The following is a 57,671-nucleotide window of genomic DNA, read 5'->3' as shown; positions in this document are numbered from 1 at the left end:
AAATTTTAAAACGGTTTGGATTACCTCCTTGTTTTTAGAGACTAAACAACCAATTCTTGCGCCACACATACTGTAACGTTTAGAAACAGAATCGATCATTATAGCATGCTCTTCTAGACCAGTCCCTTCCATAATAGAATTGTGCTTTTCGCCGTCGTAGGTAAACTCGCGGTATACTTCGTCTGAAATTAAAAACAAGTCGTGTTTTTTAACAAGATCTGCTAATTGTTTAATTTCTTCTTTCGAATATAAATATCCTGTTGGGTTACCCGGATTGCAAATTAAAATGGCCTTTGTATTTGGCGTGATTAACTTTTCGAACTCTTCAATTGCAGGTAATGCAAAGTTATCCTCAATTTTAGAAATTACAGGAACAATATTAATACCTGAGGCTGTAGAAAACCCGTTGTAATTGGCATAAAATGGTTCTGGAATAATAACCTCATCATCCACATCCATAATACTTCCAAAAGCAAATAATAACGCTTCACTACCTCCAGTAGTTACAATAATATCACTGTGTGTTACATTAATATCATTTTTCGCGTAATATGTTGCAATTTTCTTTCTATAATCTTCAGAACCTTCAGATCGTGTATAGGCTAAAATCTCTAAAGAGTGAACCTTTACAGCGTCTAGAGCGACTTGAGGGGTTTTTATATCTGGTTGACCAATATTTAAATGGTAAACGATTTTTCCTTCCGAATAAGCTTTCTCCGCAAAGGGAACTAATTTTCTTATCGGCGATTGTGGCATTAACTGCCCTTTCTTAGATATACTTGGCATAACTGTACGTTTTTAAAAAGGCAAAGTTGCAAAAAATATATCTAATCTTAATTATATTAAAGAGTTAATAACTGTTAAATATAACTTATGTATCTTAATGGGTTATATGTCATTATTGAAACAATTTATAGTTTCGTTGTTTATCCTCTCAAACTTTCTAGTTTTAGGGCAAGGGAACTATATTATTGATACCCAAAAGGGGCATGATAAAATACCCTTTGAATTAATAAATAATGTAATTATAATTCCCGTAGAAATTAACGGAATTAAACGCTCTTTTCTTCTGGATACGGGCGTGAGTCGGCCCATACTTTTTGATTTTATAAATGCAAGCGATTCGATTCCTATTTTGAATTCAAAAAAGATTTTTTTAAAAGGCCTTGGAAACGACGGTGTAGTCGAAGCTTTAAAATCGTCGCATAATACTTTTAAGGTCGGCAATGCTATCAATTTAGATCAGTCGTTTTACATTGTTTTTGATTCTTCAATAGATTTCGCACCAAAATTAGGAGTGCCTATTCACGGGATTTTGGGCTTCGATTTTTTTAAAGATTTAATTGTAGAAATTAATTACGCAAGAAAGTTTTTAAAAATTACGAGTCCAGAACGCTATAAAAACAAAAAATGCAGACGTTGCGAAACATTCAATATTCAGTTTTATAACGACAAGCCTTATATAAACGTTACTGTAACTGTAAATACTAAAACCATTCCCGTTAAGCTTTTAATCGATTCGGGAAGTAGTGATGCGTTATGGTTATTCGAAAATGAAAGTACAGGTTTGTATGTTCACGATTATTACTTTAATGATATTTTGGGTTATGGATTAAGTGGAGTGGTTAACGGTAAGCGCTCTAAAATAGATGCGGTTTCATTCAAGGCTTTAGTCGTTAAGAATCCAAAAGCTGCGTTTCCAGATCCGGAAACCATTAGAGATCTTGTAAAAATTAAAGGGAGGAAAGGAAGCATTGGCGGTGAACTCTTAAAACGGTTTAATTGCGTGGTCAACTACCGCGACAATCAATTAACTTTAAAACGCAATCGTAATTTTAAAGCGCCATTTAGTTATAATAAAAGTGGAATTACTTTAGAAAATTCGGGTTTGCGATTAGTTACCGAGTCGAATTCTAAATTACAGCACAACTTTAATCCCTTTTTAGAAAAATATAATAAGTTGCAAGTTAAAGCGGTGTATGTGTCTGAAGAAAAAATGGTATTCAAAAAAGCATTTACAATCTCTCAAATTAGAGACGATTCGCCCGCACACCGCGCGGGTTTAAGAGTAGGCGATGTTGTTTTAACTGTTAATGGTAACGATACCAAAACGTACAATTTACAAAAACTTATGGGTGAGTTTTATGAAGATGAAGGCAAAAAAACAATATTGCAAGTCGATAGACAGGGGGTTTTACTAAAAGTGAAATTCAATTTAGAATCTCCATTAAAATAAAAAAAGCCAAAACGAGTGTTTTGGCTTCTAAAATATAGAGGTAGTAAAGCTTTTATTGCTCCATTACACTTTTTTTGTTTTGATCTAAAACACTTGTTTTAGAAGGATCAACAACTTCACCTTTAATTTTTAAAGCGACCGTTGGCGTTTCAGCGTTAGAAATAACAGTAATTGTTTTTCTAATAGGCATCACTCTTTTAGTATCGTATTTCACATCAATTTTACCAGTTTTTCCGGGCATAATTGGCTCTTTTGGAGGCGTAGGTACTGTACAACCACACGTAGAAGTTGCTTTAGAGATAATTAAAGGGGCATCACCAGTGTTAGTAAATTCAAAAGATCTAAGACCATCAGCTCCTTTTTCTATTGTACCATAATCTATAGTTGTGCTTTTAAACTCAATCTTAGCTTGCGCTGTAGCTGCGAAGCTAATTAAACCAACAAATAGAAGTGTAAATAAATTTTTCATAATTTTTCGTTTTTATTCATTTGTAAAAGTAAACACTTTTAATTTCTAAACAAAAATATCATTTGTAAAATACATTGGCAAAACCTAATATGTATTTTAAGGTCATAACATTTGGTCTTTATAATTTCTTGTAAAGAGAAATATAAGTATTTTTGCTAAATATTATTCAAAAACTATTCCAAAATGAGTGTTACATCGAAATATGATGCTAGAGCAGTAGAAAGCAAATGGTACGACTACTGGATGAAAAATAATTATTTTCATTCTACGCCAGATGAAAGAGAACCTTACACCATAGTAATCCCTCCGCCAAACGTTACCGGAGTATTGCATATGGGGCATATGTTAAATAACACTATTCAAGATGTTTTAATTCGCCGCGCCCGTTTACAGGGTAAAAATGCGTGTTGGGTACCGGGTACAGATCACGCGTCTATTGCTACCGAAGCAAAGGTAGTAGCGAAGTTAAAAGCACAAGGCATCGATAAAAACGATTTAACCCGCGATGAGTTTTTAGCACACGCTTGGGAATGGACTGAAGAATATGGTGGTGTAATTTTAGAACAGCTTAAAAAATTAGGGTGTTCGTGCGACTGGGACCGAACAAAGTTTACAATGGACGACGATATGTCTGAAGCTGTCATAAAAGTATTTGTCGATTTGCATAACAAAGGCTTAATTTATCGTGGTTATCGTATGGTAAATTGGGATCCGGAAGCAAAAACGACACTGTCTGATGAAGAAGTAATTCACGAAGAGCGCCAAGGAAATCTATATTACATTAATTATAAAATTGAAGGTAGCGATGATGTTTTAACTATTGCTACCACTAGACCAGAAACAATTTTTGGGGATACTGCCATTTGTATTAATCCTAACGATGCACGTTTTAAGCATTTAAAAGGTAAGAAAGCTATTGTGCCTATTTGTAATCGTGTTATTCCTATTATTGAGGATGAATATGTTGATTTAGAATTTGGGACAGGATGTTTAAAAGTAACGCCTGCTCACGATGAAAATGATAAAAATTTAGGTGATAAACATCAGTTAGAAGTTATCGATATTTTTAATGATGATGCGACGCTGAATAGTTTCGGATTACAATTTGAAGGTCAAGATCGTTTTGATGCCAGAAAAGCGGTAACCAAAGAATTAGATGCAACAGGTGTTTTGGTAAAAACTGAAACACATATAAATAAAGTAGGAACTAGCGAACGTACTAAAGCCGTTATCGAACCAAGATTAAGCGACCAATGGTTCTTAAAAATGAAGGAGTTGGCTAAACCTGCTATTGAAGCAGTGCTTGGAGATGACGCTGAAATTAAATTATTTCCGAAGAAATTTGAAAATACATACCGCCACTGGATGGAGAATATTCGCGATTGGAATATCTCGCGTCAATTACTTTGGGGGCAACAAATTCCTGCGTATTTCTATGGCGACGGAAAAGAAGATTTTGTGGTGGCCGAAACTATAGAAAAAGCAGTAGAGTTAGCAAAAGAAAAAACGGGGAAATCAGAATTAAAAGCTGAAGATTTAAAACAAGATACCGATGCTTTAGATACGTGGTTTAGCTCTTGGTTATGGCCAATGAGTGTGTTCGACGGTATTCGTAATCCAGAAAACGAAGAGATAAAATATTACTACCCAACAAACGATTTAGTAACGGGGCCAGATATTTTATTTTTCTGGGTAGCACGTATGATTATTGCAGGCTACGAATACAAAGACCAAAAGCCTTTTAATAATGTGTATTTAACAGGGCTAGTTCGCGACAAACAGCGTCGAAAAATGAGTAAATCTTTAGGGAACTCGCCAGACGCTTTAAAATTAATTGACGATTATAGTGCCGATGGGGTGCGTGTAGGATTACTTTTAAGTAGCGCTGCGGGTAACGATTTAATGTTCGACGAATCGCTTTGCCAGCAGGGAAAAGGGTTTGGAAACAAAATCTGGAATGCCTATAATTTAACGAATCTGTGGGAGGTTAGTGATACTATTGGACAACCAAACTCAAGTAAAATTGCTTTAGAATGGTACCGTGCTAAGTTTCAAACGGTGTTATTAGAAATCGAAGATCATTTTAGCAAATATAGATTAAGTGATGCTTTAATGTCTACTTATAAATTGGTATATGATGATTTCTGCGGATGGTTATTAGAAATAGTAAAACCAGCATACCAACAACCCATTGATGCAGCAACGTACAACGAAGTAATTGCTATTTTTGAAGATAATTTAAAAGTATTGCATCCATTTATGCCATTCTTAACCGAAGATATATGGCAAAAAACGGCACAAAGAACGCCGGAAGAGGCCTTAATTGTCGCGAAATGGCCAGAAGCAAAACCAATTAATACTACATTAATATCTCAATTTGAGTTTGCCTCTGAAGTGATTTCAGGAATAAGAACGGTAAGAAAAGATAAAAACATTGCCTTTAAAGATACCATAGGATTTTCGGTAATAAACAATGAAAAAGTAGCGACTACGTTTGATGATGTTATTATTAAACTAGGTAATTTAGACAGCATCAATTATGTTTCTGAAGCGGTTGAAGGTGCTTTAACGTATCGTGTAAAATCTAACGAGTATTTTATACCTATGGAAGGCGCGATAGATGTAGACGCCGAAATTATAAAACTAACTGAAGAATTATCCTACACTCAAGGGTTTTTAAAATCGGTTCAGAAAAAACTATCTAACGAGCGTTTTGTAGCGGGTGCACCAGAGCAAGTGATTGTAAATGAGGGTAAAAAAGAAGCTGATGCATTAGCGAAAATAGAAACCTTAAAAACAAGTATTAATAACTTGCAGTAAGACGGATTATTCTTACGTTTTATCGAAAAGCAATATAAAGCCTCCGTTAAATTTTTTTTAACGGGGGCTTCTCTTTATATATTTGAGGACCCTAAATTAATATTATGTATAAAGTATCTTCATTTTTATTACTGTTATCAGTAGTCTTATCTCCAAATTTATTTGCTCAATTAGGACCAGGAGGTGTTGGATCTACCGACGGAACTTCAGAACTCGTCTTATGGTTAAACCCTGATAAAGGCGTAAATACTGATAATGTGCTAGAAGATCAATCAGGAAACAACTTTAACTTTACAGCGGGGTCGGGAGCTACTTTAAATAGTAATGACGTAAACGGTTATAGCGCTTATAATTTTAACGGAACGAATCAATATTTAGAAAAATCTTTCGAGAGTAAACTTAACCCTAATAAGTTCAGTGTTTTCTCGGTGAGTACCGTTTTGCCTTCTGATAAATATAAGGCTGTATTTTCAAATCGACACGAGGTGAATAGTGGCGATGATAGAAGTGGCTTTATATTGTATGCTATACCAACTTCTAATAATTGGTCATTTTGGACTGGCGCAGAAACATCTTGGGCAACAACAAATAGTTCTAATTCTACGCAAGGTGTTTGGTCTATTCAAAATATAGCTTATAAAGGCCAATTCTCTAACGGTAAGAATTTGTTTGTTAACAGTGTTTTAAGTCAAAGCACTTCTCAAAATATGTTATTAAATACGACATCTCCTTTTAGGTTAGGGGCAGGGCGGAATGAGAGTACACCAGATTACTATTTCAAAGGAGGTATTGGAGAAATTATTATGTATAATAGCGTGATAAATGATGCACAACGTATTATTGTAAATAATTATTTAGCTGCAAAATATAACATCGATATTGCTGAAGACTATTATACACAAGACCAATCTGCAAAGGGTAATTTCGATCATAATGTTGCAGGTATTGTTAAAGTAGATAATTTAAATCAACATCTAGATTCTCAAGGAACGGGGATCATCAGAATCAGTAAAAATGGTTTAGCAAATAATAAATTTCTATTTTGGGGAGAAAACAACAAAAACAGTAACTATAGTTTTTCGCTAAATGTCCTAGGAGACTACAAAAATTATATCGATACAATGTGGCGGGTTAGTGAGCCTATTAATATTAATGCTAAATTAAGAGTTAACATTAAAAAAAGCGACCTTAATCTAACATCAACTTTTGGCTGTGCTAAATTAGAATTAGTTATGGCGGACAATCCGGATTTTACAGGGGCTTCTGTGGTGGTTTATGATTTATCAGAAACAGCTACCGAGTATGTATACGATGTAGATGGTTTAGGTTTTGATGATGGCGATTATTTTACCTTACGTTATGTAGATAAAATCGTTTGGGATGGAAGTAGTGCTTTTCATAATGGTTCTGGAAGTGCTGAAGTACCAAATATGGATGATGCTTGTTTTAAGCTTGAAATAAAAGCAGGAAATACTGCGACGTTAAATGAAAATGCACACGTAGAGTCTGTAGAGATAAAAGCGGGGGCTATTCTTGAAATTGCTGATGGCGTTGAGCTAACGGTGGAAAGTGGAATCTTTAATGAAGGTATTATAGATTTGCAAGGCGAAGCACAAATTATTCAAAAACATACAGGGGCGAGTTTAAACTCGGGTATGGGTAATTTAAAAATAACACAGCAAGGATCTTCAAATTTATATAATTATAATTATTGGAGCGCGCCAGTAAATAGATTGGGTGCTTGGCAATTGGGGTATTTAGAAGAGGCTAGTGGTGCTTTTGCTTTCGTGAATCAAAATGACGCCGATCCTACCACTTCCCCTATGACACTTAGTAGCAAATGGATTTACGGTTTTAATGCAGGACAGAATAATTATTATGGTTGGGAATATCTAGGTGCAGACAGTAATATTCTGCCGGGTATTGGTTATACAATGAAAGGATCTGGAGCTTCTATAGAGCAAGATTATATATTCAAAGGAACTCCTAATGATGGTGATTATAGTTATACAGTAAGCGCAGGTAACGACTTTTTAGTAGGAAATCCTTATCCATCGGCATTAAATGCCTTGCAGTTTATTAGCGATAACCTTCCGGTTATAGATGGTACAATATATTTCTGGGAACAATTTACCACAAATAATACACACGTATCAGTTAACTATCAAGGAGGGTATGCTACTTACAATTTAACATTGGCTATTGGTGCAGTGGCTGTGCCCAATACCAATGGGGGTTTTAACTCTAAAGGTAAGCCGACAAAAAACATAGCTGTTGGGCAAGGTTTCTTCGTTAATATAATAACTAATGGAACGTTAGTATTTAATAATAATCAGCGTGTTTTTGCAAAAGAGAGTGTGCTCGATGAGTCGACCTTCTTTAAGACAAATGGAGCTTCTCAAAATACAGTTTCTACAGATTTACGTACTAAATTGTGGTTAACATTTACCGATCCCTCACAACGTGTTCGCGAAATTGGTTTAGGGTACGACGATAACGCAACGACCAATTATGATAAAGGTTACGATGCTCTAGATTACGATGTTTTTCCAGACCATATGTTATGGGATATTCAAGGCGTTAAGTATGTTATTCAAGGCCGAAACAATTTTGCTGTTGCTAACGAAATGCCTTTAGCTATTAAAATTACAACGGCGGGTGATTATTCCATAGGGTTAAAAGAAACTTTAAATTTTCCTGAGGCAACACCAATCTATTTAAAAGATAACGTAAGCGGATTGTATTATAATTTAAAAACTGAGGACGCCTCACTCTTTTTTGAAGCTGGCGAATACAGTAATCGGTATTCTATAGTGTATCACGAAGACGACACGCTGAGTGCAGATGCTATTGCTGTAAGCGATGGAATATCGCTAATTTACGACACGACCAATCAGCAACTGGAAATTAGAGGTTACGATACGATACAAAACATAAAATCACTTACGGTGTATAGTGTTCTCGGTCAGGAGATCGTGACGTTAGATACTGTTGAAAGCTACGTTATTCAACTTCCAAAGATGTCAAATGGAGTGTATATCCTAGAGATTGTAGATGTTAATAACGGAAAAATAGCGAAAAAATTTGTGAAAGACTAAAATATTTATCTATACCCAGTTGTTATCAGCACTTATGTGCAGTTGGTTTAAAATATTTGTAAAATTTTAATTAGATATTTGTTTATTTATATTTTGTCTTGTAATTTAGGAGCGGCCTTTTAAGAAATAATAATGATTAACTATTCTAAACACTTACTGTTAGCATCTTTTTTTGTGTCAATTTTCACTTTTGCACAGTCCGGACCTGGTGGCGTGGGCAATGCCACTACAAATGGACTCTGGTTAAAGTCCGATGATTTCAGTTTAGCTGACAACGGGGAAGGAATTTCTAATTGGCAAGACACGTCTGGTAATGGAAATGACGCAAATCAACCAACTTTAAATGAGAGCCCCTCTATAATAGGAGCTTCTTCGTTTAACAATTATCCGTCATTAAATTTCGACGGTGTTAACGATTGGATGAAGATAAACGATGCCGATATATTAGATGGAACTACTTCAATTAACTTTTTTAGTGTATACAAGCCTAAAGGTTTGGGCGCAAGTAATACCGTGCAAACAATTCTATCTAAAAGGAATGGATATCAGGGCGCTAATCTAAATTATGCATATACTTTCTTTTTTTATAATGACAAATTAACTAACGATATTGTTACTGCAAATGATCGCTATGACACAAGTAATACTGTGTTTAATAATGATGAAAATTATATTTTAAGTTTTGATTTTGATGGCAACCTTACTAATAGTAATAGAAGTGCTGTTTCGCGTAACGGTTTAAGTTTTAACAGACGATTTGAGGCGTCAGTATCTATTATGAATTCGAATGCTCCAATTACTTTGGGTAGATTGAATATTGGAGATTTGCGTTTTTCCAAGAGTGAAATGGCAGAAGTTATACACTATAACTATAAATTAAACCCCGCCGAAACGATAATAGTAAATAATTACTTGTCTGCTAAATATAATATTCCCCTGGGTTTAGAATCTAACAATCTTTATACTCAAGATGCGTTAACAAACGGTAATTACGATCATCACGTGGCCGGAATCGCAAGGATAAGCAATACAACTCACCTGGATTCTCAAGGTAGCGGTATTGTAAGAATCAATGGCCCAAGTGACTTAAATAATACCAATGATAAGTATTTATTTTGGGGGCAAAATAAAATGGGGAGTGATTATAATTTTAATACCGCAATTATCGCTGAGGATGATAGTGGGGTTTTACATAATTACAAACATCTAAATACGATTTGGAGGGTTAGTAAAAGTGAAGATGTACAGGATTTAGGGCGTGTCGATATCTCGTTCGATATTTCTAACATCCCAAGATTAAGTAAATGTTATCCTTTAGAATTAGTTATAGGAAGTGACCATTATAATTACTCTGGCACTTCTGAAAATGAGTACAACAGTATCTTTTCAAGTCCTCAAGAAATTTATCCTTTAACCGTTGTGGGAGATATAGCTTCTGTAAATGATGTAACTATTGGCGATAAGAGACATTTTACTCTACGTTATCGTGAAGAGCTAATAGTTTGGGATGGTACAAGTTTTACGGGTGGTTCTGGAGGGGCTGGTGAGCCAACGAATGCCGATTCAGATAAAAAATTATTAATATTATCAGGCACTACGGCGACGCTAACCCAAAATGCACACGTCTGCGAAGTAGAACTTGCAATTGGTGCGGAGTTAATTGTAAATAACAATCGTTTACTTGACGTGGTAAATAATATACATAATGACGGAAAGATACTCATAAATGGAGAATCTCAACTTATTCAACACACAATTGGAGGGGATAAGAATACAGGAGCTGGTGAGTTAATAATTAGGCAACAAGGATCTTCAAATTTATTTAATTACAACTATTGGAGTGCGCCGGTAAATAGAATGGGAGGCTGGCAAATAAGTTATTTAGAAGATAATAATGGAGTTTTAAATTGGGCTTTTCAAAATGACGCCGATCCTAGCACAGTTCCTATAACGCTTAGTAGCAAATGGCTATACGCCTTTAATGGTGTAAGTGAAAATTACTACGATTGGTTGCATATAGGTGAAAATACAGACGTTTCGCCAGGCATAGGGTATACTATGAAAGGTTCTGGAGCTGGATTTCCGTCGCCTATTCCTATCACTGGTCAAGAATATGTGTTTAGAGGAACTCCTAATAATGGCAGATATATCCATCCTTTATCAACGGGGAACGAGATCTTGGTGGGTAATCCCTATCCCTCTGCCTTAGATGCTGATAAATTTATTAGCGATAATGCATCAAGTATTACGGGGGCATTATATTTTTACGAACAATTTCCTGCTAATAATACGCACGTCACAGTTAACTACCAAGGTGGTTATGCTACCTATAACTTAATGATGGGTGCCGCCGCCGCCGCATTACCAGCGAATGGTGGTAATAGCTCTAAAGGAGCGCCAACAAAAAACATAGCTGTAGGTCAAGGTTTCTTTGTGAAGGCAGACAGCAATGGTGGAGATGTCGTATTTAAAAACACACAGCGTGTTTTTGCAAAGGAGAGTGTGCTCGATGAGTCGACCTTCTTTAAGACAAATGGAGCTTCTCAAAATACAGTTTCTACAGATTTACGTACTAAATTGTGGTTAACATTTACCGATCCCTCACAACGTGTTCGCGAAATTGGTTTAGGGTACGACGATAACGCAACGACCAATTACGATAAAGGTTACGATGCTTTAGATTACGATGTTTTTCCAGACCATATGTTATGGGATATTCAAGGCGTTAAGTATGTTATTCAAGGCCGAAACAATTTTGCTGTTGCTAACGAAATGCCTTTAGCTATTAAAACTACAACGGCGGGTGATTATTCCATAGGGTTAAAAGAAACTTTAAATTTTCCTGAGGCAACACCAATCTATTTAAAAGATAACGTAAGCGGATTGTATTATAATTTAAAAACTGAGGACGCCTCACTCTTTTTTGAAGCTGGCGAATACAGTAATCGGTATTCTATAGTGTATCACGAAGACGACACGCTGAGTGCAGATGCTATTGCTGTAAGCGACGGAATATCGCTAATTTACGACACGACCAATCAGCAACTGGAAATTAGAGGTTACGATACGATACAAAACATAAAATCACTTACGGTGTATAGTGTTCTCGGTCAGGAGATCATGACGTTAGATGCTGTTGAAAGCTACGTTATTCAACTTCCAAAGGTGTCAAATGGAGTGTATATCCTAGAGATTGTAGATGTTAATAACGGAAAAATAGCGAAAAAGTTCGTAAAGCAGTAAGATGTCTAAAAAAACGATGTATTCTCTATTGTCAGCTTTACTTTTGATAGCTGTATATTCTTATAATTTATATGTAGAACATGAGGTAGACCGTAAAAAAGTATCGGAAGGAAGCGTCGTAAAGAACGGAACTAATGTTAATTTCTTACCGACAAGTACCACGCAGCAAGTGGTGCATCATCAAGGCTATTCTTTATCTTACAGTGAGCCGCACGAACAAGCAGAGTGGGTGGCATACGAATTGAAAACCAGCGATTTATCGACTAATAATTTTAAACGACCGTATTTTGAAATTGATTACGCGGTTAAAACGCAAGCGGCGAGCTGGAGGAATTATAAGAACTCTGGCTACGATCGTGGACATTTATGTCCTGCTGGCGACCGACGTCAATCACAATTTCTATTTAATGAAACTTTTTTAACGAGTAATATCACTCCGCAAAGTCACGTTTTTAACGCTGGTGTTTGGAATCGTCTAGAACAGCGCGTGCGTTATTGGGCAAAGAGATATAATGGTGTGTACGTAGTAACTGGAGGTGTTTTAGAAACCGGGTTAAAAACGATTGGTAACGAGAATGTAGCCGTGCCAAATCAGTTTTATAAAATAGTTTTTGATTATAATAATGGTAACCCAAAATTGATAGCGTTCTTAATGCCTCATGAAGAGTCTAACGCAGCTTTAACCCAATACGTGGTAACTTTAGATGCTGTTGAAAAATTAACAGGAATAGACTTCTTTAATCAGTTGGATGACGCTTTAGAAGATAAGCTTGAAGCTTCAGTTTATTATAAAAATTGGAAGTTTTAATGCGTTTTAAAGACCAAGTTTCCGCTTAACACCTTCCCATCGTATTCCGCGAATAAATTCACCTTGCTCTTTTGTAACTAGTGGTGTAATGTTATGCGATTGTGCTTTAAAATAACCTTGTATAGTATCTATAAAGTAGGTTATACTACGTCGTGATACAGCACTTTTTAAAGCGGATAACGTGGTTAGTGCAATTCCGAAACGCATTTTATAAAGCGCTTCTCCTTGTAGGAATTTACTGCTTTTATGATAGGTTTTCCCCGTGGGTTTTAAATGCTTCACGTGTAACGACGTGTCGGTTTTTATAGTCCAACCATAATATTGAGCTAACAAGACATCTAAAGTGTCCCAGCCAATACTGCGTTTCAATCCGCCAATAGCTTCAAAACATTCTTTTCTATAGGCTTTAAACGGACCGCGAACGTGTTTCTTGGACGCGATAGTTTCGTAAACCCAAATATTTCCCTTCTTTATATAAGCCAAACCACCAGCGATTCCAACGGTGTCCTCAGACTGAAAAAGGGCAATTACAGCTTCTAAATAAGTGTTGGGTAAAATGATGTCGGCATCAAATTTACAAAGCACATCGTAATCATTATCGAGCGTTTCTAAACCTTTGTAAAAGGCATTGATTACTTTTGTTCCTGGGATATGATCTATGGACGATTGTATGTTGATGGATTGTATCCACGGAAAAGCAGTGGTATATTTTGAAATAATAGCTTCGGTACCGTCGGTAGAATTATCATTTACTACCACCACTTGCTTTGGTAAAACTGTTTGTTCCACTAACGACTGAAGCATTAAGCCTATGCAGCGGTCTTCATTATGAGCCGGAATAACAATGTAAATATTCAAAATAAGTAAGCTAAAAGAATTGTGATTATATTAAATACGTTCAGCATACACAATATAATAGCGGGGTGTAAACCATCGTAATATGGGGCGAATACCAATTTTTTTTGTTGGATTAGTCCATTTTTTACGAGCGATAATTTTCCATCCTGCTTTTTCTAAAAGCCAATCGAATTGCCAATCTTCAAATTCGTGAAAATGTCTGTCCCACATATCATTTTTACTACGGTATGCTGGAGCAAACCATAAGCGCATCGGTATGCTTGCTACCAATTTATCTGCTTTTATAGCCTCTAAAACTGTTAAAGGTGACAATAAATGTTCAAAAATTTCAAACGCAGTTACAACTGTCGCGTCATCATTTTCTATTACGGAGGTATCTCGATCTAGATCTTCACCCGAGGTATTTTTTACTTGATAACCTTTATTTAGCAAAACTTGAGTAAAGGGATTTGCTACGCCTAAATCTAAAATTGTTTCAGATTTAGAAAGGTGTTTTTCTACGAATTGAGAGGTAAGCTTATACCTTTTATGAGGAAATTTGCCTTCGTACATAATGCGTTTTCTAGTAATGAATTTGTGTTTAGAAACGTTAGTATTTATAGACTATAGCATTAAGATTCATTCCTGCACCCACACTTGTAAAAATAATTACATCACCTTTATTTAGACTTTGATCCTTAATTTTGTTGTTTTTAACCAAATCGAAAAGCGTTGGTATAGTTGCCACCGAACTATTACCAAGTTCGTAAATACTCATTGGCATAACACCTTCTGGAACAGACATATCGTAAAGTTTATAAAAACGTTTTACAATAGCTTCGTCCATTTTTTCATTAGCCTGATGAATAATTATTTTCTTAACATCGGTAATAGCTAATCCGCTTCTGTCTAAACACAATTTCATTGCGTCGGGAACGTGGCTTAAAGCAAATTCGTAAATTTTACGTCCAAACATTTTGATGTATTTCACATCTTGATCTAATGCTGTGTTGTACGATCCGCCAAAAAATAAATATTTAATTTCTTCGTAGGTATAACTTGCACTCTCATGAGTAAGTATACCACCTTCTTCGTTTGTTGCTTCTACCACTGCTGCACCTGCCCCATCAGAATAAATCATAGAGTCTCTATCGTGTTTATCGATAACTCTAGACAAGGTTTCTGCACCAATAACTAAGCATTTTTTTGCTATTCCCGCTTTAATAAAAGCACTGGCTTGAATAAAACCTTCATTCCATCCTGGGCAACCAAATAAAACATCGTAGGCGACACATTTAGGATTCTTAATCTTTAAAAGATGTTTAACTCGTGCCGCTAAACACGGTACAGCATCACTTTGAAGAGTGTTTGCTTTTATATCACCAAAGTTGTGTGCTAAAATAATATAATCAAGCTCTTCGGTATCAATTTTGGCATCGGCTATTGCTTTTTCAGCTGCAAAAAAGGCTAAATCTGAATTTTTTAATTCAGGTTCTGCGTAACGGCGTTCGGCAATACCAGTTATGGCCTTGAATTTTTCAACGATAATTTCATTGGTAGAATTTATTGTTGATCCATCAGCATTTAAAAACTGGTGATTGTGAAACGCTTCGTTTTTTTCTATGGTATTTGGAATATAACTTCCCGTACCCGTAATTTTTATGTTCATAAAAGAGAATTGCCTTTATAGTTTACTAATGTAACTAAAATACTAGTAAAATTATAAAGGCAATCTTAAATTTCTTTAATTATTGAATTATTTTAGATGTTACGCTTCCATATATGCTTCGATCGGTGCGCAAGTACAGATTAAATTTCTGTCTCCATAAGCATCGTCTAAACGACGTACCGTTGGCCAAAATTTATTATCTCTTACGTGTTCTGTTGGGAAGGCTGCGTTCTCGCGTGAGTAAGGGAACAACCATTCGTCGCTAGTTACCATTGCTAAAGTATGTGGGGCGTTTTTTAATACGTTATTCGTGTCTTCTTTAGATACGGTTTCAATTTCATTTTTAATAGAAATCATTGCGTCGCAAAAACGATCCATTTCCTGTTTACTTTCGCTTTCTGTAGGCTCAATCATCATTGTTCCTGCTACTGGAAAAGAAACAGTTGGTGAGTGAAAACCATAATCTATTAAACGTTTTGCGATATCATTGACCTCGATACCATTCGCTTTAAAAGGTCTACAATCAATAATAATCTCGTGAGCAGAACGACCGCGTTCTCCAGAGTACAAGGTTTCGAAAGCACCTTCTAAACGTTGTTTAATATAATTGGCATTTAAAATAGCAACTTCTGTCGCTTGTTTAATCCCTTTTACACCTAACATTTTAATGTACCCGTAAGAAATTAGGCAAACTAACGCAGAACCAAATGGTGCTGAAGAGATGGCTGAAATGGCTTGGTCACCGCCTGTTTTTATAATAGGGTTACTTGGTAAGAAGGGCACTAATTGTTTTGCAACACAAATAGGTCCAACTCCAGGGCCACCACCACCATGAGGAATGGCAAATGTTTTGTGTAGGTTTAAGTGACACACATCGGCTCCAATATTACCCGGGTTAGTTAAACCAACCTGAGCATTCATATTAGCACCGTCCATATAAACTTGTCCGCCGTTATCGTGAACAAGTTGCGTTATCTCTTTAATTGCCGATTCGTAAACACCGTGAGTTGACGGGTAAGTAACCATTAACGCAGATAAATTATCTTTATGTAATTCTGCTTTTTCACGCAAATCATCAACATCGATATTACCTTCGGCTGTTGCTTTGGTAACCACTACTTTCATTCCTGCCATTACAGCACTCGCTGGGTTTGTACCGTGCGCAGACGATGGAATTAAGCAAATATTTCTATGGTAATCGCCACGAGATTCGTGGTAGGCTTTAATAACCATTAACCCAGCGTACTCACCTTGCGCTCCAGAATTTGGTTGTAATGAAGTTGCAGCAAAACCAGTAATTTCGGTTAATTGTTCTTCTAATTTTCTTAATACGGTATGGTAGCCTTCGGCTTGCTCGATGGGTACAAACGGGTGGATACTTCCCCAGTTTGGTGAGCTTATTGGCAACATTTCGGCAGCAGCATTAAGTTTCATTGTACAAGATCCTAAAGAAATCATAGAATGATTTAATGATAAATCTTTACGCTCTAATTTTTTTATGTAACGCATTAATTCAGTTTCTGAATGGTGCGAGTTAAAAATATCTAAAGTTAAAAATTCAGTTTCACGCTGTAACTCTTCAGTAATATTATTAGACGTTTCAATAGCTTCAATAGTAAAAGCTGTTTTGTTTTCAGCTTCAGCAAAAATTGCAATGATGTCATTTAAATCTGAAAGTCTAGTTGTTTCATTTAAAGAAATCGTAACCGTATTTGCAGTCGGATAAAAGAAGTTAACCTGATTTTTTTCGGCAATAGCTTTTACTTTTTCCGCATCGGCTTCAACTTGTAACGTATCGAAGAAAGAGCTATTTTTTTGTGTTAAACCTAACTTTGTAATCGCTTTTGCTAAAGTAGAAGCAGCATTATGCACGTTATCGGCTATAAAGGTTAAACCTTTAGGACCGTGATAAACGGCATACATTCCAGCCATAACAGCTAATAGTACTTGAGCTGTGCAAATGTTTGAGGTCGCACGATCACGTTTTATATGTTGCTCTCTGGTTTGAAGCGCCATACGTAATGCGCGGTTACCATTAGCATCTTTTGTAACGCCAATAATACGTCCTGGAATATCGCGTTTATAGGCGGCTTTAGTTGCGAAATAAGCAGCGTGAGGCCCGCCATAACCCATCGGTATACCAAAACGTTGTGTTGTTCCTACAACAACATCAGCACCAAAAGCACCTGGAGCTTCCAGTTTTACAAGGCTTAAAATATCGGCAGCGACAGCTACTTTTATATTAGCGTCGTTTGCTTTTGCTATAAAAGATTTGATATCTGTAATTTGTCCGTTTTTTCCTGGATATTGAAGAATTGCTCCATAAAATTCAGTTGAAAAATCGAAAGTCGTTTCATCACCAATCACTAATTCAATACCAATTGGTGTAGAACGTGTTTGTAACAGAGATAAGGTTTGAGGTAAAATAGCGTCTGAAACAAAGAATTTATTCACTTTGTTTTTCTTTTGATCGCGATCTCTTACAGCAAATAACAAACTCATTGCTTCGGCTGCCGCAGTACTTTCGTCTAAAAGTGAAGCATTTGCTAATTCCATACCGGTTAAATCGGCAATCATAGTTTGGAAGTTTAAAAGCGCTTCCAAACGACCTTGAGCAATCTCTGCTTGATAAGGTGTGTAAGCGGTGTACCAACCCGGGTTTTCTAAAACGTTACGCTGTATTACCGCAGGTAAAATAGTAGGATGGTATCCTAGACCTATATATGTTTTATAAATACTATTTAATTTAGAGAGCTCGTTAATATGAGACGAAAACTCAAACTCGCTCATCGCTACATCTAAATTTAATTCTTTTTTTAATCTGATATCATCTGGAACAGTTTCATAAATAAGTTGTTCCATCGAGTCAACGCCAAGTGATTGTAACATTAGGTGTTGGTCTTCTTCTCTAGGTCCAATATGGCGTAGTGCAAAAGAGTTTGTATTCATTATAGTAGTGTTGAAAATTTAATCTTGCAAAAATACTGAAAACCTAAGGTTTAATTTGGTATTAAAACGAAAGTTTTTAACCAAAGCCTTAGTTTATTAACAGTTTCTGTAACTTTGTAGAATGAACCTAATCAAACAGCTTTTTAATTTTTACCTGAATAGTAGTGTACACGTAGCATTATCGGTGGTTTCTTTGTCCTTTATAACGGTAAAAGAATTTGGTGTTACTACTGATTATAACGTTTTATCTTTCATTTTTTTTGCTACAATTACAGGTTATAATTTTGTTAAATTTTTTGGGATAGCAAAATGGCACTATCGCAGCTTAGCAAAATGGTTAAAAATTATCCAGATTTTTTCTCTTCTATGTTTTCTATGTATGGGCTATTTTATGTTGCAATTAGAGATGAGAGTGCTACTTTATTTATCTGTATTTGCCGCTATAACTTTTTTATATGCTATGCCTATTATACCTAAACGCTTGTATGTAGATAGCAATCATAACTTAAGAGATATTAGTGGATTAAAAGTCTATATAATAGGACTTGTTTGGGCCGGCGTGACCGTTATTTTACCTTTAATAAATAGCAATATAACCAGTAATGCGGATGTTATTTTAACAACTATTCAACGGTTTGTTTTCCTTATCGCCATAATGTTACCTTTTGAAATACGAGATTTAACGTTCGACAATTTTAAACTAGCGACTATACCTCAAAAAATAGGGGTGAAGCAAACCAAAATAATGGGTTTGTTTTTATTAATGCTATTTTTATTTCTAGAATTTTTTAAAAATGAATTGGTAGCCGTTAATTTTGCAACTTTAATGGTGGTAACGCTTGTTACAGCAGGATTTATACTGTTTGCTAATAAAAATAATAGTATGTACTACAGTGCGTTTTGGGTAGAAAGTATTCCGATACTTTGGTTACTCATTATGGTGTTTGGCTAGTTCCTTATCAAAGGTTATTTTAAGCTGAGCCTTCGAATGGTGGTCTAAACGCTGAAATTTTTCATTTCTATTAGCGTCTATCAGTTTGGTTAATTTAAGGTTATTCTTGGTGTATTTTCTGCAGAGTTTACACATTACTAAATGAATGTACATCTGTACTTTCTCCCATAGCGTTGCCTCGTTGTATTGCGCTTTATCGCAGACCACGTTCGCCGCTGTGCACGGCATAAATAAAGAGTTCTTTTTAGTCATTTTAAAACCAGTTTTTTTCTAGGCAACTTGCCATTGCAGTTCTCGCGCGATGTATAATTACCCATAAATTAGACGCAGTAATATTCAATTCATTACAAATAGTTTCTGTTTCATAATCTAAAATGGTTTTCATTTCAAAAACGGTCGCTTGTTTTTTAGGGAGTTTGCTTAAGCACTGTTTAATTGCTAAAGCGAGTTCTTTGTTTTCTATGGTGTCTTCGGCCGTTTTATCGAAAGGATCTGCAACACGTTCTTCTAGCCAATCGCCTTCATTTTCGGTATCGCTATTATAAGATATACGCACTTCGGCTTTGCCTTTCTTAGAATTTGTTTTACGGTAATAGTCAATAATTTTTCGTTTTAATATCGAAATAAGCCAGGTGCGCTCGCTCGCTTCTCCTTTAAAATTTCTCATCGATTTTAAACCCGCTAAAAACGTCTCCGACACTATATCTTTGGCCATATCTCTATCATTTATCCTAGAAATAGTGTAATTAAAAAGATAATCGGAATACAAAGTGATCCATTGATTAGGATCTATTTTGTGAGTTGGCATAAATTGAATTTCGTTTGTTCAAAAATAAGCTTTTTTTTCTTTGTTTTTATTCCCTTAGAAATAACGATTAAAAAAAAAGGCAGACCAATTGGTCTGCCTTTTTTAGAGGTTTATTATACTGTTATTTTGGTAATAATCCGGCGCGTTTTAATAAGGCCTCTGGTTGTGGTTCTTGACCTCTAAAGCGTTTGTAAAGCACCATTGGGTTCTCTGTTCCTCCTTGAGATAATATATTATCTTTAAATTTAGCCGCAATTTCAGTATTGAAAATGCCGTTTTGTTTAAAATAATCGAAAGCATCGGCATCTAAAACTTCTGCCCATTTATAACTGTAATAACCCGACGAATAGCCGCCTTGAAAAATATGAGAAAACGCAGTACTCATACAATTCTCTTTTACATCGGGGTATAACTCTGTGTTTCTAAATGCTTCATTTTCGTGCGCTTTTACATCTTTAATCGATGATGGGTTTATAGCGTGCCAAGACATATCTAACATACCGAAACTAAGTTGTCTTAGTGTTTGCATCCCTTCGTGGAATGTTGAAGAGTCTTTAATTTTTGAAATTAATGCCATCGGAATAACTTCTCCCGTTTCATAATGTGTTGCAAATAGCTCTAAAGCTTCTTTTTCGTAACACCAATTTTCTAACATTTGGCTTGGTAATTCTACAAAATCCCAATACACGTTAGCGCCAGAGAGACTAGGGTAAGTAGTGTTTGCAAACATACCGTGCAAAGCGTGACCAAACTCATGAAATAAGGTAGTGACCTCATTAAACGTTAAAAGGGAAGGTCTGCTTTTTGTTGGTTTTGTAAAATTGCATACGTTAGAGATATGTGGTCTTTCGTTAACTTTATTCTCGATGTATTGTGATTTGTAAGAGGTCATCCAAGCTCCATTTCTTTTGCCTGCTCTTGGGAAAAAATCAGCGTAAAAAATGGAAACTAACGCCCCCGTTTCGTCAGTTACTTTATAGGTTAGTACTTCGTCGTGGTATTTGTCGATCGTGGTAATTTGTTCAAACTCTAAACCGTATAATTTTTTTGCAATTGTAAATACACCCTCTATAACGTTTTCTAACTTGAAATAAGGTTTTAGTTTTTCGTCATCTAAATCGAAAAGTTTTTGTTTTAATTTTTCAGAGTAGTACGCCGAATCCCATTTTTCTAAACGAGAAATACCATCTAGTTCTTTGGCAAACTGCTGAAGATTTTTAAATTCTTTTTCGGCTGCTGGTTTCGCTTTTTCTAATAGTTCATTCAAAAAGGAGTCTACTTTCTCTGGTGTTTCAGCCATGCGTTCTTCTAAAACAAAATGCGCGTGTGTTTTATAACCTAACAGCTGAGCACGTTGGTAACGTAGGTTAGCAATATCCAACACATTCTGCTGGTTGTCTAAAGCGTCACCTTTAAAAGCTTTACTACCAGATGCTTTAGCTAGTTCTTCTCGTAATGCGCGATTATCGGCATAAGTCATAAATGGAATATAACTGGGGTAATCTAAAGTAATAAGCCAGCCCTCTATATCTTTACCTTCTGCTAACTGTTTTGCAGCTTCTTTGGCGCCTTCTGGTAAACCCGACAAATCGTTTTCGTTGGAAATTACCAATTGGTATTTATTAGTTTCGGCCAAAACGTTTTCCCCAAACTTTAAACTTAGTTGGGCCAGATTTTTATCGATATCACGCAGTTTAAGTTGGTCGTCTGCATTTAAATTAGCACCATTCCTAGAAAAGCTTTTGTATGTTTTATCTAACAACGTGTGCTGTTCGGTGGTGAGTTGTAAAGTGTCTTTATTAATGTAAACGGTTTTTACGCGTTTAAACAATGCCGCATTTAATGTGATATCGTTGCCGAACTCTGAAAGAATAGGCGAGAGCTCTTGTGCTATTTTCTGAATCTCTTCGTTGGTTTCGGCAGAATTCAAATTAAAAAAGATACTAGCAGCACGATCCAATTGCTGCCCGCTAAACTCTAATGCTTCAATCGTATTTTTAAAAGTAGGTGATTCAGGATTATTTACAATGCCATCAATCTCCTCTTTTGTCTCTTCAATTAATGTTGTTATGGCGGGTTTATAGTCTTCAGTATTAATTTTAGAAAACGGTGCCGTGTTATATGGTGTGCTAAAGTGTTTTAAAAGTGTATTCATTGCTGTTTAATTTATAAAAAAATGTTAAATAATGAAAAATGCATTGTAATAAGTCGTAATAATCATTACATTCGCACTTGATTTTTTCCTGTGAGCTGGTTACTCACTTAAAAATTATTGATTAATAGCGATGAAAAGCCTCAGATTTATCTGAGGCTTTTTTTTTGTGTGCTAAGAGTAACAAAATCCTTTAGTTCATCTGCTTTAAAATATGCCGAAGAGTAAAAGTAAAAAAAGCCCTGAAAATCAGAGCTTTTTTTATGTTATTGTTTTATTATTTTAGCGGCGTCCTCGACTTTAAGTTTCAAGCCTTCTTTGTACACTATAATTTTGTCCAGCACACAAGAATCATGGCTACCAATAATTTGTGCCGCTAAGATACCCGCGTTTTTAGCACCATTTAAAGCAACGGTAGCTACTGGGACACCCCCTGGCATTTGTAAAATAGATAAAATAGAATCCCAACCATCTATAGAGTTGCTGCTTTTTACGGGGACTCCAATAATTGGTAGCGGAGATAATGAGGCTACCATTCCTGGTAAATGTGCAGCACCACCAGCGCCCGCTATAATTACCGATATACCTCTAGTGTGCGCATTTTTGCTGAATTCGAATAATTTTTCTGGAGTGCGGTGTGCAGAAACAATATCGACTTCCACTTCAATATCAAATCCTTTTAAAATATCGATGGCGTCTTGCATTACAGGAAGATCGCTATTGCTACCCATTATTATGGCTACTTTACTCATTTGTTTGTGTTTTAATGTTGTGATTAGCTTATAACTCTAATCGTATTTTTTACTTGTTCTGCAATCTGTCGCGCAGTGTCTAAATTTTCATTAACAATGGTAACGTGTCCCATTTTCCGGAATGGTCGGGTTTGTTTTTTACCATAGATATGTGGGGTAACCCCTTCCATTTCCATAATTTTTTCGATATTCTCGTAAACCACATCGCCAGTATAATTTTCGGCACCGACCAAATTAACCATTATACCACCCAATTTACTTTTTGTTTCTCCTAACGGAAGGTTTAAAACAGCGCGTAAATGTTGTTCGAACTGAGAGGTGTAACTAGCCTCAATAGTTTGATGCCCAGAATTGTGAGGTCTTGGCGCGACTTCATTAATTAAAATGGTGTCATTTTTTGTTAAAAATAATTCTACAGCTAAAAGCCCTACGTGGTTATAGGCTTTGGAAACGGCTAAAGCGACCTCTTGCGCTTTTTGGGCAATGGATTCGGTAATTCGTGCCGGACAAATAACGTATTCTACTTGGTTGGCTTCTGGGTGAAATTCCATTTCAACAACCGGATAGGTTTTAACATCACCAGCGCTATTTCTAGCAACAATTACGGCTAATTCAGTCTTAAAATCGACTAATTCTTCGGCAATACATTCGCCTTTTGGTAGGTTTTCTAAATCGTGTAGCGTTCTAACCATTTTAACGCCCGTACCGTCGTAGCCAAATTGAGTACATTTCCAAACAAAGGGCAGTTTTAATCCGCCGTTAGAAATAGCATCTTCAATTTCAGAAAGATAGGCAAAGCGAGAAAATGCTGAGGTTGGTAAATTATGATCTAAATAAAATAATTTCTGAGTAGCCTTATTTTGTATCGTTCTTAAATTCTTAGAAGAGGGATAGACTTTTATGCCGTCGTGTTCCAGTTTTTCTAAAGCATCCACGTTTACATTTTCAATTTCGAAAGTCAAGACATCTACTTGTTTTCCAAAATTATAAACGGTGTCAAAATCCATTAAATCACCTTGAAAGAAACGGTTACATGCAATTTTACTGGGTGCTTCAGCGCTTGGGTCTAAAACGTATGTTTGGATGTCAAATTTTCGTGTTTCATTGAGTAGCATTTTGCCTAGTTGGCCACCACCAAGTATTCCCAGTTTAAATTCTGATGAAAAGTAATTCATTGTTTTTGCTTATTTTAGAATACAAATTCATAATTATAAGCGACAGACTATAAATTTAGCTTATAATTATCAAGATATATAGTACAAAAATACATTTAAATATGAAAAGAGCGTCTAAAAAACGAGTTCAAAATCGAATATCGTTATACAAATCCTTATCTTTGCCCCTTTCGTAAAAACAACCTTATGATAAAGCTCCACGATAAATATTTTAAGCCGTTTATATCTGCAGAAGAAATAGAGGAAGCTATAACACGTTTAGCTCAAGAGGTGGCAAGCGATTTAAAGGATGAAGTGCCTGTATTTGTAGGTGTTTTAAACGGATCTTTTATGGTAGTAAGCGATTTTGTGAAAAAATATCCAAAACCGTGTGAGGTGACCTTCATTAAATTAGCGTCTTACGAAGGGGTTAAGTCTACTGATGATATTCAACGTTTAATTGGTTTAACACAAGACTTATCGGGGCGTACAGTTGTTATTCTAGAAGATATTATTGACTCTGGAAAAACACTAAAAGAAATACACAGGATTTTTGAAAATGCAAACGTAAAACAGTTGCTTATTGCGACTCTTTTTTACAAACCTGAGGCCTATAAAAAGGATTTTAAACTGCATTATATCGGTATTAAAATTCCTAATAAATTTATTGTAGGCTATGGTTTAGACTACGACGGATTGGGACGAAACTTACCAGAAATATACCAATTAAAAACAACACAACATATGACAAATATAGTATTATTTGGCCCTCCAGGAGCAGGTAAAGGTACGCAAGCAAATTACTTAAAAGACCAATATAATCTTGTACATATTTCTACGGGAGATGTTTTTCGGTTTAATATAAAAAACAAGACGGCGTTAGGTGTTTTAGCTAAATCTTTTATAGATAAAGGCGAATTAGTACCAGACCAAGTAACTATCGATATGTTAAATACTGAAGTCGAAAAAAATGCTGGAGCAAAAGGATTTATTTTTGATGGTTTTCCGCGAACGCCTGCTCAAGCAAAAGCTTTAGATCAATTAATGAGTGATAAGGACTCACAAATAGATGCAATGATTGCCTTAGAAGTAGAAGATGAAATACTTGTAGAACGGTTGTTAGAACGCGGTAAAACAAGCGGAAGACCTGACGATGCAGATGAAGGGATTATAAGAAATAGAATTAAAGAATATTATAAAAAAACAGCGGTATTAAAAGAGTTCTATACAGATCAAAATAAATATTTTGGTGTCGATGGTATAGGGTCGATTGAAGATATTACAGAACGTTTAAGCACAGTAATAGATACATTATAAGAAATTAATCACGTTTAAATTTAATTACAGCTCAACTAAAATACCCTTAATACAAACTAATACAATGACTGAAGGAAATTTTGTAGATTACGTAAAAATGCACGTAACTTCTGGTAACGGAGGGAAAGGATCGTCGCATTTACATCGTGAAAAATACATTACAAAAGGAGGACCAGATGGAGGAGATGGAGGTCGTGGTGGACACGTTATTATGCGTGGAAACTCTAACCTTTGGACATTATTACATCTTAAATATAAACGACACTTTCGTGCTGGACATGGTCTACACGGTAGTAAAAGTCGCAGTAGTGGTGCCGATGGAATAGATGTGTACGTAGATGTGCCTCTAGGAACTGTTGTTAGAGATACCGAAACGAACGAGATTCTTTTTGAAATCACCGATGAAGGTGAGGAAATAATTGTTGCCGAAGGAGGAAAAGGAGGGCTGGGAAACTGGCACTTTAAAACGCCTACAAACCAAACTCCACGGTACTCGCAACCAGGAATTCCTCTATCAGAAAGTGAAATCACGTTGGAACTTAAAGTGCTTGCCGATGTTGGTTTAGTTGGATTTCCTAATGCCGGAAAATCAACGTTATTATCTGTGGTCACTTCTGCAAAACCTAAAATTGCCGATTATGAGTTTACAACTTTAAAACCTAATTTAGGTATTGTGCAATATCGCGATTTCCAAACTTTTGTAATGGCCGATATCCCTGGGATTATAGAAGGTGCTGCCGAAGGTAAAGGGTTAGGGTACTATTTTTTACGCCATATCGAGCGAAATTCTATTTTATTGTTTTTAATTCCAGCCGATGCGCCAGACATTAAAAAACAATATGATATTTTGTTGGACGAGCTACGTCGTTACAATCCAGAGATGTTAGATAAAGAACGCATTGTTGCGATCTCAAAATGTGATATGCTGGACGACGAATTAAAAGCGGAGCTTAAAGTAGAGCTAGATAATGAATTGCCAATTCCATACTTGTTTATTTCATCTGTAGCCCAACAAGGCTTAATAGAGCTTAAAGATAAGTTATGGGCCATGTTAAATAAATAACGTCTATACCACTGCCGTGAAAGAGAAAGTTAGAACTATTATAGAAAATGGCGACACTACTTCAAGTCGTGTTTTTGCTTTTTTTATTCAAGGGCTAATATTACTGTCGGTAGTAACGTTTTCTATTGAAACGCTTCCAGATTTAGAGCCAGACACACGCTTTCTCTTAAGGATTTTCGAGACGTTTTGTGTGGTTATCTTTTCTATTGAATATATACTAAGAATTTATGTGTCTGAGAAAAAGCTGAAATTTATTTTCAGCTTTTACGGCATCATTGATTTGCTGGCTATTCTTCCATTTTATATTGCTATGGGAGTTGACTTACGATCGCTAAGAGCACTTCGTTTTTTACGATTGTTTAGGATCCTTAAATTGGTGCGCTACAATAAAGCGATGAATCATTTTAATGCTGCAATTAAATCAGCAAAAGAAGAAATATTACTCTTTATATTAATCACGCTTATTTTAATGTATTTTTCGGCAGTAGGCATCTATTATTTCGAAAACGAAGCACAGCCAGAACACTTTTCGTCTATTTTCGATAGTTTGTGGTGGGCTATTATTACGCTAACAACGGTGGGTTACGGCGACGTTTACCCGGTTACGGTTGGTGGTCGAATCTTTACTTTTTTTATTTTAATGATTGGTTTAGGTATCGTGGCTATTCCAACAGGTATTATTTCTTCAGCACTAACACGGTCTGTCGATAAAAAGGACTAAATCTTAATTAGACTTTTTTTTCGATAAACGATTCAAGGTCGTTTCACTTTTAAAACTAAGAAACAAGACCAAATTATTACCATTTGTTAAACGCATAACAAACCTTAAAAAGCCTTCTCTATATCTTTAAATTTATTTCTAAAAAAGTAAGATGTCGGTTTAAAAACTATCGAAATAATCTGTTTTGAACGGGTTAATTAAACTATATTATTTTTAATCGGCCGCTAATGATTATATTTATTGAAAATCTAGAACTATGAAATTTATTAAACTCCTCCTACTGTGTGTCTTTTTGGGCTCTTGTAGCGCTATTCAAGTGACATCGGATTATGAAAAAACAGCTACGTTTTCAGAGTATAAAACCTATAACTATTTCTCTAATATAGAATCAGGTTTAAATGAATTGGACGATAAGCGTTTAATTATTGCCATTACTAAAAGTCTGTCAAAACAAGGATTATCGGTTTCTGAAACGCCTGATTTTTTAATCGATTTTAAAATGTCTCAACATCAAGAAGCGCCACGAAATAATGTAGGCGTTGGTCTTGGCGGCGGAAACGGAGGTATTGGTTGCGGTATCTCTATTGGTATTCCTATGGGGCAAAATAAAGTGAATCAGAGTCTTTTAATTGAGTTTGTAGACGACTCTAAAATGGGGTTGTTTTGGCAAGGTAAAGGTGAAAGTAGTATGAATCCTAAAGCATCTCCTGAGCAACGAGAATCTTATTTTCGTGCTGTTGTAGATAAGATATTCACGCAATATCCACCCAAACCAAAACAGTAAACTTTATCATTTTGATAACTTTTAAAATACTGTAATCCGTTGCCTTTTTTGTAATTTTGAGTAAAACAGAATACAAATGACAACATTAAAAAATAAAGTAGCCCTTATTACAGGAGGAACAAAAGGAATAGGATATGGTATTGCCGAACGTTTATTACAAGAAGGTGTAAACGTAGCCGTTACAAGTCGTACATTACAATCTGCTCAAGAAGCAGCCGAACGATTGAATGCTAATTCTAAAACGGAAGCAAAAGCCATAGGTTTTCAAGCCGATGTTAGAAATCTTAAAAGTCAGCAAGAAGCAGTAAACGCCGTTGAAGATGTTTTCGGACAGCTAGACGTTATGGTTGCTAATGCTGGAATAGGGCACTTTGCAAGTATTGAAGACATCACGGAAGAACAATGGAAAGACACTATTGACACTAATCTAACTGGGGTTTTTAATTCTATTAAAGCCAGTGTGAATGCTTTAAAGAAAACAAAAGGTTATTATTTAACAATTTCAAGTTTAGCAGGCGAGAACTTCTTTGCAAACGGTTCTGCATACAACGCCAGTAAATTTGGTGTTACAGGATTTACGCAAGCGGTAATGTTAGATTTACGTCAGCACGGTATAAAAGTAAGCACGATTATGCCAGGATCGGTAGCCACTCATTTTAACGGACATACGCCAAATGATGCAGATGCTTGGAAAATTCAAAGCGAAGATATTGGCGAATTAGTAGCCGATGTATTAAAAATGAATCCAAGAACGTTACCAAGTAAAATTGAGGTAAGACCAGCGATGCCGCCTTCAAAATAAGAGAATAGAAAATAATTTATAGTATAAAAAAGAGGCCGCGAAGCCTCTTTTTTGTGTTGTAATGTCTGTGTAATTAGTAGTGATTCTGGCAAAAATATTTATTGTATTTCTAAACGAAGCGCCATGGTCCGTTCAGGTGTAGTCGAGAACTTGCGTGTTACGTTATACGTAATTAAAATTGCTTTCTTTATAATACTTCATCATTTATATTGGCTATTATTTACTCTTTGGTGGTAATACGAATCCCTTCGCTATGACTTGTAAATTCTGGTGCGTACATACTTTGAATGGTTGTAATGCCATTACTCATTTCTCCGGCGTTGGTAACGCGTAAATCGTATTCGAAAACGTAAATGCCTTTTGGTAAATAATCAAAAAAGAAATGCGTTGCCGTATCTTTCGTAGATTCATAATACCCTAAACCGTCTTGGTGTTTATATTGCGATAATACGTTTATGGGTTCTAAGCCTGACGCACGCATATCTTTTAAATGCACAAATTCCATAGCGCGATCACTTCTTATTTCAATGCGCACACGAATAGCATCACCCACATTAAGCGTTGTATTTTTTGTGATGTCAGTTAAGAGTTCACCAGTATCTGTTTGCGTTTTCTTAAAGAGTTTTTTTTGTAGTTTAAGAGGTGTTTCGGCAAAAGTAATGGCCTCTAAATCTTCAAAATATTGCCAGTATAAACCGGCCCAAGCAATGCCATTTCCTTTTTTAGTAAGGGTTACGTCAGCCAACTCTGGTTTTATTTCTGTGGTGTTCCAACTCGTTTTGTAATAGCCTGTTCCGGCTTCAACTTTTACATTTTCAAGAGTCTCCGGAGAAAGGGGTTGTCCTCCAATCGACACCTCTACACTGTCGGTAACACTTAACCAATCACTACTTTGTAATAGTAAGGCATAGACGGCATTGGTTGTTGCTTTTGTGGTTTTCCAACTATTCGTTTGCTTGTTTTTAAGCAACCATATTTTTAAGTTATCTATAGTTCCGGTTTTACGTACTGAGGTCTCTTCAATTTCAGAGAACGCTTCAATAAGTAGCGATTGCGTTTCAATAGGCGCTTCGTACCACTGCCAAGAACTTGTGTTTTCTTTCCAATACATTCCTAATTCTTCTGATGTAATACTAGTTTCTCTAAGCGATTCTAAAATCTGGTGAGCTGTCGCTTTATCACCATTTCTATTCGAAATTAACCCCATCATTCCTTTCGCATAAAGAGAACGCTGTAACCAATACGCATTGATTTGCGATTGATAATAGTCCATTATTTTGCGTACTTCTTTCGTTGTTTTTACGTCCTTAAAGAAGCTTCGCATGTACAAATACTGTAATTGACTATAGCTCAAATGATCTGCCGATACGTCTACATTAGCGCTGTATTTTGTTAAATCGTTGTATTCCTTCACAAATTGCGTATCTAAATACCCAATGGCTTTACTAATCATTTTACTATTAGATTCTGTGTTTACACCCAATGTTTTAAGATGCCCAAAGCCCGAAATAATATGTTGCGTGATAAATCTATTTTCTCGGTATTGCCCAAACCAAGACCACGCACCGGAGTCCATTTGATTATTTTCTAGTTTGCGAATCGCTTTTGATAATCCATTCGTCATTGTGTTAAAATCAAAAAGTAGTGCGATACGTTTTTTTTGTTCTGTCTCGCTTTCAGCATCTCGCAACCATGGCGTTTCTTCAATTAGAATAGATTTCAATTCTGGGTTTTTTTCTAGAGTACTGAGTAAACCATCGTGAGATTTCCATTGGTTAAAAACCCTTTTTATTTTTGGATTAGATGACACAATGGAGTGTGCCAAACTATTTGCATAATAGCGCGAAAAAATCTGTTCGTTACAATCGTAAGGGTAATCCATTACATACGGTAAAGCTTGCACCGCATACCACGCAGGATTACTTGTTATTTCTAATGTCAGTTTATGATGTTTTAACGTTTGTGAGGTCGTTGTTTTTAATTTATCGAGCGTAAATGTTTTCGTTTCATTACTACCAACCCACATAGTCAAAGTCTCGGTAACCAACATTCTATTGGTTAAAACAGGTAATACGTTTTGCTCACCATCACTATAATTCCCCGATTGTGCTAAAATTTTATAGGTCACGGCTTGGATGTTCTTCGGAATCGTTAATTGCCAAGAGACTTGTGTATTTCCTTTTTCGGCTACTGTAAACGCACGTTTGCTATTGCTATTATTCAGTTGGGCATCAATAGGGGTATTAGTAACCGCATCGAACAACTGAAGCACCGCCGTACCTTTTAATTCTTTATTGGTAAGATTTGCAATTTTTGTACTAATTGTTATGCGATCACCTTCACGTAAAAAACGAGGCGCATTTGGAATAACCATCAATTCTTTTTGGGTTACAGCATCCAAGGTTTTTATAGAACTTTCTAAGGTTTTAGTATGTGCAAGCAACTGTAATTTCCACTGTGTTAAAGCTTCGGGTGTCGTAAAGTTAAAACTAATAGTGCCATCCTTATCTGTTTGTAATTGTGGGAAGAAAAAAGCCGTTTCTTGAAGATTCTTTCTAATCTGTACATTGGAGAAATCGTTATTTGCAGCATCTTGTTTGTCCTCAGTTATATGTTTTTCTGCGACTTCATAGGAATCCTCCTCTTCCATAGGAGCACCTTGAATGTCTGCCTCTTGATCACTAATTCCTTTAGCATAAGTTAATTCAGGACGATTGCGCTTTATTCCTAAAGCGCTAATAACAACCTGTTCTACGTTATCATCATCTGCCATGGATAAATTATAAATGGTTTGTGAAGTTATTGGTTTTTTCTCTGTGACATAGCCTAGAAACGAATACACGACGTGACTCTGTAGTTTTACCTTAAGGGTGTAGTGACCATCGAAATCTGTTTGTGTGCCATAAATTGTACCTTCAACAATAATATTTACACCAGGAAGTGGTAATCCATTTTCGTCGAGAACTATTCCCGAGATAACTTTGTCGAATGTTGGCATTTGCCTTCTTCTTGATTGTAAATCACGTAAATAATATTTGTATTGGTTCTCATTCCCAAAATGCAAGCCAAACCAATTAAAACTGTCATAGTTTTTTGGACTAGGGAAATAATTGTACGATTGATTTAGTTGTACTTTAAAATGGGAATTTGAAAATGCATGATAAGCAGACCGTCGAGACTGTGAGTAGTATTGTGGTTGATACAGTGGTGAAAATTGCCATTGCTGAGGTTTAAATTGGTCTAGTGAAGCATCGTACATGCTTGCTAAAAGCTCGGCAGATACTTTTTCGCCCTGCGGACCTTTTATTTTAAACGACCAGGTTTCATCAGTTCCAGGCTGAAGTTTATCTCTAAATGTTAGCGTTTCAATCTCTAAATCAGATTTAGGATAAGGCACGTTTATAGTTAACGCAGAACTATAAAAACTATTAAAAGCAGCATAGCTAACATGAACAACAAATCCGCCGTAATCGTTAGCTGTTACAGGCACACTAATGGTTTTCTTGTTAGCACGTAGCGGTACGGTGTACGATTTTATAATTTTATGGTCTTTCTCAATATCTACATTAATAATTAAGTCTTCTGCAGCTGTTGCCAAAGTAATTTCTGCCGTGTCATTAGGCGCATATTCTACTTTATTGGTTGTAAGTCTAAAAAGCTGATTATCGGCTATAACCGTGTCGTTATTACTATAAATAGATGTTCTTATTTCATCTTTAACAGTTAACCCGGAAGGGTCCTTAGTTTCATACGTTATAATATACGCCCCAGAATCCCACCGTTTTATATTTCCTAGAGATATAGCTGTTAGTGAGTCGGTAGTAACTGTTTTTTCAAAAACTAATGCTCCCTTTTCCCAGTTTTCACTGTGGTCTTCATTGGTATACGCTTCGTGTGGAAAAAGTGTTTTAAAGTCTTCTTTTGTAAAATTCTGATAGTCTGGCGCTTCCCAAGGTCGCGGCCTTAATACGTAATCTGGTGCTTGTAGTTTGTATATTTTTAAGCTTCCGGTGGTCGAAATAAATGCATCATTTAAGTTTTTCGCCGTTAATTGAAGCGTATGTTTTTTATTCGATTTTTCTAGCTGATCTGCAATAGAGAGAGCTGCCGTAATAGTATGGTATCCCGCTTTTACATAAGTGGTTGCGCTTTGGGTTTCTCCATTTATATCGGTAACATCAACTGTAATTTCATAAGTAAAAATAGGGAGTCCTTTTTTATCGACATTCGCATCTGGAATAGCCTTAAAAGGTATGGAATATTCTCCTTTATTATTTGTAGTGGTTTCACCGTGCGCTATTTCTTGCTCCGGTTGTTGTGGCGCATAACGCGATCTGTAAAACCACGGTGCGTATTGAATGTTTCTTTTAACACGATAGACCACTTTAGCATCAGTAATTGTAGATCCTGCAAACGCTAAGGCTTCACCTTTTACGGTAACGCTATCGTTTACTTTTATGGTTTCAGTAAGGGACTTGAATGTCGTTTTAAATTTTGGACGTTTGTATTCTTCAACACTAAAAATGGTTTGACTATTTATTCCATACTTTTCATTTTGCTCTTGTAAACGAATAGCAAATGGCCCCGTTAATCCTGTGTTTGGAAGGATAAATTCACCGGAAATCGATCCGTAGTCATTTGTTATAAGTTCTAAAGTACTAAGTTCTTTGCCATTAACATCAATCAATTTAGCACTCGTTTTATAATCGCTAACTACTAGCGATCTATTACGATCAACATCAATAACAATCCCTTTAAAAAACACGGTTTGTCCGGGTCTGTATATACTACGGTCGGTAAATAAAAAGGACTTATAGCTTGTTTTTTCGGGCATATTCTTGGGGTAATACCCACGTAAGTATACGTTTTTAAATACGGCTGTGTCTGCTCCGTTGGTTACCGTTAAGCTAAAGTTGCCGTATCTATCTGTTTTGTCTTTTACGTGTATTTTACCGTACGCATCGGTTGTTATCGTCTTTTTGCTCTTTTTATCTTCATAGGTAATCGTAACTTCAGCCTGAGTAAGCGGTTGTCCGTTATTGCGATCTATAAACTGAAAAACTTTAAATTCATGATCATGGTATTCTATATAAGCTGTATTAGTAACTTGTACTAGGTTATGCGCTATGTTTATACCGTCATTTTCGGCTGTACCGACTATTAAATAGCGACCGTTTCCCAATTTTGGGACTAAAATTTCAATGGTGTGCGACTGATAATCGCTTTCATCAATTAAAGGCGCTTTCCACGTTTTTGTTGCAGATAACTTACCGATAAAAGCCTTTTCTTCTTCAATTTTATGAAGGTCGTTAAAGTTAGTAATTTCCTTTTCCGATAGGGCATAAGCTGAAAATTCTAATTGCTCAATGTTTTTATAGGTAACTAATAGCTTGGCATTTTTATTAATTGGTAAATTCGACTCTGTTTGAATGCTAAGAGATCGACTTAAAATTCTTTGCTTTAAAAGGGCACAGTGTTCTGCACTGTTAGTTTCTGGATGTTTTTTAATAACGAATTCACAAAGTTCTACAGCGTCTTTTATTTTCCAACGTACGTCAGGATTTGAATTGCTGTCATATTGCAACCCTTGTTTATATAATAAATGTGCTATTTCATAATCATATTGGGCTTCGCTTTCCGTTCCTGTGTTTTTATCACTTTCTTTTTTAAAACTATCTATTAATAAATTCTCTTTGTCGGCAACAACGGTATTAGCATGAACATAGTACAATCTGCTAATATTAACATCGGTTAAAGCTGTTTTATCTGGGTCATTTAAATGAAACTGGATTAATTTCTGATAAATTTTTAAAGCCTTCAATTTAGATGAAAGAGAGTCGGTTGATTGAATAAATAACTTAGAAAATGTTTCGGCAGCACTAAAATAGTTAGGATTGTCAATGTTAAAGGCATCGGCAGGTTTTGTTATACTTGCATCTGAAGCTTTATAGAAATCTAAGGCATTATGACTTAAAAAATCGAACAAGGTAGGTCTGTATAATTTCGAATCTTTTTTTTGAACCAAAAGTATATTGTAATTGTTTAAATCGGTTTGTTGAAGCAGGGATTCGTTTTGTAGAGAATTATCAAAATGCAGTTGAATGTCTTCAATTAGCGTTGTTAAATCCCAAGTTCTAAAATCTTCGGCATCTACTTTTTCTTCCGTTTTAGTCCGATTGTAGAATTGATAGCGATGCGCTTTAAAGTATTGCCAGTAAAGATTAGCAAGTACATTTTCTAAAATATTTTTAGTGGGAGCTGTACTCGTTTTAATTTTGGCTTTAAAAGCATTTACAATTTGTAATTGCGCGTCTTCCTTTAAAATTAAAGCAAACTTGCTTTTAAAAAGCAACACTTTAATCTGTTGAGGTTCGTTATTATCGGCTGTTGCTTTGGCTTCAATAGTTTCCACTATTTTTAAAGCCGATTTTGGCAACCCATTAACTTCCTCAAATTCAACAGCACGCCATAATTGGTCGTAGCTTTTATCTTGGGAAAAGGAGGCGTTAGCAAAAAATATAATCAGTAATAAGATAACGTGATTTTTCATAAACATCATTTTTAAGCAATTTATCGTATTGTACTTTTATAAAAAATAAGAACTACGCAAACGACGCGTTTTAATGCGTGAACGCCTCTTTTTTGAAGGTGTCACTTTTAATTGTTGCGCTAAAATCAAAAACAATACCAATTAGAATACTATTTTAGCTCTAATTTATAATAAATATGAGAGCCCTACTATTTCTATTCCTTTTTCCGTTGCTTAATTTCGGACAAACGGCATTTAACGATGCAGAGAATTTATATACCAATAAAGAATACAAAAAAGCATCTTTACTTTTAGCGCCGTTTGTTGCAGAAAACCCAAATCATTTAGAAGCCATTGAGTTATTTGGTGATGCTAACGGCCAACAAAAAAAATGGGACAGCGCTATAGAACAGTATCAGGTTTTGGTCGATAAAAGGCCGGATAATGCTAATTACCAGTTTAAATATGGTGGTGCTTTGGGAATGAAAGCACTAACGATAAATAAAATTAGAGCCTTAGGAATTATTGGAGACGTAAAACATGCATTTTTGAAAGCTGCACAATTAGATCCCGCACACATCGATGCGCGTTGGGCGCTGGTGGAATTGTATATGCAATTACCCGGAATTATAGGTGGAAGTAAGAGCAAGTCTTTGGAGTATGCCAACCAATTAGAGAACTTATCCCAAGTGGATGGCTATTTGGCTAAAGGTTATATTTACGAATATGATGCCGAACCCGAGTTAGCCGAGAAATATTATAAGCTGGCAATTACTGTTGGTGGCTCGGTAACGTGTTACGATAAACTGACTAAACTTTACGAGAAAGAAGGGAAGACTAACCAAGCGATTAGCGTTTTAGAAGCCGCAAATATGAAGCATAAACGCAATGCTTTGCATTATCAAATTGGTAAAGTCTGTGCCGATTATAATGTGCAATTAGAAAAAGGGGTATATTGTTTAAACGTTTATTTAGAGAATTATAGTGCTAACGATGGTGTGCCTAAAGGCTGGGCGTATTACCGTTTGGCACAAATTTACAAACACAAAAACAACTCGCAAAAGGCACTATTCTTTATAAATAAAGCAATTGCCGAATTACCCGATATTGCTGTTTTTAAATCGGAAAAGGAGCTAATAAATACATTGTGAACCTTTTTTTAATAGATATTCTTCAAATGTAGTGTTTGTAACTTTCCATTTTTAAGAGTATGAACCCCCTTTCAAAAGTCTTTCAAAACGTTTGAAATTGAAGCTGTAAACCATTCGGAATTTCAGCCTAAAAAAAGTATCTTTACGCCTACAAAATCAGGATATGAACGTACATTTTATAGCCATAGGCGGAAGCGCAATGCACAACTTAGCATTAGCATTACATAACAAAGGATACCAAGTAACAGGAAGTGACGACGCTATTTTTGAACCTTCAAAATCGCGATTAGCTGCCAAAGGATTATTACCTGAAACCTTTGGTTGGTTTCCGGAGAAAATCGCGTCTAATTTGGACGCTATCGTGTTGGGTATGCATGCAAAAGCCGATAACCCTGAGCTTTTAAAAGCCCAGGAATTAGGACTTAAAATTTACAGTTACCCAGAGTTTCTTTTCGAACAGTCAAAGCATAAAACCAGAGTTGTAATTGGTGGAAGTCACGGTAAAACGACCATTACTTCTATGATTTTGCACGTTATGCATTACCACGATCGCGATGTCGATTATATGGTGGGCGCGCAATTGGAAGGGTTTGATGTGATGGTAAAACTTACCGAACACAACGATTTTATTGTATTGGAGGGAGACGAGTATTTAAGTTCGCCTATAGACCGCCGACCAAAATTTCATTTGTACAAACCTAATATCGCGTTGTTAAGTGGCATCGCTTGGGATCATATAAATGTATTTCCTACCTACGAGAATTATGTGGAGCAGTTTAGTCTTTTTGTAGATAGTATTGTTGTCGGTGGAAGTATTAGTTACAACACTGAAGATGCTGAGGTAACCCGAGTGGTGGAAGCGAGCGAAAACACGATTCGTAAAATTGGGTATCACACACCAGAATACACCGTAGAAGATGGCGAAACATTCTTAGAAACCCCTGAAGGTGCTTTACCGATAGAGATTTTTGGTAAACATAATTTGAATAATCTTGCAGGCGCCAAATGGATTTGCCAACATATGGGAATAGATGAAGACGATTTTTACGAAGCCATAACCACTTTTAAAGGCGCAAGTAAACGCCTTGAGAAAATTGCCGAGAGTAAAACAAGCGTCGCCTATAAGGATTTTGCACATTCACCTAGTAAAGTAATAGCGACAACGCAAGCGGTAAAAGAGCAATACAACAACCGAAAGTTAGTGGCATGTTTAGAATTGCATACCTACAGTAGTTTAAATGCCGATTTTTTAAAGGAGTATAAAGGCGCGCTAGATGCCGCCGATGTTGCGGTGGTGTTTTATTCACCAGACGCTTTAGAAATGAAACAATTAGAGGCCATTTCTCACCAGCAAATTGCCGATGCTTTTAAACGCGAAGACTTAATAATTTACACTAATCCCGAAGATTTTAAAAACTATTTGTTGTCTCAAAATCTAGAGAATACAGCGTTACTATTAATGAGTTCTGGAAATTATGGTGGCTTAGATTTCAACGCGATTAAGGAATTAATTAAGTAAAAAATAGGCATACAACATAAATAAGGGTTCACTTTTCATTTCGAAATCGTGAACCCTTCTTGTTAAGGCGAAATAACGCATCCGTTTTTAAACTACTATCGAACAGAGTGTTAGTTATTAATAAAAAAAATGTAGATTTACTGTATGTCGGAACAGTCATCATCATTTTCAATTAAAAATTGGTCTCAAGACGATAGGCCACGAGAAAAACTATTGCACAAGGGTAAAAGCACGCTAAGTGATGCCGAATTGGTTGCCATTTTAATTGGGTCTGGAAGTCGGGAGGAAAGTGCTGTGGCCTTATGCAAACGTATTTTAGCAAGTTCAAACAACAACTTAAGTCAGTTAGGAAAGTTATCTATTAACCAACTTATGACATTTAAAGGCATTGGGGAAGCGAAAGCCATTTCCATTATTGCCGCTTTGGAGTTAGGGCGACGTCGTAGAGGAGAAGATGCTTTAAAACTCACAAAGATAACATCGAGTGCTTCAGCTTTTGAACTGTTGCAACCTATTATTGGCGATTTACCGCACGAAGAATTTTGGATTATCTATCTCAACAATTCTAATAAAGTAATTCAGAAATCACAATTGAGTAAAGGCGGAATTACAGGCACATTAGTAGATGTAAGGTTGGTTTTAAAAACAGCGCTCGAAGTTGGCGCCACAGGATTATTACTGGCTCATAATCATCCGTCGGGAACCTTGAAACCCAGTACTGCCGATAAGCAAATAACCGAGAAATTAAAAATGGCAGCCCAAAGTTTAGACCTTAAAGTCTTAGACCATTTAATTGTTACCGAAACCACCTATTTTAGTTTTGCCGACGAAGGTGTTTTGTAGTAATACGCTTTAAATAGACACAAAAAACAAGTCGCAATGAGTGATTAAAGATTAAGTTATGTATTTTTGAGTCTAAAAATTATAACTATCGGAATGCACCACTAAATGCTCTTAGTTTACACACACAAAATAACACCACGAATAAAATACATATTTAAACAAATATGTACGCGCATATTGGGTATTCCTGTAAGTTTTACAACAACAATTGAAGATTTTATTGCACACGATAGTTTAAAAATGTCGTATGCGCGGCAGTCGTTAGGTAACGAAATATTTGTGCGCTCTCATGAATTATTATTCGAACAAGGGTTAAACGATTGGGAGATAAAGGTGAACGACTGGGAGGAAACTAAATGTTTTTTTCCCAATAACGACCAAAGTGCTTTGCCTTTCGATATTTTTGCGGCTTCCTTTTATCTTATAAGTCGCTACGAAGAGTATTTACCTCATGTAAAGGACGAATTCGGTCGTTTTACAGCCAAGGAAAGTTTAGCTTATAAGCATCAGTTTTTGGAGCAGCCGGTTGTAGATATTTGGGCTTTTAAATTTCTGAAATTGTTAAAACTACAATTCCCAAATTACGACTATCAAAAGCGGAGTTATAAAATAACGCCAGTAATCGATGTGCCAATGGCCTACGATTATAGGTTTAAAGGTATAATGCGCACTGTTGGTGGAACATGTAGAGATCTTTTTGGTTTTAAGTTTAAAGAGATTTACACCCGGTATATGGTAATTTTAGGGTTTCAGAATGATCCTTACGACACCTTTAAATATATTGTAAATCGTCAAAAACATACCACGCATAAGTTTATGTTTTTCTTTTCGGTGGGCGACTTTTCGACTTACAATAAAAACAACAGTATTCAAAAAACGGGCTTTGTATCCTTAATAAAACAAGTGGGAGATTATTGTAGAGTAGGGCTAAAATCTTCATTTTTTGCCTTAGACGATAAGCCCACGTTAAAAATGGAAAAAGAACGGTTAGAACGCATTATTAATCAGGATATTCCTGCCGCAAGACAATCGTATTCTAAATTAAATTTACCAGAATCGTATCGCAATTTAACCGAATTAGAAATTTTAGAAGATTTTACAATGGGTTACATTAATCATGTTGGGTTTAGAGCAGGAACCTGCACCCCTTTTCTTTTCTACGATTTGGACTACGAAATACAAACGCCATTACGTATTAATACCTATCATGTTTTAGATTTTGCGCTATTAAAACATTATTCTTTATTAGACAAAAAAATGATACTTAATCGTATTATTAACGAAGTAAAAAAGGTAGATGGTGAGTTCGTACCCGTGTTTCATAATTATACTTTCGGCAATAGTGAGCGCTGGAGAGGATATAAAGAACTTTTTAATATTATAATAGAATCTACAAATGAGTCATAACATAACAGATGTGTTTTTCGATTTAGATCATACACTTTGGGATTTCGATAAAAATTCCTCTTTAACTTTTGAGATGATTTTTAAAATGAATGATATCAGTCTCAATTTAAACGATTTTATAAGCATTTATGAGCCTATAAATTTAAAGTACTGGAAATTATACCGCGAAGAAAAGGTTGATAAAGTGTCTTTGCGTTACGGTAGATTGAGTGACGCTTTTAAGGCTTTAAACATTACGATTGAAGATGTGGTTATTAATAAATTAGCCGTTGATTATATCACTTATTTAACCAGTTATAATCACATTTTTGAAGGCACTATAGAGCTTTTAGAGTATTTAAAACCAAAATATAATTTGCATATTATAACCAATGGTTTTGGAGAAGCGCAACAGCGTAAATTAGAAAAATCGAATATTAGTCACTACTTTAAAACCGTAACAAATTCTGAAATGGTGGGGGTTAAAAAACCCAATCCTAAAATGTTTCATTTCGCATTAGAGTTGGCAAAGGCTAAAAAAGAATCGAGTATTATGATTGGCGATAATTATGAAGCCGACGTTTTAGGTGCTTTAAATATAGGGTTGGATGCCATTTGTTTCAACTATCATAAAACAGTAATCACCGGTAACGTTAAACAAGTTAATACGCTATTAGAAATAAAATCGCTACTTTAAAAGTGTGAATAATTTATATATAAGAATGAAGAAAATAGTAATTTTTGCCGTGCTTTTTTTAGCAATGTATTCAGGATATGCTCAAAATAATATTAATAATTATAAATATGTCATCGTCCCGAATAGTTATAAATTTTTAAATAGCGCTAACGAATACAGATTAAACGAATTGACCAAGTTCCTATTCGAAAAATACAATTTCGTAACTTTTATGGAAAACGATGCGTTTCCAGACGAAGTAATCTCAAATGGTTGTTTAGCGTTACGCGCTAATGTTTTGGACGATTCTGGTTTTTTCAAAACCATTTTAAAGATAGAACTTAAAAATTGTAAAGGAGATATCGTGTATACAACACTAGAGGGCATTTCTAGAGAGAAAGACCGTGCTGTAGCTTATAATTTAGCTTTACGTGGGGCTTCAAAGTCTTTGGATGGTTTAAATTACAGCTATGCACCAGATGCTAATCAAATTATAATACCATCGGAAACGACTAGAGCGCAAGAGCAAATTAATAGTCTTAAAAAGGAGATAGAAACCTTAAGAGAAGAGAAAATTACAGGAGTAGAAACGACCGAAACGCCACAAACGAATAGAAACGTACTAAAGAAATCTGTTCCACTTCAAACAGTAATTAAAGCTACAGACAGTGCGTCGCTATATGCTCAAGAAATTCCAAATGGTTATCGAGTTGTAGACGAGACTTCAATGGTGGTTTTTACCTTGTGGCAATCAAACTTAAAAGACGTCTTTATTGTAAAAGATAACAACGCTATCGTTTATAAAGAAGCGGGCCTTTGGATCTATTCTTCCGTAGTTAAAGGAAAAACAGTATCAAAAATAATGTCACTACACTTCTAATACCCGTATTTATCTTTCCAGCGGTTTCTTAAAAATTCGCGTTGTCCATTTTCTCTGGCATTATTGCCTGGCGTGTACAACGTGGTGTTTTGTATTTCTTTAGGTAAAAATTCTTGTGGTGCGAAATTATTCTCGTAATTATGCGAATATTTGTAATCTTCGCCGTAACCAATATCCTTCATTAATTTGGTTGGCGCATTTCTAATACCCAATGGAACCGATAAATCTCCTGTGTTTTTAACCAATTGCTGGGCGTCGTTTATGGCCGTATAGGCGGCATTACTTTTTGGAGAACACGCTAAATAAGTAGCGCATTGGCTTAGAATAAGGCGCGATTCTGGATACCCAATGCTCGACACGGCTTGAAAGGTTGTATTTGCAATTACAAGTGCCGTTGGGTTTGCATTACCAATATCTTCACTCGCTAAAATAAGTAATCGGCGGGCAATAAATTTAACATCTTCGCCACCCTCAACCATACGTGCTAAATAGTAAACCGCTGCATTGGGGTCGCTACCACGAATCGATTTTATAAACGCCGAAACAATATCGTAATGCTGCTCGCCAGTTTTATCGTAACGCACCGTGTTGTTTTGTACTTTATCTAATACCGAAGCATTTGTAATGGTAACGGTATCGTTATTTTCTGCAGTAACAATAAGCTCAAAAATATTTAATAATTTTCGTGCATCACCACCAGAAAGCCTTAGTAAAGCTTCGGTTTCCTTTAGGTGAATCGTTTTTTGAGATAAAAGCTCATCTTCGGTAATGGCACGCTTTAAAAGTTGTTCTAAATCGGTTTTCTCAAAGGGATTTAAGATGTAAACCTGACAGCGTGACAATAATGCGGGGATTACCTCAAAACTAGGGTTTTCGGTAGTCGCGCCAATTAAAGTAACCCACCCTTTTTCAACGGCCTGCAATAACGAATCTTGTTGCGATTTGCTAAAGCGATGAATTTCATCTATAAATAGAATCGGGTTTTTCGTTGTAAATAGGCCGCCACTTTGTTTCGCTTTATCGATAACCTCACGCACATCTTTTACGCCGGAGCTAATGGCGCTTAAGGTATAGAACGGACGTTTCGACTCGGTAGCAATAATATTTGCCAAAGTCGTTTTTCCAATACCAGGAGGACCCCATAATATTAACGACGGGATTAAACCTTGTTTTATTTGGCTAGTTAACGCCCCGTTTTCGCCCACCAAATGTTGCTGACTTATATAGTCTGATAAGGTTTTTGGACGTAATCTTTCTGCTAAAGGTGCATTCATAATGCAAAATTAAAGGATTATATTGTAATAAAAAGGGGAGAGGTCAATTAATTTTTAGGGCGTGTTTTTTTTGTCGTTCCTCTCAAAAATAACCGGCCTATCATTACTCAATCTTTTTAAGAAGGTAAAAAGGATTTTAAACAGGCCATTCTATCCCTCACGCAACTGACATTTTAACCTCTGTTTATAAAATGGTAGCTCTTTTGCTATACTGTAACTATGAATAAACCAACCGATCCGTTTAAATTTTCCATAGATGTTATTCTCTATCCGTTATTGTTAGTGCTACTAATATGGCTTGTTTTTTCTATTGAAATCCGTTTTGGTTACCGATTCAATAATTTTGGTATTTATCCTAAAACCTTAAAAGGATTGCGTGGCGTTATCTTTAGTCCGTTTATTCATTCGGGCATAAAACATTTATATTCTAACACCATTCCGTTGTTTGTATTGTCTTCAGCCTTGTTTTATTTTTATAAAGAGGTGGCGTTTAAGGTTATTATTTACGGTATTATTATTTCAGGATTAATAACGTGGGCTATAGGAAGGCCATCGTACCATATAGGTATTAGCGGTTTAATCTATGTGTTATTTAGCTTTAACTTTTTTAAGGGTATTTTTACGAGACATTACCGGCTAATTGCTTTATCGCTATTAGTGATTTTCTTATATGGAAGTATGTTTGTTTATGCGTTTCCGATAGACGAAAAAGTATCTTGGGAAGGCCACACGGCAGGATTAATTACCGGATTTATTTTTGCGTTGTTTTTTAGAAAGAAAATAGCGAAAGTTGCAAAATACGATTGGCAACAGGAGCAGTACAACGCACAAGACGATGAGTTTATGCAACACTTTGATGCCAGTGGTAATTTTGTACCAACAGAAATAGAAGCAGAAAAAGAAAACGTTGCGCTCACAGAGACATCTGCAACGCTATCAAATCAAAATATACGCTACATTTTTAAGGAAAATAAAGAGAATGCGGAAGATAAAGACAACGATTTATAAACGTTGTCTTAACACTTCATATAAAAATACGCCACAGGCAACAGATACATTTAAAGATTCAATATCACCTAATAGGGGTAATTTTGCTTTTGCATCCACTAATTTTAATACCGAAGGGTTAATGCCGCGACCTTCAGACCCCATAATAATTGCGCAAGGCTCTTTTAGAGAAATATCGTAGATAGTATTATCGGTTTTTTCTGTGGCTGCTATTACTTTTATACCCGACGCTTGCATATAGAACATGGCGTCTTTAATGTGGTCTACTTTACAAATAGGAATTTTAAATACTGCACCAGCACTCGTTTTAATGGCATCGCCATTTACTGGAGCGCCCCCTTTTTTCTGTACTATAATACCGTTTACGCCAGTACATTCTGCTGTACGAATAATCGCTCCGAAATTTCTAACATCGCTTATTTGATCGAGCATTAAGAATAGGGGAGTTGCACCACTTGCTATAGTCTTTTCTACTAAAGTTTCTAAGTCGTGAAATGTAATTGGTGATATTTGTGCAACAGCACCTTGATGATTATTTGTAGTTAATTTGTTTAGTTTTTCAATAGGCACGTAAGATGCGTTTACGCCATTTTTTTTAATAGCAAACTCTAGTTCTTGAAATAACTCGCCTTTTAATCCTTTTTGTAAGAATACTTTATCTATTGTACTATTCGCATTTATAGCTTCAATAATTGCTCTTAAACCGAAAATTTGTGTGTCTTTTTCCATCGGCACAAAGATATAAAAAAACCACCTCGAAAAGAGGTGGTTTTAAAAATCTTATTTTATGTTTATTAATGGTTTTCCTTTAAACTAGTTTAAGTTAGTTTTTTCATAAAAATTAAAACATAAAAAAAGAGACTGATTTTCATCAGTCTCTTTTAGTATTAATTAAGTCGTAATTTAAATAACTTATTCAGCAGCTACTAAATTTCCGTCTTTGTCATAAATAGTATATAAACCACCTGATACAACAATTGTTGCAGCTACAATAGTTCCATTACCACCTGGTTCACTTGCAGGATAGTCAGATGTGTAAACATCGTTATATTCTAAAGTAGTAGTAAATGTTCCTGTTTTTCCTAATGTTAATGTTAAAGGAATAGCAAAAGCGTCAATAGGAGTTTCAGTCGGAGTTACCGTCCATAAATCTACTTCAATATTGTAAGTACCATCAGCTAAAACACCAAGAGCATAATCTACTTCTGGACAATCAGCGGTTTCTAATAAACCAACGACATCAAAATCAACGACATCACATAAGTTTTCAGTAAATTCAGAAACGATGATATCCTCGTCGTCACCATCTTCTTCAGTTACAGTTTCTAACCATTCGTAAGTAACGTCCTTGTCCCATTCTAATAGTATAGCTAAACTCTCGGTAGCAATATTTGTAATGTTAACTGTTACCGTAGCATCTGCTAATACCGTACGTACACCTGCTGCAGATATTTTTAAAACAACAGTTTCTGTATCTTCAGCAAAAATATCCATCATTGTGTTAACAGGGATGTCGAAAGAGGTTGCATAAGCAGGAACTGTGATTTCGAAACCGTCACCTGGAATACCAGTGTCAGAATCTGTAGCAGCATCGCCAGCTGTAAAATCTACACCTTGGGTCGCTGTTCCAGAAACAACTTCTATTTTAAACTGAGAGGGCATGTTTATCGCTTTTTCCATTGTAAATGGAATAACATCAGAACCACCTTCAGCAATCGTTAAAGAACTAACAGTTGTAGATGCAGATGTCTTAGGCTGAGTGTCCATTCCATCTAAGTCATCGTCCATACAGCTAAAAAAGCACACTAACGTAAGTGCTAGCAAAGATGATTTTAAACTTGTTTTTAATATGTTTTTCATTTTAATATTTTTAATATTTAATTATTGTTTTACATAAGTCGATTCATATAAACGGTCACCAGATTCAAATGTAATAGTATAAGTGATTACAATGTCTCCAGTAACTGGATCAACAGAACCAGAACCAGATACTTGATTTGAATATAGACTTACTAAATTTTGACTTTCAACATTAATTGTTCCACATACATCTGAAAATGTAAATCCTTCTGTCCCACCAATTGATCCATTAACAGCCCCAGGACCGTAAGAACCAACGGTTGCAGTTCTAAAAACGTTTACAGATTCCATAGTAATACTTTCAGGTTGTTCGTTCACTAAACCTCCATCACTTACACGTATCGTAGAAACGTCATAAGTAAAGGCGTCTACTTGTGATTGACAACCAACAAAGTTTATTGTTAAAGTGTCATTTAAATCTGATATAACTGAACCAGTTGATGACGTTAAATTTAACTTTAAAAAAGTTGGGGTATCAAGATCTAATCCTCCAGTGTTAATAGTCACAGGAATTGTTCCGAAGTTTTCTCCAGCTGGAATAACAAAAGAGCTAGTCGTTAAATTATATTCATTTCCTGCTACTGCAGTCGATGATGGGTCTACTGTAAAAGTAACGGCTACGTCTGATTGAGTAGGGTATCCAGAGTTTCCACCAAGTATACTTACAGGGTAGTTTTTCTCTACTGCCCCTTCATCTACGAAATAACTTTCATTTTCTGTTTTCTTAGCGAAACCAATAAGGTACGCACTATTTTCGATGCCTTGTAATCCTCCTTCATCTTCATCATCTACTAAACAAGAGAAGTTTAGCGCAGATAATGTAAGAACAAGCAATAATATTTTTATGTTTTTCATTTTTCTAAGTTTTAGCAATTTTTAATTAGTTTACGTCCCAGAATAATCTGTCGTTAAACGCTGCTGATCCTGGTTGGTTAGGCACGTTAGCAGAGTTAGAAGAAGATTCTGATGCAGGATATAATAATCTATATGGTAATTTAGATTGTTCTGCAATGATTGGTAATGGAACCGAAGGGAAACCTGTTCTATTGTAATCTATAAAAGATTCCATAGCGTTAATTCCTGTAAGGGCGATCCATTTTTGAGTCATAATAGCTTCAATTTTATTAGTCGAACCTGCATATCCAATTCTATTAGTATTACCAGATGCTGTAATGTATGTCGCTGCAGATCCTGCACCTAATATATCAAACGATGCTTGAATACCTGAATTAAATAATTGCTGAGCGTTACCTGAAATATAAAGTCTTTCAGCAGCTTCTGCTTGTAAGAAGAAACTTTCTGCAGCAGTAAATAAGAAACTATCTTGGTCTGGGCCTTTTAAGAAACCAGGACCTAATTCAGATAATTCTGGTGGAGCAGTAGTATTAGTTGCTCCTTGTTGAACACCCGTTACATTTCCATCATCAGGACCTTGAGTTACTGGCTCGTACATACGTGTAAGTCTTGGGTCAGGTACGTTAGTAGATAAACCATCTTCAGTTTGTGATCCTTTTAAGAATTCAGCTTGGTATTCAGAAGGTACGATAAAATCATTATCGAACGTATCGTTACCTGCTGTATCTTGACCGTAGTTTTCCCAAAATGGATTTAATTGCCCATCAGCGTTAGCGTAACCTGGGTTTATAGTAGCATCAGTCGTTAAAAAGTTAGTATCTAATGCTGCATATTGATCTGCTAAGTAAGACGCTGTTTCAGAATCAGTCGCTGCTAATTCAGATTGTCTTAATAGAATTCTAAGCTTTAAAGTATTAGCTACTTGAATCCATCCATTTGCATCACCAGCAAAAACAGTGTCTTCAACACCTACTGGGTTTGCAGCACTATAGTTGTTTAAAGTACCAATTGCTGTGTTTAATTCTGTGATTAAATCTCTATAAATAGATTTTGAATCATCGTAAGCAGGAGTAAAGTTTTCACCAAATTGTAATGCTTCACTGTAAGGAATATCTCCATATACGTCAGTTAAGAACTGGAAGTAATAAGATTTCAATATTCTAGAGATCGCTTTATGGTTATTGTATTCCGCCCCTTCATAATTTATAATGGCTTGGTAAGTACCCATCCCTGCGTAGATATCTCTCCATATCACAGATCCTGGTCCATAAGTTTGTGTAAAGTTCAATCTGAATTCATCTTGAAAACCACCAGTTACGTTATTAATATCGCCTGCCCATTGGTTCATAAAGATACTTCCAGTTTCGCTACCAGTAACCTCAAATCTATAGCGAGGTGCTTGTATCGCTCCAGCTAACAATAAGTCTGGAGTTACGTTTTCTGTTGTAAACCCTACTTCTGTTTCGTTGATATCTAGGGTACTTTCGCACGCTAATGTAGATACACCTAAAGCAAGAAGTATGAATCCTTTATTAAAATATTTTTTCATTGTTTATTTTTTTTAAAATGTTAAGTTAAGACCTAAACCAAAAGTTCTTGTTGGTGGTAAAGCCGACTGTTCTGTAATACCTTGTGCATTTCCAGTTGAAAATCCAGATTCTGGATCACTATACCCTCTGTTTTCAGATGGTAAAACTGTAAATGGGTTTCTAGCATTAGCACTAATTCTTAAACCTGTAATCATTGTATTCTTTAAGAATTTTTTGTCCAATTCATAAGATAATGATAATTCTCTCACTTTAAATGCAGTGGCATCCACTATGTTGTTTTCTCCAATACTTCTATAGTTACCAAAGAAGTTAATGTAAGAACCAGCTGTGGTTCCTCCAGAAGGCACAGATGTATTCGTTGCATAAACACCAGGAGATGTTTCTACTACAGAGTTTGGCCAAATAAACGCACCACGACCACCTTGAGCAGTTTCAACTGCGTGACCAGACCATGTTATGTTTTCCTTGTGATGAGAATAGAACACATGTCCTGTTCTGTAATCCATAGTAGCAGATAAAGTAAAAGCTTTATACGTAAAATTCGTATTTAAGTTAACGATGTGTTTAGCAGTCGTTCTACCAGCAATTTTTAAACCAGCTGCTTCCGTAGGATTTCCTGCAGAATTAATAATAACTCTTCCTTGAGGATCTCTCTCGTAAGAATTTGTTTGAATTACTGGGAAAGCTTCACCTTCTATAGCAAATACTTCAGCACGCCCTGTGTAACCACCAAGAGATACTTGTTTTGCTTGGTCTGATACTTTAACAACTTCGTTGTCTGTCGTAGAATAGCCTACGTTAACATCCCATTTAAAATCTTCACTCTTTAATACTTTAAGACCTAAATCAAATTCTAAAGCGTATCCTTTAGTTTCTCCAATATTAATTCTTGTATTAGCTAAACCTGAAGCATCTGAAGTATTAATTCTTACAATTTGATCTGTCGTGTTAAAGCTAGAATAACTCGCATCTAAAGTAACACGGTTTTTTAAGAAACCAAGAGATAAACCAACTTCTGCAGTGGTTGTAAACTCAGGCTGAAGAAAAGGATCTGTAATAGTTTGATCTACAACAAAAGAGTTTTGACCGTTAAAAGGGAAACCACCTGCTGTGTTGTACGTTTGCTGAATAGCATAAGGACCAACACCACCATCGTTACCAATTTTCACATAGGCTGCAGTTACTTTCATGTAGTTTAATACATCACCACCAAAATTATCGAATGCTTTAGTAGGGATAAAAGAACCACTTATAGAAGGGTAGAAGAATGATTGGTTAGCTTTATTTAAAGTAGATGACCAGTCATTACGCCCTGTTAATGTTACAAATAAGAAATCTTCGTAACCAAAATCTAAGTTAGCAAAAGCACCAATTCTAGAATTAGAACTTCTATAATCTGTTGTTCTTGGTAAATTATCTGCGAGAAGTTCAGAACTTGGTCCACTAGAAAGGTTAGGAATAGTATAAATACCATCTACCGTTAAACCATTACCACCAGCTCTTACAAAAGCATTTTTAAAGTATTGGTTGTTTAAACCTATGTTAGCTCCAAAAGATATTTTTTCGGTTAACATATAATCTAAATTCATAAAGAAATCGGTATAGTACTGACTACTTCTATCATTACGGATGTCTACCTGAGAAATTAATGATCTATTTCCTCCTGTATTGTCAATGATCTCCTTTGGCTCTGTATAACCATTTTGGTACGATAAACTTTGGCTAGTATTAATTCTAGCATTACTTAATAATTTAAAAGAGATGTTATCGTTTACTTTGTATCCTAAATCTCCAGTTAAACTTAAGTTATTAGACTCTCCTTCAGAACGTTGATTAGCAAGATTCCAGTAAGGATTTGTAAAATAAGCATTCCAGTTTCCTTCGTTTCCAGAGTTTTCAAATGCAGTAACAGGAATGTTTGATGCAGATTGTAATAATTGTGTATTTAAATCACCATTATGTCTTTCAACAGAAGTATTTGTGTAAATAAGATTACCTCCAACACTCCAGTTACCTACAGTTTTACCTGTATTTAAAGTAAGTGTATTTCTTTTTCTTTGATCACCAGGAATAATAAATTCATTCAAGATATTTCTAGCACCTAAAGTAAGGTATCCGTCTTCATCACCAGAAGAGAATAAGATAGAGTTTTGTCTTGTTATACCTGTTTGAAAAAATTCTTTCATACTGTCACTTCCTCTACTTGAGTAAGGAGCCATTACGAACGAACCATCAGCTTGAGGTAATCCAACAGGAACCATTTCTCCGTCAAATTCTGGACCCCATGCACCGTTTTCGTAGATAACGTTTTCGAAACCATTTCCTAAATCCCATCCTTGACCATAACGGGTCTGTTTTTCTGGAACATAAGCGACACTTTCAAAATCGATAGAACTATTCACTTGAATAGTCATTTTTCCACCTTTTGTTGATTTCTTAGTAGTAACTACAATTACACCATTAGAACCTTGCGATCCGTATAATGCAGAACCTGCAGCACCTTTAATTACGTTTAAAGATTCCACTTGGTTTGGATCTAAAGCATTTAAAAAGGTTGTGCTAGAAATTGCACCATCAATAACCACTAAAGCCTCATTGTTACCTGAGATCGAACGGTTACCACGAAGAACAATTCTGCTATCTCCAGAAACACCATTACTAGTTTGAGAAATAGTTAAACCAGATACTTTACCTGATAAACTGTTTACAACACTAGGGTTGTTAGCTTTAGCCAGTTCTTCAGTACTAACAGTTTGATAAACGGTTGTTACCTCGTCTTTCTTACGTTTAATACCTAGCGCCGTAATAACTACCTCGTCGATAGCTGCTACGTCTACTTCCATTGTAAAACTAATTGTGTTAGCTGCACCTACAGTTTTGTCAACGCTCTTATATCCTACAAATGAGTAAGAAATAACATCGCCTGTGCTTGCAGATATCGCGTAGTTTCCGTCGAAATCCGATTGCGTACCACTGGTAGTGCCTTTAATAACAATATTTACTCCAGGTAACGGTAGTCCGTTTTCATCGGAAATCGTTCCTGAAATTGATTTTTCTTGTGCGAACGTGAGTTGCACAACAAACGCTAGAAACAGCGTTAAAATTCCACTAAACTTTGTTTTCATTTTATATTTTATTTGAATTAGTCTAGGCCAAAAATCATAATAAAAAGTTAATAAAACAATATTTATTGGTTAAAATTTCAAAAAACTTTAAAAAAACGTGTATTATTTCTGCAGATACTTAGAAAAAGGAAGATAAACTGAGATGAATATTGGAGTTTGAGAATTCGAATTCCTGAGATTCTGTCTTCCCATTAGCATAATTTAATTTTAATACCCCAGCTCTTGTTATAATACCAAAACCAATACCAAAGCCATATAAGTTGTTTTTTTGTTGGGTAAGTGTATTATTTAATGTCGCATAATCTATAATGCTATGCGCATAGATGGTCTTGCTTAATCGGTAACGGTACTCGGTATTAATCACTGCAAATTTTGTAGCTAACAAACTTTCTTCCGCAAAGCCTCGAATGGAGTTTATACCTCCAAAACGGAATAATTCGTTCTCCAAATGGTTTTTAGTATTTAATAAAGCACCGCTCACTTTAACAAAAAAACTGTTTTGAGCGTTAAATTTAATATTATGAAAGGTCGTTACAGCTAGTTTGGTCTGTTTTTCGCCGGTGTTGTCTCGTGTTCTTTTGCCTAACCCAGCTTCTAATGCGAAATAAGTGTTTATAGGGAAGAGTAGATCGGATGCGTTTCTGTTTTCAAAAGTATATTTCGACGTGTAAAAGTTGGTGGTATAATCGTCGGTAGTCGTAAAAACTGGATTTTTTAATAAACTATTGGAGGTGTAAGTATCAATTCCTAAAAAAAAGCGCGATTTTGTATCTATCTGATAAAATACTTTAGCACTTTGTTTCACGGTAGTAAACGACGAGTCTTTCTTTAAGATGTTTAATTCGAATTCGGTGCCAATAGGAGTGTTAAATAAATAGGGAAGGTTTAAAGCAACATCGAAAGTTTTCTGTTCATTTTCGGTACTCTTATAATGAAGCGCAAAAGATTCGCCAAAATTAAAATTATTATTAAGGTCTAAATTTATAAAACCGTTAAATTCTAGAGTGTTAGTTTCCTCATTGGTACTAAATCCTAAATACCCATCAAAAGCATTGCTTTGGGTTTTTTCAAGATAGAGGTATAAAGTTGTAGAGTCTTTACTAAATAATACCTCTGGGTCTTTAATTTGTTTTGCAAAACGAAGATTGTTTAAACCATTTAGCTTTTTTTTAATGGTTTCTATATTAAAACTTTTTTGAGGGGTTATTTTTAAAAAACGTCTCAAATAGGATTTAGGGAATTTTTCATAGCCTTTAACAACGATCGCATCTAGTTTTCTTTTTTCTGTAGTATTACTAATTTTTAATTCGGCTTGTAGCGTGTTTTTGTTTTTAGCTGAAATGTTTTCAAGGTTTAATTGCGCAAAGGGGAATCCGTTTTTTGAAACTTTAATAGTGAGGAAATCTAAAGTCGCTTCGATGTCTTGAAAGGGAATAGTAAATTCGTTTTCGGTTACTAACTTTGAAATGTGTTTCACCTCCTTAGGATTAATCGTATTCTTATTAAATGTAATCGTGATGTATTCGTATTTTGAATGCAACCGAACTTGATATGAAAACGTACTATCGTTTTTTTTGGAGTTATTAATAAGTGTGTGATTAATATAACCGTCGTTATAAAGAGATTCTTTTAAGCTGCCTAGAGCATCTAAAACCGCAGAGGCCTCTGGAAATTTTTTTAAGGTACTGTAGTTTTTTAAAATCTCAGTAATAGAATCTGTTTCTCCTGTCACTTCTAAGTATAGGTTTTGGGCTACCGACGTTGACGAAAGGATTATAAAAATAATAAGGAATACAAGAGGTTTTTTTTTCACTAACACAGTCATTTTAAACGGGTATAAAATTAATGGAAAAAACTAATGGAATGTTATAAAGAAGCTGTTTTTTTGAAATTCTATTGAAAATTAATTAGTTATGATTTGAATTATTAATTAAAATGCATACATTTGCACCCCTCTTAAACAGAGGTAACGTAAAATTATATATAAAAATATATGCCAACAATTTCACAATTAGTACGAAAAGGAAGAACCAAAATAACCAAGAAGAGTAAATCGGTTGCCTTAGATTCGTGTCCTCAAAGACGAGGGGTATGTACGCGTGTTTACACAACAACACCAAAAAAACCAAATTCAGCGATGCGTAAAGTAGCGCGTGTAAGGTTAACAAATGGTAAAGAAGTAAATGCTTACATCCCTGGAGAAGGACACAATTTACAAGAGCACTCGATAGTATTGGTTAGAGGTGGAAGGGTAAAAGATTTACCAGGAGTTAGATATCACATTGTTCGTGGCGCTTTAGACACCGCAGGTGTAGAAGGAAGAACGCAACGTAGATCTAAGTATGGTGCAAAACGCCCTAAAAAGTAATTAAAACTTTAAGAAGAAGACATGAGAAAAAAAGCAGCAAAAAAGAGACCGCTTTTACCAGATCCACGGTTTAACGATCAGTTGGTAACACGTTTCGTCAATATGATGATGTGGGACGGTAAAAAGTCAGTAGCTTTTAAAGTATTTTACGATGCAATTGATATCGTAGAGTCAAAGAAAACAGACGAAGAAAAAACAGGTTTAGAAACTTGGAAAGATGCTTTATCTAACGTTATGCCTCACGTAGAAGTACGTAGTCGTAGAGTTGGTGGTGCAACATTCCAGATCCCTAATCCTATTAGAGCAGATCGTAAGGTTTCAACAGCGATGAAATGGTTAATTACCTATTCACGTAAAAGAAATGAAAAATCGATGGCGCAACGTTTAGCTTCAGAGATTTTAGCAGCAGCTAAAGAAGAAGGAGCGGCGGTTAAGAAAAGAGTAGATACTCATAAGATGGCTGAAGCAAATAAAGCATTCTCTCACTTTAGATTTTAATAAGAAATGGCAAGAGACTTAAAATATACAAGAAACATAGGTATTGCTGCTCATATTGATGCTGGTAAAACAACAACAACAGAGCGTATTCTTTTTTACACAGGTGTATCTCATAAAATTGGAGAAGTTCATGATGGAGCTTCTACAATGGACTGGATGGAGCAAGAAGCAGAACGTGGTATTACAATTACGTCTGCCGCAACAACTTGTGATTGGACATTTCCTAAAGAAAATGGAGAGCCAACAGCTGAGGCAGTAGACTATCACTTTAATATTATTGATACTCCTGGCCACGTAGATTTTACTGTAGAGGTAAATCGTTCATTACGTGTGCTAGATGGTTTAGTATTCTTATTTAGTGCTGTTGATGGTGTAGAACCACAATCTGAAACAAACTGGAGATTAGCCGATAATTATAAAGTTCCTAGAATTGGTTTCGTTAACAAAATGGACCGTCAAGGATCAGACTTTTTAGAAGTGTGTCAGCAAGTAAAGGATATGTTAAAATCTAACGCTGTGCCAATAGTTTTAAACATTGGTGAAGAAGAAGATTTTAGAGGTATCGTTGATTTAGTAAAAAACAGAGCTATTGTATGGCATGATGACAACTTCGGATCTACATTTGATGTTGTTGCTATTCCAGAAGAAATGAAAGAGGAAGTACGTAAACATCGTGCCTTCTTAATCGAAGAAGTAGCTAGTTATGATGAAAACTTACTAGAAAAATTCATGGAAGATGAAGATTCTATTACAGAAGAAGAAGTGCACGCTGCACTTAGAGCTGCTGTAATGGATATGGCAATCATTCCTATGATCTGTGGGTCGTCATTTAAAAATAAAGGTGTACAATTTTTATTAGATGCTGTTTGTCGTTACTTACCTTCTCCTATGGATAGAGAAAGTGTAATAGGAGTTAACCCAAACACAGATAAAGAAGAAAGACGTAGACCAGATGTTAAAGAGCCTTTTGCTGCTTTAGCGTTTAAAATTGCTACCGATCCTTTCGTAGGACGTTTAGCATTCTTTCGTGCGTATTCAGGTCGTTTAGATGCTGGTTCGTACATCTTGAATAACCGTTCAGGTAAAAAAGAGCGTATTTCTCGTATCTACCAAATGCACGCCAACAAACAAATTGCTATTGATTATATCGAAGCAGGAGATATTGGAGCGGCAGTAGGGTTTAAAGATATTAAAACGGGTGATACGATGTCTGATGAGAAACATCCTATTGTTTTAGAGTCTATGGACTTTCCAGATCCAGTAATTGGTATCGCGGTAGAGCCAAAAACTAAAGCAGATGTTGATAAATTAGGTATGGCGTTATCTAAATTAGCTGAAGAAGATCCTACGTTTACAGCACGAACTGATGAAAATTCAGGTCAGACAATTATATCAGGAATGGGTGAGCTTCACTTAGATATCATTGTAGACCGTTTACGTCGTGAGTTTAAAGTGGAAGTAAACCAAGGTCAGCCACAGGTTGAATACAAAGAAGCTATTACACAAGTTGCGGAACACAGAGAAGTTTACAAAAAACAATCTGGTGGTCGTGGTAAGTTTGCCGATATTGTATTTACTATTGGACCAGCAGATGAAGGTGTTGTTGGATTACAGTTCTTGTCTACAATTAAAGGTGGTAACGTTCCTAAGGAATTTATCCCTTCTATTGAAAAAGGATTTAAAATGGCTATGGTTAATGGACCACTTGCAGGTTACGAAGTAGATTCTATGAAAGTAACTTTAAAGGATGGATCTTACCATGATGTCGATTCGGATCAATTATCATTCGAATTAGCAGCTAAATTAGGATTTAAAAATTCTGCAAAAGCAGCAAAAGCTGTTATACTGGAACCTATTATGAAACTTGAGGTAATTACTCCTGAAGAAAATATGGGTGACATAGTAGGAGATTTAAACCGTCGTCGTGGACAATTAAGTGATATGGGAGACAGAGCCGGAGCAAAAACTGTAAAAGCGACTGTACCTTTATCAGAAATGTTTGGTTATGTAACAACATTAAGAACATTGTCTTCAGGACGTGCAACATCAACAATGGAGTTTTCACATTACGCTGAAACCCCTTCAAATATATCAGAAGAAGTAATCAAAGCTGCTAAAGGCACTGAATCGTAAATCTTAAGGAAATGAGTCAAAAAATAAGAATAAAATTAAAATCTTACGATTATAATTTAGTAGACAAGTCTGCTGAGAAGATTGTAAAGACAGTAAAAAGTACAGGAGCTGTAGTGACAGGGCCAATCCCGTTACCAACTCATAAGAAAATTTTTACTGTATTACGTTCACCACACGTAAATAAGAAATCGAGAGAACAATTTCAATTAAGCTCTTACAAGAGATTATTAGATATTTACTCTTCATCTTCTAAAACAATTGACGCTTTAATGAAACTTGAATTACCAAGTGGCGTAGAAGTTGAGATTAAAGTTTAAGTAAAATAGTCCGGAGGTAACACTTAAGACGCTTATTTAAAATAACCTAAATTTATTTAGGGTATCTAAGAAGAGATTTCTATTTTTGCAGAAATCTACATGTCCTTAACGACTGGTTAAGGAAAAACGGTAAAAATACAATTCAAGGCTGAAAATGTATTTTCGGCCTTGTATTTTAATAAGGGTTAAGTCGCGACTTAATCACAGAAAAAATAAAATGGACAAATCGCGAGTTGTCTATAATATAATAAACAATAATTATGTCTGGGTTAATTGGAAAAAAAATCGGTATGACCAGCATCTTCGACGAGAATGGAAAGAATATTCCATGTACAGTAATCGAAGCTGGACCATGTATCGTTACCCAAGTCAGAACTGAAGAAGTTGATGGCTATGGAGCTGTTCAACTTGGTTTCGATGACGCGACAGAAAAAAGTGCTACTAAAGCAGACCTAGGTCACGCTAAAAAGGCAGGAACTTCTGTAAAACGCAAAATCGTAGAATTTCAAGGTTTTGATAAGGAGTACAATTTAGGTGATGCAATCACTGTAGAGCATTTCACAGAAGGTGAATTTGTAGATGTTTCAGGAACATCAAAAGGTAAAGGATTTCAAGGGGTTGTAAAACGTCATGGTTTCGGTGGTGTAGGTCAAGCTACTCACGGTCAACATAACCGCTTAAGAGCACCTGGATCAATTGGAGCTGCATCTTATCCAGCACGTGTATTCAAAGGAATGCGTATGGCAGGAAGAATGGGTGGAGACTCAGTAAAAATTCAAAATTTAAGAGTTTTAAAAGTAGTTGCTGAAAAGAACCTACTTGTTGTTAAAGGGTGTGTACCTGGACACAAAAACGCTTATGTAATTATTAGAAAGTAATGGAAATAGCAGTTTTAGATATAAACGGAAAAGAAACAGGTAGAAAGGCAAACCTTTCTAACAGTGTTTTTGCTATAGAGCCTAATAATCACGCTGTATATTTGGATGTTAAACAATATTTAGCAAACCAAAGACAAGGAACTCACAAATCGAAAGAAAGAGCTGAGATTTCTGGAAGTACACGTAA

Annotated in this window: 43 protein-coding genes (2 of these 43 cut by a window edge); 24 read left to right on the top strand and 19 right to left on the bottom strand. The window is 35.7% G+C overall.

The genetic code is table 11. The features are described from left to right. Positions 1-786 carry the 5' portion of a pyridoxal phosphate-dependent aminotransferase gene (locus ES677_RS07970; RefSeq protein ID WP_148370036.1) on the bottom strand. The gene continues 405 nt to the left of window position 1, outside the view, so only the first 786 of its 1,191 coding nucleotides appear in the window; its start codon is at positions 784-786; the stop codon falls past the left edge of the window. A 106-nt stretch (positions 787-892) separates the two neighbouring features. On the opposite strand from ES677_RS07970, the gene ES677_RS07965 reads away from it, so the two are divergent. Next, on the top strand, positions 893-2,236 hold the full coding sequence (locus ES677_RS07965; RefSeq protein WP_170235053.1) for a pepsin/retropepsin-like aspartic protease family protein: 1,344 nt from the start codon (positions 893-895) through the stop codon (positions 2,234-2,236). A 52-nt stretch (positions 2,237-2,288) separates the two neighbouring features. On the opposite strand, the gene ES677_RS07960 is transcribed toward ES677_RS07965, so the two are convergent. Then, complete coding sequence (locus tag ES677_RS07960; protein WP_148370034.1) at positions 2,289-2,705, bottom strand: DUF1573 domain-containing protein; 417 nt, start codon at positions 2,703-2,705, stop codon at positions 2,289-2,291. Between the two features lie 183 nt (positions 2,706-2,888). On the opposite strand from ES677_RS07960, the gene ES677_RS07955 reads away from it, so the two are divergent. The 4 genes from ES677_RS07955 to ES677_RS07940 all read left to right on the top strand — a co-directional run bounded on the left by ES677_RS07955 (position 2,889) and on the right by ES677_RS07940 (position 12,674). Continuing rightward, positions 2,889-5,525, top strand: coding sequence for a valine--tRNA ligase (locus ES677_RS07955; protein ID WP_148370033.1), 2,637 nt, complete (start codon positions 2,889-2,891; stop codon positions 5,523-5,525). 104 nt (positions 5,526-5,629) lie between these two features. Next, positions 5,630-8,623, top strand: coding sequence for a T9SS type A sorting domain-containing protein (locus ES677_RS07950; protein WP_148380962.1), 2,994 nt, complete (start codon positions 5,630-5,632; stop codon positions 8,621-8,623). Positions 8,624-8,755: 132 nt separating this feature from the next. Next, on the top strand, positions 8,756-11,866 hold the full coding sequence (locus ES677_RS07945; RefSeq protein ID WP_148380961.1) for a T9SS type A sorting domain-containing protein: 3,111 nt from the start codon (positions 8,756-8,758) through the stop codon (positions 11,864-11,866). A 1-nt stretch (position 11,867) separates the two neighbouring features. Further along, complete coding sequence (locus ES677_RS07940; protein ID WP_148380960.1) at positions 11,868-12,674, top strand: DNA/RNA non-specific endonuclease; 807 nt, start codon at positions 11,868-11,870, stop codon at positions 12,672-12,674. A gap of 6 nt (positions 12,675-12,680) precedes the next feature. Here ES677_RS07940 and ES677_RS07935 read toward each other — a convergent pair whose 3' ends face one another. The 4 genes from ES677_RS07935 to gcvP all read right to left on the bottom strand — a co-directional run bounded on the left by ES677_RS07935 (position 12,681) and on the right by gcvP (position 18,129). After that, positions 12,681-13,532: a glycosyltransferase family 2 protein gene (locus tag ES677_RS07935; protein WP_148380959.1), complete on the bottom strand. Its 852-nt coding sequence runs from the start codon at positions 13,530-13,532 to the stop codon at positions 12,681-12,683. Between the two features lie 30 nt (positions 13,533-13,562). Continuing rightward, positions 13,563-14,084: a methyltransferase gene (locus ES677_RS07930; RefSeq protein WP_148380958.1), complete on the bottom strand. Its 522-nt coding sequence runs from the start codon at positions 14,082-14,084 to the stop codon at positions 13,563-13,565. Positions 14,085-14,121: 37 nt separating this feature from the next. Continuing rightward, positions 14,122-15,180 (bottom strand): 3-oxoacyl-ACP synthase III family protein, encoded by a 1,059-nt coding sequence (locus ES677_RS07925; protein ID WP_148380957.1) that lies wholly within the window; start codon positions 15,178-15,180, stop codon positions 14,122-14,124. A 99-nt stretch (positions 15,181-15,279) separates the two neighbouring features. Then, entirely contained in the window at positions 15,280-18,129 is a 2,850-nt protein-coding gene (gene gcvP, locus ES677_RS07920) for an aminomethyl-transferring glycine dehydrogenase (protein WP_148380956.1), read from the bottom strand. A gap of 121 nt (positions 18,130-18,250) precedes the next feature. On the opposite strand from gcvP, the gene ES677_RS07915 reads away from it, so the two are divergent. After that, positions 18,251-19,081: a UbiA prenyltransferase family protein gene (locus ES677_RS07915; protein ID WP_148370025.1), complete on the top strand. Its 831-nt coding sequence runs from the start codon at positions 18,251-18,253 to the stop codon at positions 19,079-19,081. Here the strand turns inward: ES677_RS07915 and ES677_RS07910 are convergent. The 5 genes from ES677_RS07910 to ES677_RS07890 form a co-directional block, all read right to left on the bottom strand. Continuing rightward, a complete protein-coding gene (locus tag ES677_RS07910) occupies positions 19,058-19,333 on the bottom strand; it encodes a glycine dehydrogenase (RefSeq protein WP_148370024.1) in 276 nt (91 codons plus the stop codon). The two genes, ES677_RS07915 and ES677_RS07910, sit on opposite strands and share 24 nt — an antisense overlap. A 1-nt stretch (position 19,334) precedes the next feature. After that, entirely contained in the window at positions 19,335-19,889 is a 555-nt protein-coding gene (locus tag ES677_RS07905) for a sigma-70 family RNA polymerase sigma factor (RefSeq protein WP_148380955.1), read from the bottom strand. 121 nt (positions 19,890-20,010) lie between these two features. After that, positions 20,011-22,044: a M3 family metallopeptidase gene (locus ES677_RS07900; RefSeq protein ID WP_148380954.1), complete on the bottom strand. Its 2,034-nt coding sequence runs from the start codon at positions 22,042-22,044 to the stop codon at positions 20,011-20,013. A gap of 263 nt (positions 22,045-22,307) precedes the next feature. Further along, the gene (gene purE / locus ES677_RS07895; protein ID WP_148380953.1) at positions 22,308-22,793 is read right to left on the bottom strand and encodes a 5-(carboxyamino)imidazole ribonucleotide mutase; all 486 of its coding nucleotides are present in this window, start codon (positions 22,791-22,793) and stop codon (positions 22,308-22,310) included. A 23-nt stretch (positions 22,794-22,816) separates the two neighbouring features. Continuing rightward, the gene (locus ES677_RS07890) at positions 22,817-23,968 is read right to left on the bottom strand and encodes a 5-(carboxyamino)imidazole ribonucleotide synthase (protein ID WP_148380952.1); all 1,152 of its coding nucleotides are present in this window, start codon (positions 23,966-23,968) and stop codon (positions 22,817-22,819) included. 186 nt (positions 23,969-24,154) lie between these two features. On the opposite strand from ES677_RS07890, the gene ES677_RS07885 reads away from it, so the two are divergent. From ES677_RS07885 to ES677_RS07865, 5 genes are all read left to right on the top strand, one after another. Beyond that, complete coding sequence (locus ES677_RS07885) at positions 24,155-25,264, top strand: adenylate kinase (protein ID WP_148370019.1); 1,110 nt, start codon at positions 24,155-24,157, stop codon at positions 25,262-25,264. Positions 25,265-25,328: 64 nt separating this feature from the next. Continuing rightward, positions 25,329-26,327 (top strand): GTPase ObgE, encoded by a 999-nt coding sequence (gene obgE, locus ES677_RS07880; RefSeq protein ID WP_148370018.1) that lies wholly within the window; start codon positions 25,329-25,331, stop codon positions 26,325-26,327. A gap of 16 nt (positions 26,328-26,343) precedes the next feature. Continuing rightward, positions 26,344-27,048 carry an ion transporter gene (locus ES677_RS07875; protein WP_148370017.1) on the top strand — a complete coding sequence of 235 codons (705 nt, stop codon included), beginning with the start codon at positions 26,344-26,346 and terminating at the stop codon, positions 27,046-27,048. A gap of 256 nt (positions 27,049-27,304) precedes the next feature. After that, positions 27,305-27,832 (top strand): DUF4136 domain-containing protein, encoded by a 528-nt coding sequence (locus tag ES677_RS07870; RefSeq protein ID WP_148380951.1) that lies wholly within the window; start codon positions 27,305-27,307, stop codon positions 27,830-27,832. 76 nt (positions 27,833-27,908) lie between these two features. Beyond that, on the top strand, positions 27,909-28,634 hold the full coding sequence (locus ES677_RS07865) for an SDR family oxidoreductase (protein WP_148380950.1): 726 nt from the start codon (positions 27,909-27,911) through the stop codon (positions 28,632-28,634). 220 nt (positions 28,635-28,854) lie between these two features. On the opposite strand, the gene ES677_RS07860 is transcribed toward ES677_RS07865, so the two are convergent. After that, a complete protein-coding gene (locus ES677_RS07860) occupies positions 28,855-35,184 on the bottom strand; it encodes an alpha-2-macroglobulin family protein (RefSeq protein ID WP_148380949.1) in 6,330 nt (2,109 codons plus the stop codon). Between the two features lie 176 nt (positions 35,185-35,360). Here ES677_RS07860 and ES677_RS07855 point away from each other — a divergent pair, with 176 nt between their 5' ends. From ES677_RS07855 to ES677_RS07830, 6 genes are all read left to right on the top strand, one after another. Next, on the top strand, positions 35,361-36,314 hold the full coding sequence (locus ES677_RS07855; RefSeq protein ID WP_148370013.1) for a tetratricopeptide repeat protein: 954 nt from the start codon (positions 35,361-35,363) through the stop codon (positions 36,312-36,314). Between the two features lie 163 nt (positions 36,315-36,477). Next, complete coding sequence (locus ES677_RS07850; RefSeq protein ID WP_148370012.1) at positions 36,478-37,833, top strand: UDP-N-acetylmuramate--L-alanine ligase; 1,356 nt, start codon at positions 36,478-36,480, stop codon at positions 37,831-37,833. A 144-nt stretch (positions 37,834-37,977) separates the two neighbouring features. Then, entirely contained in the window at positions 37,978-38,676 is a 699-nt protein-coding gene (gene radC, locus ES677_RS07845; RefSeq protein ID WP_148380948.1) for a RadC family protein, read from the top strand. A 105-nt stretch (positions 38,677-38,781) separates the two neighbouring features. Next, entirely contained in the window at positions 38,782-40,083 is a 1,302-nt protein-coding gene (locus tag ES677_RS07840) for a polysaccharide deacetylase family protein (RefSeq protein ID WP_148370010.1), read from the top strand. Further along, positions 40,073-40,759 (top strand): YjjG family noncanonical pyrimidine nucleotidase, encoded by a 687-nt coding sequence (locus ES677_RS07835; RefSeq protein ID WP_148370009.1) that lies wholly within the window; start codon positions 40,073-40,075, stop codon positions 40,757-40,759. Before ES677_RS07840 ends, ES677_RS07835 begins: the two co-directional genes overlap by 11 nt. 25 nt (positions 40,760-40,784) lie before the next feature. Next, positions 40,785-41,618 carry a hypothetical protein gene (locus tag ES677_RS07830; protein WP_148370008.1) on the top strand — a complete coding sequence of 278 codons (834 nt, stop codon included), beginning with the start codon at positions 40,785-40,787 and terminating at the stop codon, positions 41,616-41,618. Here the strand turns inward: ES677_RS07830 and ES677_RS07825 are convergent. Next, the gene (locus ES677_RS07825; protein ID WP_148370007.1) at positions 41,615-42,892 is read right to left on the bottom strand and encodes a replication-associated recombination protein A; all 1,278 of its coding nucleotides are present in this window, start codon (positions 42,890-42,892) and stop codon (positions 41,615-41,617) included. The two genes, ES677_RS07830 and ES677_RS07825, sit on opposite strands and share 4 nt — an antisense overlap. Positions 42,893-43,111: 219 nt before the next feature. On the opposite strand from ES677_RS07825, the gene ES677_RS07820 reads away from it, so the two are divergent. Then, positions 43,112-43,900, top strand: a complete 789-nt coding sequence (locus tag ES677_RS07820) for a rhomboid family intramembrane serine protease (RefSeq protein ID WP_148370006.1) — start codon at positions 43,112-43,114, stop codon at positions 43,898-43,900. Here ES677_RS07820 and rlmB read toward each other — a convergent pair. The 6 genes from rlmB to ES677_RS07790 all read right to left on the bottom strand — a co-directional run bounded on the left by rlmB (position 43,895) and on the right by ES677_RS07790 (position 53,103). Beyond that, positions 43,895-44,629 (bottom strand): 23S rRNA (guanosine(2251)-2'-O)-methyltransferase RlmB, encoded by a 735-nt coding sequence (gene rlmB / locus ES677_RS07815; protein WP_148370005.1) that lies wholly within the window; start codon positions 44,627-44,629, stop codon positions 43,895-43,897. The genes ES677_RS07820 and rlmB overlap by 6 nt on opposite strands. 183 nt (positions 44,630-44,812) lie before the next feature. Further along, positions 44,813-45,760: a hypothetical protein gene (locus tag ES677_RS07810; RefSeq protein WP_148380947.1), complete on the bottom strand. Its 948-nt coding sequence runs from the start codon at positions 45,758-45,760 to the stop codon at positions 44,813-44,815. Between the two features lie 21 nt (positions 45,761-45,781). Continuing rightward, entirely contained in the window at positions 45,782-46,594 is an 813-nt protein-coding gene (locus ES677_RS07805; RefSeq protein ID WP_148380946.1) for a hypothetical protein, read from the bottom strand. Positions 46,595-46,640: 46 nt separating this feature from the next. Continuing rightward, positions 46,641-48,164 carry a SusD/RagB family nutrient-binding outer membrane lipoprotein gene (locus ES677_RS07800; protein WP_148370002.1) on the bottom strand — a complete coding sequence of 508 codons (1,524 nt, stop codon included), beginning with the start codon at positions 48,162-48,164 and terminating at the stop codon, positions 46,641-46,643. A 12-nt stretch (positions 48,165-48,176) separates the two neighbouring features. Beyond that, the gene (locus ES677_RS07795) at positions 48,177-51,290 is read right to left on the bottom strand and encodes a SusC/RagA family TonB-linked outer membrane protein (RefSeq protein WP_148380945.1); all 3,114 of its coding nucleotides are present in this window, start codon (positions 51,288-51,290) and stop codon (positions 48,177-48,179) included. 118 nt (positions 51,291-51,408) lie between these two features. Beyond that, positions 51,409-53,103: a BamA/TamA family outer membrane protein gene (locus tag ES677_RS07790; RefSeq protein WP_246124401.1), complete on the bottom strand. Its 1,695-nt coding sequence runs from the start codon at positions 53,101-53,103 to the stop codon at positions 51,409-51,411. Positions 53,104-53,283: 180 nt separating this feature from the next. On the opposite strand from ES677_RS07790, the gene rpsL reads away from it, so the two are divergent. From rpsL to rplD, 6 genes are all read left to right on the top strand, one after another. Then, a complete protein-coding gene (rpsL, locus tag ES677_RS07785; protein ID WP_092133886.1) occupies positions 53,284-53,658 on the top strand; it encodes a 30S ribosomal protein S12 in 375 nt (124 codons plus the stop codon). A gap of 21 nt (positions 53,659-53,679) precedes the next feature. Continuing rightward, entirely contained in the window at positions 53,680-54,156 is a 477-nt protein-coding gene (gene rpsG, locus ES677_RS07780; RefSeq protein ID WP_148369999.1) for a 30S ribosomal protein S7, read from the top strand. A 6-nt stretch (positions 54,157-54,162) separates the two neighbouring features. Then, positions 54,163-56,289: an elongation factor G gene (gene fusA, locus ES677_RS07775; RefSeq protein WP_148380943.1), complete on the top strand. Its 2,127-nt coding sequence runs from the start codon at positions 54,163-54,165 to the stop codon at positions 56,287-56,289. Positions 56,290-56,300: 11 nt separating this feature from the next. Then, complete coding sequence (gene rpsJ / locus ES677_RS07770) at positions 56,301-56,606, top strand: 30S ribosomal protein S10 (protein WP_008992279.1); 306 nt, start codon at positions 56,301-56,303, stop codon at positions 56,604-56,606. Positions 56,607-56,866: 260 nt separating this feature from the next. Beyond that, entirely contained in the window at positions 56,867-57,484 is a 618-nt protein-coding gene (gene rplC, locus ES677_RS07765) for a 50S ribosomal protein L3 (RefSeq protein ID WP_148369997.1), read from the top strand. Continuing rightward, positions 57,484-57,671: the beginning of a 50S ribosomal protein L4 gene (gene rplD, locus ES677_RS07760; RefSeq protein WP_148369996.1), read on the top strand. Its footprint extends 442 nt past the window's final position; 188 of the gene's 630 nt are visible here — the first part of the coding sequence; it begins with the start codon at positions 57,484-57,486; the stop codon falls past the right edge of the window. Before rplC ends, rplD begins: the two co-directional genes overlap by 1 nt.

Origin of the sequence: Bizionia gelidisalsuginis (genome assembly GCF_008086185.1) — a bacterium.
Classification (GTDB): domain Bacteria; phylum Bacteroidota; class Bacteroidia; order Flavobacteriales; family Flavobacteriaceae; genus Bizionia; species Bizionia saleffrena.
This window is presented reverse-complemented; position numbering and strand designations above follow the sequence as displayed.

Bases quoted from the DNA above. Each gene is read 5' to 3' on its own strand.
- ES677_RS07900 (WP_148380954.1), bottom strand. From the start codon at position 22,044: ATGAATACACTTTTAAAACACTTTAGCACACCATATAACACGGCACCG.
- ES677_RS07865 (WP_148380950.1), top strand. From the start codon at position 27,909: ATGACAACATTAAAAAATAAAGTAGCCCTTATTACAGGAGGAACAAAA.
- radC (WP_148380948.1), top strand. From the start codon at position 37,978: ATGTCGGAACAGTCATCATCATTTTCAATTAAAAATTGGTCTCAAGAC.
- ES677_RS07810 (WP_148380947.1), bottom strand. From the start codon at position 45,760: ATGAAAAACATATTAAAAACAAGTTTAAAATCATCTTTGCTAGCACTT.
- ES677_RS07885 (WP_148370019.1), top strand. From the start codon at position 24,155: ATGATAAAGCTCCACGATAAATATTTTAAGCCGTTTATATCTGCAGAA.
- rlmB (WP_148370005.1), bottom strand. From the start codon at position 44,629: ATGGAAAAAGACACACAAATTTTCGGTTTAAGAGCAATTATTGAAGCT.
- gcvP (WP_148380956.1), bottom strand. From the start codon at position 18,129: ATGAATACAAACTCTTTTGCACTACGCCATATTGGACCTAGAGAAGAA.
- purE (WP_148380953.1), bottom strand. From the start codon at position 22,793: ATGAGTAAAGTAGCCATAATAATGGGTAGCAATAGCGATCTTCCTGTA.
- ES677_RS07910 (WP_148370024.1), bottom strand. From the start codon at position 19,333: ATGACTAAAAAGAACTCTTTATTTATGCCGTGCACAGCGGCGAACGTG.
- ES677_RS07820 (WP_148370006.1), top strand. From the start codon at position 43,112: ATGAATAAACCAACCGATCCGTTTAAATTTTCCATAGATGTTATTCTC.
- ES677_RS07825 (WP_148370007.1), bottom strand. From the start codon at position 42,892: ATGAATGCACCTTTAGCAGAAAGATTACGTCCAAAAACCTTATCAGAC.
- ES677_RS07950 (WP_148380962.1), top strand. From the start codon at position 5,630: ATGTATAAAGTATCTTCATTTTTATTACTGTTATCAGTAGTCTTATCT.
- ES677_RS07840 (WP_148370010.1), top strand. From the start codon at position 38,782: ATGCTCTTAGTTTACACACACAAAATAACACCACGAATAAAATACATA.
- ES677_RS07835 (WP_148370009.1), top strand. From the start codon at position 40,073: ATGAGTCATAACATAACAGATGTGTTTTTCGATTTAGATCATACACTT.
- ES677_RS07795 (WP_148380945.1), bottom strand. From the start codon at position 51,290: ATGAAAACAAAGTTTAGTGGAATTTTAACGCTGTTTCTAGCGTTTGTT.
- ES677_RS07960 (WP_148370034.1), bottom strand. From the start codon at position 2,705: ATGAAAAATTTATTTACACTTCTATTTGTTGGTTTAATTAGCTTCGCA.
- ES677_RS07860 (WP_148380949.1), bottom strand. From the start codon at position 35,184: ATGAAAAATCACGTTATCTTATTACTGATTATATTTTTTGCTAACGCC.
- ES677_RS07945 (WP_148380961.1), top strand. From the start codon at position 8,756: ATGATTAACTATTCTAAACACTTACTGTTAGCATCTTTTTTTGTGTCA.
- obgE (WP_148370018.1), top strand. From the start codon at position 25,329: ATGACTGAAGGAAATTTTGTAGATTACGTAAAAATGCACGTAACTTCT.
- rpsG (WP_148369999.1), top strand. From the start codon at position 53,680: ATGAGAAAAAAAGCAGCAAAAAAGAGACCGCTTTTACCAGATCCACGG.
- ES677_RS07925 (WP_148380957.1), bottom strand. From the start codon at position 15,180: ATGAACATAAAAATTACGGGTACGGGAAGTTATATTCCAAATACCATA.
- fusA (WP_148380943.1), top strand. From the start codon at position 54,163: ATGGCAAGAGACTTAAAATATACAAGAAACATAGGTATTGCTGCTCAT.
- rplC (WP_148369997.1), top strand. From the start codon at position 56,867: ATGTCTGGGTTAATTGGAAAAAAAATCGGTATGACCAGCATCTTCGAC.
- ES677_RS07850 (WP_148370012.1), top strand. From the start codon at position 36,478: ATGAACGTACATTTTATAGCCATAGGCGGAAGCGCAATGCACAACTTA.
- ES677_RS07890 (WP_148380952.1), bottom strand. From the start codon at position 23,968: ATGAATTACTTTTCATCAGAATTTAAACTGGGAATACTTGGTGGTGGC.
- ES677_RS07800 (WP_148370002.1), bottom strand. From the start codon at position 48,164: ATGAAAAAATATTTTAATAAAGGATTCATACTTCTTGCTTTAGGTGTA.
- rpsJ (WP_008992279.1), top strand. From the start codon at position 56,301: ATGAGTCAAAAAATAAGAATAAAATTAAAATCTTACGATTATAATTTA.
- rpsL (WP_092133886.1), top strand. From the start codon at position 53,284: ATGCCAACAATTTCACAATTAGTACGAAAAGGAAGAACCAAAATAACC.
- ES677_RS07965 (WP_170235053.1), top strand. From the start codon at position 893: ATGTCATTATTGAAACAATTTATAGTTTCGTTGTTTATCCTCTCAAAC.
- ES677_RS07930 (WP_148380958.1), bottom strand. From the start codon at position 14,084: ATGTACGAAGGCAAATTTCCTCATAAAAGGTATAAGCTTACCTCTCAA.
- ES677_RS07955 (WP_148370033.1), top strand. From the start codon at position 2,889: ATGAGTGTTACATCGAAATATGATGCTAGAGCAGTAGAAAGCAAATGG.
- ES677_RS07870 (WP_148380951.1), top strand. From the start codon at position 27,305: ATGAAATTTATTAAACTCCTCCTACTGTGTGTCTTTTTGGGCTCTTGT.
- ES677_RS07915 (WP_148370025.1), top strand. From the start codon at position 18,251: ATGAACCTAATCAAACAGCTTTTTAATTTTTACCTGAATAGTAGTGTA.
- ES677_RS07855 (WP_148370013.1), top strand. From the start codon at position 35,361: ATGAGAGCCCTACTATTTCTATTCCTTTTTCCGTTGCTTAATTTCGGA.
- ES677_RS07905 (WP_148380955.1), bottom strand. From the start codon at position 19,889: ATGCCAACTCACAAAATAGATCCTAATCAATGGATCACTTTGTATTCC.
- ES677_RS07940 (WP_148380960.1), top strand. From the start codon at position 11,868: ATGTCTAAAAAAACGATGTATTCTCTATTGTCAGCTTTACTTTTGATA.
- ES677_RS07830 (WP_148370008.1), top strand. From the start codon at position 40,785: ATGAAGAAAATAGTAATTTTTGCCGTGCTTTTTTTAGCAATGTATTCA.